This window comes from Pseudomonas sp. NPDC087804 (genome assembly GCF_044742965.1).
In the GTDB taxonomy this organism is placed as follows: Bacteria; Pseudomonadota; Gammaproteobacteria; order Pseudomonadales; family Pseudomonadaceae; genus Aquipseudomonas; species Aquipseudomonas rustica.
On record NZ_JBIUVN010000023.1, the window covers coordinates 1 to 50,567 of the forward strand.

The following is a 50,567-nucleotide window of genomic DNA, read 5'->3' on the forward strand; positions in this document are numbered from 1 at the left end:
CTCCAGGGCGGAAAGGCTTCCAGAATCGGTTGCCTGAGTTTGCGACTGGCCTTGTGGGCAGACGATTTAAAATTCTTGGATTGCCGACAGGTTGTTCCGGCGGCGTGTAGTTTTACTACAAATCTTTGAGCATTTCAGCCTTTCGGATGTATAGACGAGTAGTAAAACTACAGATGAAAGGCTTGTGGCCTCTGACTGCGTTGTGAGAATAATCGTTAAGGTTGGTCGATTACCATCCGTAAAAGGTGAAACTTTGATGCTGGATGCTAAAGAAGAAGAAATTTCAGCTATTTCTAACTTTTGTTCGACAGTCCTTCAGGTAGCGGGTTTTCACCATTCACTACAAGCGGCTGATTACACGCCGATCAAGGATAGACCATGACCCTGCCCGTGCTTGCCGAACTGCCTGCCATCCTCCTGCCGTTGGTCACTCGATCCGAACAGTCGTTCCGTACGGCCGTCGCCGAACTGGAAGACGATCACGGCTTCTCGACCTGGACGCCAGAACGCTGGGCGCAATTCGCCCGCGTCACCGCTGCCAGCGAGTTCGTCATTGAACAGAGCGTTCGTGACCCTTTGATGTTGCTCGCGCTGGTGCAGTCTGGCGAACTCGACCGGCCGTTCGCACCGGGTGAATTGTGTGCGCAGATTTCCGCTGCGGTGAACGCGGCACAGACCGAAGACGAACTCGGTCGCGCCCTGCGTCGCCAACGGGCGCGCCATCAAGTGCGGATCATCTGGCGTGACCTCACCCGACAGGCCGATCTGGTGCAGACCTGCCGCGATCTCTCGGACATGGCCGACGCCACCATCGACCAGGCTTATCAATGGTTGTACAGCCGCCATTGCGAACAATTCGGCACGCCGACCGGTCGCCGCAGCGGTGAGCCGCAGCCCATGGTCATCCTCGGCATGGGCAAGCTCGGCGCGGTCGAGCTGAACCTGTCCTCCGACATCGATTTGATTTTTGCCTACCCCGAGGGCGGCGAAACGGTGGGCGTGAAGCGCTCGCTGGATAATCAGGAATTTTTCATTCGTCTCGGCCAGCGCCTGATCAAGGCACTGGATCCGATGACCGTCGACGGCTTTGTGTTCCGCGTCGACATGCGCCTGCGCCCGTACGGTTCCTCCGGCGCGCTGGTGCTGAGCTTCAATGCGCTGGAACAGTATTACCAGGACCAGGGCCGCGACTGGGAACGCTACGCGATGATCAAGGCGCGGGTGGTGGCCGGCGATCAGGTCGCGGGGGCGCAGTTGCTCGACATGCTGCGGCCATTTGTTTATCGGCGTTACCTGGACTTCTCGGCGATCGAAGCGCTGCGCACCATGAAGCAGTTGATCCAGCAGGAAGTGCGGCGCAAAGGCATGGCCGACAATATCAAGCTCGGTTCCGGCGGGATTCGTGAGGTCGAGTTTATTGCTCAGGCCTTTCAGTTGATCCACGGCGGCCGCGACCTGAGTCTGCAACAGCGTCCTCTATTAAAGGTGTTGAGCACGCTGGAAGGGCAGGGCTACCTGCCGCCAGCGGTGATCAGCGAGTTGCGTGAAGGTTACGAATTTCTGCGTTACACCGAGCATGCGATTCAGGCAATCGCTGACCGTCAAACGCAAATGCTGCCGGATGGCGCGCAGGATCAGGCGCGCATTGCCTTTATGCTCGGGTTTGCCGATTGGGAGGCTTTCCACGAGAAGCTGATGTTCTGGCGCGGCCGCGTCGCCTGGCACTTTGCGCAGGTGATTGCCGATCCCGACGAGGAAGAAGGCACCGAAAGCGAAGTGGTGGTCGGCGGTGAATGGTTGCCATTGTGGGAAGAAGAGCAGGACGAAGAGGCGGCTTGCCGACAGTTGGAAGAGGGCGGTTTCGCTGATGCCAGCAAAGCCCTGAAGGCACTGGCCGGTTTGCGTGGAAGCCCGCAATTGCGCGCGATGCAACGGCTAGGGCGCGAGCGTCTTGATGCGTTTATTCCGCGCCTGTTGGCGCAAGCGGTTGAGCATGCCAATCCGGATCTGGTGCTTGAACGGGTGTTGCCGCTGGTGGAAGCGGTCGCTCGGCGTTCGGCTTATTTAGTCTTGCTCACGGAAAACCCCGGTGCGCTGCGCCGCTTGCTGACGTTGTGCGCGGCGAGCCCGTGGATTGCTGAACAGATCACTCGCTTCCCGCTGCTGATGGATGAATTGCTCAACGAAGGGCGTTTGTTCAAGCCGCCTCTGGCGCCGGAATTGGCCGCCGAATTGCGCGAGCGGCTGACGCGAATCCCCGAAGACGACCTCGAACAACAAATGGAAGCCCTGCGCCATTTCAAACTGGCGCACCGCTTGCGCGTCGCCGCTTCGGAAATCGCCGGCAGCCTGCCGTTGATGAAAGTCAGCGATTACCTGACCTGGCTCGCTGAGGCGATTCTTGAACAAGTGCTGGCCCTGGCCTGGCGCCAGACCGTGGCCAAACACGGTACGCCGCTGCGCACCGACGGCACCTTGTGCGATCCCGGCTTCATCATTGTCGGTTACGGGAAAGTCGGCGGGCTGGAACTGGGGCATGGTTCCGATCTGGATCTGGTGTTTATCCATGACGGTGATCCGCAGGCAGAAACCGACGGGGCGAAACCGATTGATGGCGCGCAGTTCTTTACCCGGCTGGGGCAGCGGATCATTCACTTGCTGACGGCGCAGACCAACTCGGGCCAGCTCTATGAAGTGGACATGCGTTTGCGGCCGTCCGGTGCGTCCGGGCTGTTGGTGAGTTCGCTCGGCGCGTTTGCCCGCTATCAGGAAAATGAAGCGTGGACGTGGGAGCATCAGGCTCTGGTGCGGGCGCGGGTGCTGGTCGGCAGTCAGGATGTTGGCAAAGCGTTCGAGAAGGTTCGCGCGCAGGTGTTGGGCAAATCCCGTGATCTGGCGAAGTTGCAACAGGAAGTCAGCGAGATGCGCGCGAAGATGCGCGACAACCTCGGCACCAAGAGCACCGCGGCCGGCACAGCGGCGAATGCCTTCGACGCCACGGCGCCGTTCGACCTCAAGCAGGACGCCGGAGGTATCGTCGATATTGAATTTATGGTGCAATACGCGGCCCTGGCGTGGTCGCACAACCACCCGCCATTGCTGCGCTGGACCGATAACATCCGCATCACGGAAGAGCTGGAACACGAAGGGCTGATGCCTGCCGAAGACGCCAGCCTGTTGCGCGAGGCCTACAAAGCCTACCGCTCCGCCGCCCACCGGCAGGCCTTGCAGAAGGATCCGGGGGTGATTGCAGGCGACCAGTTCGTCGAAGAACGGCGACAGGTGTTGCGGATCTGGAAAGAGATGGGGCTAAGCTGAACACGCCAATGAAGGCAACGAAATTCAAAAGGTGGGAGCGAGCCTGCTCGCGAAAGCGGAGTGTCAGGCAACATCGATGTTGAATGTGCCGGCCCCTTCGCGAGCAGGCTCACTCCTACAATAGATCTGCGGTGAATCGCAGATGTTGGAACGAATGCAAAACCCTGTGGGAGCGAGCCTGCTCGCGAAGGCGGAGTGTCAGGCGACATCGATGTTGAATGTGCTGGCCCCTTCGCGAGCAGGCTCACTCCTACAATAGATCTGCGCTGAAATGCAGATGTTGGAACGGACGCAAAACCCTGTGGGAGCGAGCTTGCTCGCGAAGGCGGAGTGTCAGGCGACATCGATGTTGAATGTGCTGGCCCCTTCGCGAGCGAGCTCGCTCCCACAGTGATCTGCGCTAAAACGCAGATATGTGAACAGATGCAAAACCCTGTGGGAGCGGGCTTGCTCGCGAAGGCGGAGTGTCAGGCAGCATCGATGTTGGATGTGCCGGCCCCTTCGCGAGCAGGCTCACTCCTACAATAGATCTGCGCTGAAATGCAGATGTTGGAACGGATGCAAAACCCTGTGGGAGCTGGCTTGCCAGCGATAGCGGAGTATCAGACGACAATAATGTTGAATGTGAAGACCCTTTCGCGAGCAGGCTCGCTCCCACAGTAGATCTACAGTGTTTGTAGAATTCTCGAGGCGGGGAGGCGTAAATGCCTCCCCGGTTCGTTTTTGGAAACCACATGAATATTCTGATCGTTGGGCCCAGTTGGGTCGGTGACATGGTGATGGCGCAGACACTCTTTCAGTGTCTCAAGCAGCGCCACCCGCAATGCGAAATCGACGTGCTGGCCCCCGAGTGGAGCCGGCCGATCCTTGAGCGCATGCCCGAAGTGCGCAAGGCCTTGAGCTTCCCGCTCGGCCACGGCGCGCTGGAACTGGCGACGCGTCGGCGCATCGGCAAATCCCTGCGCGGCCAGTACGATCAAGCGATCCTGCTGCCCAACTCGCTGAAATCGGCGCTGGTGCCGTTCTTCGCCGGCATCCCGAAACGCACCGGCTGGCGCGGCGAATTCCGCTACGGCTTGCTCAACGACGTGCGCACCCTCGACAAAGAACGCTATCCGCTGATGATTGAGCGTTTCATGGCTTTGGCCTATGAGCCGAACGCCGAGCTGCCGAAACCCTATCCACGCCCAAGCCTGCAAATCGACCCGGTCACCCGCGAAGCCGCGCTGGCCAAGTTCGGCCTGAGCCTCGATCGCCCGGTATTGGCCCTGTGCCCCGGCGCCGAGTTCGGCGAATCCAAGCGCTGGCCGTCCGAGCACTACGCGAAAGTCGCAGAAGCGCGAATCCGCGAAGGCTGGCAGGTGTGGCTGTTCGGCTCGAAAAACGATCACGCGGTCGGCGAAGACATTCGCGCCCGGTTGATCCCTGGCCTGCGCGAAGAATCGGTCAACCTCAGCGGCGGCACCTCGCTGGCCGAGGCCATCGACCTGATGTCCTGCGCCGACTCGGTGGTCTCCAATGACTCCGGCCTGATGCACGTCGCCGCCGCCCTGAACCGTCCACTGGTCGCGGTCTACGGCTCGACCTCGCCGGGGTTCACCCCGCCGTTGGCCGAACACGTTGAAGTGGTGCGTCTGGGTCTCGATTGCAGCCCGTGCTTCGACCGTACCTGCCGCTTCGGCCATTACAACTGCCTGCGCCAGTTGATGCCGGACGCGGTCAACGATGCCTTGCAAAAATTGCAGGGCTCCGTGGTCGAGGTTCATTAAGTTGCGGGTACTGTTGATCAAGACTTCATCGCTGGGCGACGTGATTCATGCGTTGCCGGCGCTGACTGACGCCGCCAGGGCGATCCCCGGGATCAAATTCGACTGGGTCGTTGAAGAAGGCTTCGCCGAGATCCCGACCTGGCACCCGGCCGTCGACAAAGTGATTCCGGTGGCGATCCGCCGCTGGCGCAAAAATATCTGGAAAACCATCACCAGCGGCGAGTGGAAACGCTTCAAACAAAGCGTGCGCGCCAACAAATACGACTTGGTGATCGACGCCCAAGGCCTGCTGAAAAGTGCCTGGCTGACCCGTTACGTCAAAGCGCCGGTGGCCGGACTCGATAAAGGTTCGGCGCGTGAGCCGATGGCCGCGCGTTTTTACGATCGCAAACTGGCCGTGGCCCGTGGGCAACACGCCGTCGAACGCGTGCGCCAACTGTTCGCCATCGCCCTCGGTTACGACCTGCCAAAAGGCTTGGGCGACTACGGCCTCAACGTCGAGCGTCTGGTCGAACTGCCACGCAAAAACGCCTTCGTAGTGTTCCTGCACGGCACCACGTGGGACACCAAACACTGGCCGGAAGCCTACTGGCGCGAATTGACTGAACGCGTTGGTTACCTCGGCGTCGGCGTCAAGCTGCCGTGGGGCAATCCGCAGGAAAAGGCCCGCGCCGAACGCATTGCCGCCGGTTTCAAACACGCCGAAGTGCTGCCGAAACTCAATCTGGCCGGCGTCGGCAAAGTCCTCGCCGGGGCGCAAGCCTGCGTGGCGGTGGACACCGGCCTCGGCCATTTGGCAGCGGCGCTGGACGTGCCGACCATTTCGCTGTTCGGCCCGACCAACCCGGGCCTGACCGGCGCTTACGGCAAATTGCAGATTCACCTGGCCAGCGACTTCCCGTGCGCGCCGTGCCTGCAAAAGAAATGTACCTATCAACCGACCGCGCAGGATGCCCGTCAGTTTGACCTGAAGCGTGAACAGCCGCTGTGCTTCACGCGTCTGAACCCCGAGCGTGTCGCCAGCCGACTGAGCACGTTGTTAATGGCTGAGGAGCTGCGCTGATGCAATTGGCATTCGTCCTGTACAAATATTTTCCGTTCGGTGGCTTGCAGCGCGATTTCATGCGCATCGCCCTCGAATGCCAGAAACGCGGGCATCAGATCCGCGTCTACACGCTGATCTGGGAAGGCGACGTGCCGCCCGGTTTTGAAGTGCTGGTGGCGCCGGTCAAAGCCTTCTTCAATCATCGTCGCAACGAAAAACTCAGTGCGTGGATGGCAGCGGATCTGGCCAAGCGCCCGGTTGATCGCCTGATCGGCTTCAACAAGATGCCGGGGCTGGACGTTTATTACGCCGCCGACGGCTGCTTCGAAGACAAGGCGCAGAACCTGCGCAATTCGCTGTACCGCCGCTGGGGCCGCTATCGCCACTTCGCCGAATACGAGCGCGCGGTGTTCGCCAAAGATGCGAAGACCGAAGTGCTGATGATTTCCGAAGTGCAGCAGCCGCTGTTCATCAAGCATTACGACACGCCGCTTGAGCGCTTCCACTTGCTGCCACCGGGCATCGCCCAGGATCGTCGCCGTCCGGCAGACGCTGACGAAATTCGCGCCGGTTTCCGCGCCGAATTCAATTTGAAGGATGACGAGCTGCTGCTGGTGCAGATCGGTTCCGGGTTCAAGACCAAGGGCGTTGATCGCAGCCTGAAAGCACTGGCCGCATTGCCCGCCGAACTGAAGAAGCGCACCCGGCTGTTTGTAATCGGCCAGGATGACCCCAAATTATTCCAGATGCAGAGCGCGACGTTGGGTCTGGGCGATAACGTCACGTTCCTCAAAGGGCGCAGCGATATCCCGCGTTTCCTGCTCGGCGCCGACCTGTTGATTCACCCGGCGTACAACGAAAACACCGGTACTGTGTTGCTTGAAGCGTTGGTCGCCGGGTTGCCGGTGCTGGTCAGCGCGGTCTGTGGTTACGCCCATTACATTGCCGAGGCCGACGCCGGGCGAGTGCTGGACGAGCCGTTCGATCAAGCGCAGTTGACGCAATACCTAACTGAAATGTTGCATGACGACGCTGCACGCGCGGCCTGGAGCCGCAATGGTCTGGCCTTCGCCGAGACGGCCGACCTCTACAGCATGCCGCAGCACGCGGCCGATGTGATTCTGGCGGAGCACGCTTAATGAAGTTGATGCTGGCTGAACCGTTCAAAAGCCTTTGGGCCGGACGCGACCCGTTCGCCGAAGTCGAAGGCTTGCAGGGCGAGGTATACCGCGAGCTGGAAGCACGTCGGACACTGCGCACGGAAGTCGACGGCAACGGATTTTTCGTCAAGATCCACCGTGGCATCGGCTGGGGCGAAATCTTCAAGAACCTGCTGACCGCCAAGCTGCCGGTACTCGGCGCGGGTCAGGAGTGGAAGGCTATCCAGCGTTTGCAGGAAGTCGGCGTGCCGACCATGACCGCCGTTGCGTACGGCGAGAAGGGCAGCAACCCGGCGGATCAGCACTCGTTCATCGTCACCGAAGAACTGGCGCCGACCGTCAGCCTAGAAGACTTCAGCATCGACTGGATCAAGCAGCCGCCCGAGCCGAAACTCAAGCGCGCGCTGATCGCCGAAGTCGCGCGCATGACCGGCATGATGCACCGCGCCGGCGTCAATCACCGCGACTGCTACATCTGCCACTTCCTGCTGCACACCGATAAACCGGTGACGGCAGAAGATTTCAAGCTCTCTGTGATCGACCTGCACCGTGCCCAGACCCGCGCGAAAATCACCCAGCGCTGGCGCAACAAGGATCTGGCCGCGCTGTACTTTTCCGCGCTGGATATCGGCCTGACCCGACGCGACAAGCTGCGTTTCCTCAAGGGCTATTTCCAGCAACCGCTGCGGCAGATTCTCGCCGAAGAAGCGCCGTTGCTGAGCTGGCTCGAAGGCAAGGCCAACAAGCTCTATGCGCGTAAACAGCGCTACGGAGATGCGCTCTGATGGCGGGTTGGATTCTGGAACCGCAATACAGTGAACTCGCCGAAGATTTTGGCAGCCTCGAAGCGGTGTTCGCCCTGCAAGGCGAACGGCTGACTCGCGATCCGCTGTCGGAAGTCGTCCGGGTCGAGCGCAACGGCGTCAACTATTACGTCAAACGCTACGTCGGCGCCGGTAAAGGCTTGCGCCGTTACCTCGGCAAGCCGCGGGTGAAGATGGAGTGGCAGAACCTCAAACGCTTCGCCAAGTGGGGCATTCCCACCGCCGAAGTGGTGGCCTGGGGTCTGGAGCGACGTGGCGCGGCGTACGACCGTGGCGCGATGATCACCCGCGAATTGCCGCGCACCGAGGATCTCTCGGCGCTGGCTGAGCGCAACGATCCGAAACTCAAGGATCGCGCCTGGGTCGATGGTGTCAGTCGGCAGTTGGCCGCTTATACGCGAACGATGCACGATCACCGCTTCACCCATAACGATTTGAAGTGGCGCAACCTGCTGATCGACGATCAGGATCGACTGTTTCTGATCGACTGCCCCAACGGCGATTTCTGGCGCGGTTTCTGGCTCAAGTACCGCATCACCAAGGATCTGGCCTGCCTCGACAAGGTCGCCAAATATCACCTGTCGAACACCCAGCGCCTGCGCTTTTATCTGCAATACCGTGGGCGTGATCGCCTGAATGCCGCTGACAAGAAGCGCATTCGCCACGTGGTGAGATTTTTCGAGGGACGCGAATGACTGATTTTCTGGCCGCTGAAGACCGTGCGCTGCTTGAGCGCCATGGCCTCGGCACCTTCGACGCGCTCTGGGCCAAACAGCTCGAAGCGGTGGACGAGCCGAACACCGACGGTGGCGGCTGGAGCAGCGTGTTTCGTCTGGAGCTGGAAGGGCACGCCTACTACCTCAAGCGCCAGAGCAACTACCTGACGCGCACCTTGCACGCGCCATTCGGCGAGCCGAGTTTTGCCCGTGAGTTTCGCAATATCAGCCGTTACAACACGCTGGGGATTCCGGCGCTGCAAGCGGCTTTTTTCGGCCAGCGCAAGGTCGATGGCGAAGTCCGCGCGATCCTGCTGACCCGCGCCCTCGATGGCTGGGATGATCTTGATTCGTTGTTGCAGCGCTGGCCGGAACTGACCGCCACGCAGCAATCGGCGATCCTCAAGGCCTGCGGGCAACTGGCGCGACTGCTGCACGGTCTGCGTCAGGTGCACGGCTGTTTTTACCCGAAACATATTTTTTTGCAGGCCGACGGCGCTGAATATCGCGCGCAGTTGATCGACCTGGAGAAAACCCGGCCACTGCTGTGGGGCATGCGCGATCGGGTCAAGGATCTGGAGCCACTGGTGCGCCGTGCGCCGCAATGGAACGAGGCGCAACTGCGCGAGCTGCTTGCGGCTTATGTCGATCAGGCGACCGACAGTTCATTGGTCGACGCCTGGGTTACGCGTCTGACCGCGCGGCGCAGTCGCAAGGAGACTCGCTGATGCAGTTGTCCGACCTGAAAAACGCCGGGCGCACGCCAAGTCTGCCGTTGACGATTTCCCTGGCCGATGCCGCCGGGCCGGCCGATTTGCAGCTGCTAAGTCTGCTGCGGGTGCTGCCGGGGCGGCGTTATGTCGGTGCCGGTGTGTGGCGCGGTCGGCCAGTGCTGGCGAAATTGCTGGTCGGCAGCAAAGCGGCGCGGCATTTTCAGCGTGAACTCAATGGCGTGAAGCTGCTGGCGGCGCAAGGCTTGACCACGCCGCTGCTGTTGGCCGATGGCTTGAAGGAAGGCGAGGGCGGCTGGCTGCTGTTCGAATTCCTTGAAGATGCGGAAAGCCTTGGTGATGCCTGGCAACAGGTCGAGTCGTTGCCGGTGCTGGCGGATGAACAATCGGCGGTGCTGGGCGACGCGCTCGGCGCGATCGCGCAGTTGCACAGCAAGGGTCTGTGGCAGGAAGACCTGCACCTGGACAATCTGCTACGTCACGGCGGTGAGTTGTATTTGATCGACGGTGCGGGCATCTGCGCGGAAACCGCTGTCCAGCCGTTGTCGCGGCAGAAAGTGCTGGAAAATCTCGGTGTGCTTTTCGCTCAGTTGCCCAAGTCACTGGAGCCGTTCACTGAAGAGTTGTTGGTGTATTACCTGCTGAGCAACGGCGAACACGCGTTGCCGCTGGAAGCATTGCAGAAGCAGATCGACAAAGTGCGCGCCTGGCGTCTGCGCGATTACCTGATCAAGGTCGGTCGCGAGTGCACGCTGTTTGCCGTGCAGCGCGGAGCATTCGCGCTACGTGCTATTCGTCGTGAGGAAGAAGCGGCGATGGCGCCGGTGCTGGAACAGGCCGATGCGTTGCTCGATCAGGGCCATTTGTACAAAACCGGCGGCGCGGCGAGCGTCGGCAAGGTTGAAGTGGCCGGGCGCAAACTGGTGATCAAGCGCTACAACATCAAGAATTTTGCTCATTGGCTCAAACGCTTCTGGCGCCCGAGCCGCGCCTGGCATTCATGGCGTGAAGGCAATCGTCTGGCATTCCTCGGCATCGCCACGCCGAAGCCGCTGGCCGTGCTGGAAAAACGTTTCCTGTGGCTGCGCAGCCGCGCGTATCTGATCACCGAATACCTGCCGGGCCCGGACATCATCGAGCGCTTTGCGCCGTATGTTGAAAACGGCAACGCGCCGGAATCCGAGCTGCAGGCGCTGGATCAACTGTTCGCCCGCCTGATCGCCGAACGCATCAGCCATGGCGACTTCAAGGGCCACAACCTGTTCTGGCAGGACGATCGCTGGGCCCTGATCGATCTCGACTCGATGTGCCAACACCGCTCCCTCGGCAGCTTCGCCCCGGCCTACGCCCGCGACCGCGCACGCTTCATGCGCAACTGGCCCGAGAGCAGCGCGCTGTATCAAGTGATTGATCAGCGTTTGCCGAAAAGTATTGATCGAGTCTGAAGACTTAAAAGATCGCAGCCTTCGGCAGCTCCTACATGTGGAATGCGATTTCCTGTAGGAGCTGCCGAAGGCTGCGATCTTTTGAACCTGAACATCAATACGCCACAAACTCCGCTGACTTCTCCTACAACTTCTCCAGAACCCATAACCTGTGCCCGATTGAGCGCCGATGCTAATTTGCCCTGACGACATCGGAGGGCATCTCTTGACGATTAAAACGGCAGCGAAAGTTTGCGTTCATACATGGGCTTATCAAGTCGTGGGTAGCTGTTTTGCAGTTTTCTCTCTTTGAAAACGCAAGCGAATCGGGAGTAACGAAGGGCAGGTCAGGAGAATCGCGCGTTTGATGTGCTCAAGCGCAAATTCTATTGCAGTGGAGGGCGGAGCAACGTCGGAGAGGGATTCGAGAACTGGGGTTTGAAGATTTTCCCTGCCCCAGAAAGCGAAAAGCCCCGGTGATCTCACCGAGGCATTAGCGCCGACCGGGATCCCCCAGTCCATTTGCACGGAGTCTATGTTGACGTGCCCGGAAGTGTCAACGCGGGCGCTTGCCCGTTCCGCTAGAGGTTTGCTGGCGCTTTTACGCTATAATCCCGCCCTTTAGCTGTCTCTCGCCCGGTGCGAGGGCACTTCAATTTTCAAGGCGCCTTGCGCCTGCATGCAGACTAAAGAGGCTAGACCCCTGTGGCATTGACGATTCTTGGCCTGTCCGGCGCCCTTAGCCATGATCCTTCAGCAGCCTTGTACATCGACGGCAAGTTGGTGGCGGCGGCTGAGGAAGAGCGCTTCGTACGCGATAAGCATGCAAAGAACCGCATGCCCTACGAATCGGCGAAGTTCTGCCTTGAGCAGGCTGGCATCAAGCCGTCCGACGTTGACGTGGTAGCGATTCCGTTCGCACCGATCAGCCTGTTCGGCGAGGCGCGCTGGCACTACGCCAAGCGCTACTGGTACGCACCGGATCGCGCTCTTGACGCGATTCTGATGGGCAACCGCCGCTACAAGCGCTATCGCAACAAAATCGTCTGGTGCCTGGAGCAACTGGGTTTTGATCCGAAAAAGATCAAGATCGAGCCGGTCGAGCACCACCTGGCTCACGCCTCCAGCGCCTACCACTGCTCGGGTTTCCAAGAGAAAACCGCGATTCTCGGCATCGACGGAAAGGGTGAGTACGCCACGACCTTCTTCGGTTACGGCGAAAACGGCAAGATCCACAAGATCAAGGAATTCTTCGACCCGGACTCCCTCGGCGGCCTGTACGGCGCGATCACCGAGTTCCTCGGTTTCGAGATGCTCGACGGTGAGTTCAAGGTCATGGGCATGGCGCCGTACGGCGACGCCAGCAAATATGATTTCTCGCGTCTGGCCTCGTTCGAGAACGGCGAGCTGGTGATCAACACCGACTACGCCAACGTGATCGGCCTGCGTCGCTACAAAGAGAAGGGCAAAGGCTTCTACTTCTCGCCGAAGCTGATCGAATGGCTGGGCCCGAAACGCGAAGGCGACATCGCTGACGAGCCGTACATTCACTACGCCGCGAGCATGCAAGCGCTGTTCGAAAAGATCTCGCTGCAGATGATCGACCACTACCTGGGCGACATCCTCAAGGAAACCGGCAAACTCGCGTTCGCCGGTGGCTGTGCGTTGAACGTCAAGCTCAACCAGAAAATCATCGCCCGCGATGACGTTAAAGAATTGTTCGTACAACCTGCGTCCGGCGATGCCGGCACCGCTGTTGGCGCCGCCGCTTACGTGTCGCACGCCCGTGGCGTACCGGTCGAGAAGATGGAACACGTCTACCTCGGGCCGTCGTACAGCAACGAAGACGTGATCGCCGCGTGCGCCCGTCACGAGAACAAGCCGACCTGGCGCAAGCTCGACAACATGCCTGAGCAGATCGCCAAGATCATGGTCGATGGCAACCCGGTGGCCTGGTTCCAGGGCCGCATGGAATTCGGCCCGCGCGCACTCGGTGGTCGTTCGATCATCGGCTGCCCGAGCATTCCTGGCGTGGCTGACCGCATCAACCACCAGATCAAGTTCCGCGAGCGCTGGAGGCCTTTCTGCCCGTCGATGCTCGACACCGTCGCGCCACAGATGATCAAGATCGATCACCCGGCGCCGTTCATGACCTTCACTTTCGAAGTCGCGGATGAGTGGAAAACCCGTGTGCCGGAAGTCGTCCATGAAGACGGTACGTCCCGTGCCCAGGTGCTCAAGCGCGAATACAACCCGCGCTACTACGACATGATGAAAGCGCTGGAAGTCCTCACCGGCAACGGCGTGTCGCTGAACACCTCGCTCAACCGTCGTGGCGAACCGATGATCTGCTCGCCGACCGACGCGCTGAACATGTTCTTCGGCTCCGATCTGCAGTACCTGATCATGGAAGACATTCTGGTGGTCAAAGAGGGCGCAAACGCTTATGACTCGCTCGGCTGAACGCCATGTGTTGCAGTTCTGTCACGGCTATGACGGGCCGTTCCTCGACTGCGCACGGCAGTACGCCAGCCTGTTCGCGTGCACCGGTTATCGGGTGACCACGGTCTTTCTGACCGGGGCCGCCGATAGCGAGGTGGCCGCAGCGTGTGCCTCCGATGAAGTGTTGTTCATGGAATACAGCTCCAAGGCCATTCGTGGCCTGAAGCTGGGCGCCATCGGCGATCTGCGCAAGATCGCCGCTTCACGCAATTTCAGTTTCTGCATCGCTCATCGTTTCAAGCCGATCTACATCGCCTTGCTCGGCACGTCGCTGCCGGTGATTGGCGTGCACCACGCGTTTGGTGATTACCAACGCCGTACGCGCAAGCTGTTCGCGCACATTTTCCGTAAACGTCTGAGCCTGCTCGGTGTGTCCGACGCGGTACGTGACGACATGCGTCGTTGCCTGCCGAAGTGGCCGCAAACGCGGATTCAGACGCTGTACAACCGTATCGATCTGCCTGCGCTGCAATTTGCTCAGGTGTCCGCCCGCGAAGCCCGCGAGACCTTGGGGCTGGCGGCGGATGCGTGGATTGTCGGCAACGTTGGTCGACTGCACCCGGACAAGGATCAGGCGACATTGCTGCGAGGTTTCGCCGCCGCGCTGCCGGGGTTGCCCGAGAACAGCCAACTGGTGATTCTCGGCAAGGGTCGGCTGGAACAGGATCTCAAAGAGCTGGCGCTAGAGCTGGGTATCGGCGATCGCGTGCTGTTCCTAGGTCAGGTGCCGGACGCACGCAATTACTTCCGCGCCTTCAATGTTTTCGCGCTGAGCTCCGATCACGAACCGTTCGGCATGGTGCTGCTGGAAGCCATGGCCGCCGGCGTACCGTTGCTGGCCACTGCGTGTGGCGGGGCGAAGGAAGTGGTCGAAGGCGTGGGCATTCTGTTCCCGCTGGGCGATGCCGAGCGTCTTGCCCAGGGCTTGCAACATTTGGCCGGTATGGATGATCAACAGCGCCATCAGTGCGCCGAGATGATGCTCGAACGTCTGCGTGAGCAATTCTCCGACCGTGCGGTGCGCGACACCTTCTGGCGTCTGCCGCAAGTTATCGATCTGGCACCGAGGGGCTGATGCTCAACCGATTCCAAGGCTGGCGCGAACGTGGCTGGTCGCCCGTTGACGCCTCGACCTATGCAACCACCTGGCAGCGTTTTGGCGGCAGTGTCGCCACGCATCCGCTGGTGGTTGAGCGTCTGGCCGATCTGGCCGGCATCCCGGTGCGCTATCTGGCCTGGGAGCAGCAAGGCGAAATCAAAGCGGCGATCCCGACCTGGGGCCGCGATCTCGCGCTGTCCAAGGACGTGCTCAAGCGCAACGGCAAAAAAGGCCTGTTCGACCTCGGTAACGCCGAGTTGATCCTGCCGGCCGCCGTCGATGTCCAAGCCCCGCTGCGCCATCGCGCGCGCTACCTGTCGGCGCTCAACGAAAGTCGCTTCAGCGGCATGAAGTTGCAGACCGAGCAACTGGCCATGGCCCGCACCCCGGAAGAATTGTCGAAGAAGTTTCGCTACAACCAGCGCCGCGAATTGCGTCTGCTGGAAGAGGCGGGCGGCGTGGTGCGTCCTGTCAGCGACTTTTCCAGCGCTGAGCTGGCGGCGATCTACTGCGATCTGTTTCAGCGCCGCTGGGGTTTCCCCGCTACCGGCGCGGCGCGCATGGCTGATGTGATCGAGCTGTTGCGTGAGTTGCTGATCGGTTCGGTGATCTTCCTCAACGAGGCGCCGATTGCCATTCAATTGGTGTACCGCGTCGAAGCGCCGGAGTGGATTAGCGTTGAATACATCAACGGCGGCGTCGACCCCGAAACCCGTGAATTCAGTCCCGGCAGCGTGTTGAGTTTCCTCAATACGCAAAGCGCCTGGGAACATGCGCGCGCGCTGAACAAGCCGCTGCGCTTTTCCTTCGGTCGCGCCGACCGTGAATACAAGGATCGCTGGTGCAATCCTGTGCCGGTGTTCACCGTATGAGCCCGCCCATGAGCCGCAAACAGCAACTGCTCAAGCGCCACCGGCGCAACAAACGTATCGGCCTGCTGATTGCGTTGATCGTGTTGATCGCGATCGGCGTTTTGCTCGCCTGGTGGTTGCCGTTGCTGCTCGCGGTGGTCGGCTGGATCGCCCATGAGGCGTGGTTTGCCGATCACCTGTTCTATTCGCCAAAAGACGATTACCAGTACAGCTTTCCACCGTTTACGCCACAGCCGAAAGTGCATCTGAACGGCGAGCAATTGCGTCTGGATGACGGCGTGATGGTGATGGATGATGCCACGCTGATTCTCGCGGTGCAGGTCAAAAGCACGTGGCTGGGCCGCTTCTTCGATCCGCGTATCGAATTGGTGGGCGGTACAAATCCTGACGCGCAAACCTTCGAGCGTGGCGTCAAAGGCCTGCGTTATCTGAACCTCAGCGGTCAGGCGCAAGCCTTGTCGCAAGGTGTGCTGCGCTTGCGCGGGCGTTTCTGTCGCGTCTCCGGCGAGCCGGTGCTTTGGGCGCTTGAACAAGCGGACTATCGCCGCTCGCGAGTGATGGTGATCGCGCCGCACGCCGACGACGCCGAGCTGGCAGCCTACGGTTTGTACAGCCAGGCCGATGAAGCCTGGATCGTCACCCTGACCGCTGGCGAAATCGAAGCCGAACACTATCAGCAGATGGGCCTGAACAAGGTCGAAGCCGCCCGGCTCAAGGGTCGATTGCGCGCTTGGGACAGCCTCGCCGTGCCGCGCTGGGCCGGTGTGCCGGCGGAAAACTGCGTGCAACTTGGTTACTTCTGTCTGCAACTGGCAGCGATGCAGGCGGCGCCGAATCAAGCGATGGCTTCACGCGAAGCCGATCTGAGCGATACCCGTCTGTTCCGCCAGTTGAACCCGTTCAGCTTGCCGAGCGATGTCGATGGCGCGCCGACCTGGAACAATCTGCTGGCCGACCTGCGCGAAGTGCTGTTGCGCGCGCGTCCGGACGTGATCGTTTTGCCGCACCCGACACTCGACCCGCATCCTGATCATCTGTGCAGCCAGCAAGCCGTGCTGCAAGTGCTGAACACTCTGGACTGGCAGCCAACCCTGCTCGGCTACGCCAACCATTTGCACGACAATGATCGCTGGCCGATGGGCAATGCCGGTGAGGGCATCGCGCTGCCGCCGGCGTTCGATGGCGCCGCACCGATGCAGCCGCTGTGCCTGCCACTGACTATCGAACAGCAACGCGACAAAGCCATGGCGCTGGGCATGATGCATGACTTGCAGCCACCAGCGCCGTTCAAGCGTCGTTTGCGCCGCGTGATCCAGCGTTTGCTGGCCGGTCGCGCGCCGTCGGCGTATGGCGAAAACGAATTTTTTCGAAAAGCGGTCAGACGCCAGGAATTGCTGTGGCTGCTGAAACCGGGTGAATCAGGCGTCAATCGGGGAGAGTTATGAGTCAACGGTCGAAGGTGCTGCAACTGCAGCCTGACTACAACGTCAAAGCCCATGATTTCGCCGACCTTGCCGAGCAGATCGTCAAGGCGTTGCCGTCGGATCGCTATGAGATCACCGCTGCGTTCCTGCGCGGCAAACCCGCGCCCGGTGAGCCGGTCAGCCGCGCCGATCGCTCGGTGTATTTCGAGTTTTCCGACAAATCCCTGAAAGGCATGCGCCTGCGTGCGATGTGGGAACTGTACAAGTTCTGCCGCCGCGAGAAGTTCGACGTCGTCATCTGCAACCGCTTCAAACCGGTGAACATGATGCTCACCCTGAACCGCTGGTTGAAGGTGCCGTTGTGCATTGGCATCTCCCATGGTTTCGGCGAGTACGATCGCTTCTATCGTCGTCGTCAGACTCAACGACTGATCGACCGCCACTGGCGCTTCGTCGGTGTTTCGCCGGCGGTTAAACAGTACTTGCTGGACTGCGATTGCGGTTTCACCGACCAGAACACGTATGCCATCACCAACGCCATCGACATCGAACAGGCCGAAGGTTTGCAGCACAGCCGCGAAAAGGCGCGTGAGCTGCTCGGCATCGACCCGAATGTGCGCCTGATCGGCGCGTTGGGGCGGCTGGTTTCGGTCAAGGGTCACACCTATCTGTTGCAGGCATTTGCCGCGCTGAAAGACAAATACCCGAACACCCAGTTGGCGATCATCGGTGCCGGGCGCCTGCAAGCACCGCTGGCTGCCGAGATCGAACAACTGGGCCTGAGCGGTCGCGCGCACTTGCTGGGTTTCAAGGAAAACGCGCTGCAATACGTGCGCGCGTTTGATATCTGGACGATGCCGTCGCTGGCCGAAGGTTTGGGTCTGGCCTTGCTGGAAGGCATGAGCGGGCACTTGCCGGTGATCGCCTCGAACGTGCCGGCGATGGTGCCGCTGATCGAAGGCGCCGGCGGTCTGGCGATTACGCCCAAGGATGTGCCGAGTATTGTCGCGGCGCTGGATCAGTACCTCGCGCTGTCCGACGACGAACTCAAGGCCAAGGGCGAGCAAGCCTACCGCTATCTGCAGGAACAACATGACATCGAGGTGTTCCGTCAGGAGTACCTGAACCTGATCGACTCTGGCCTGGAACAGGCGCGCAAGGAACAGCCATGAGCGAAGCGAACGCCCTCGTCACCGTGATCATCGCCTCGTACAACCACGGGCCGTACATCGAGGAAAGTATCCTCAGCGTCATCAACCAGACCTATAAGAACATTGAACTGCTGGTGGTCGATGACGGCTCGAAGGACGACAGCGTCGAGCGCATCACTGCCTTGCAGGCACAGTACGGTTTCGATTTCCGTGTGCAGCAGAATCAGGGCCTGACCAATACGCTCAATGGCGCCATCGCGCGGGCCAAGGGTAGCTTGATCGTGCCATTCGGCTCCGACGACATCATGTGCCCGGAGCGCATCGCGATTCAGGTGGCGTACATGGACGGCAAGCCGGAAGTGGGGATTTGTGCCGGCAACATCGAATTGATGGACGCCGACGGCAACCTCTACCCGGAAAAGCGTCAGCGCCGTGATGTGCCGTTCCGTCGTCTGGATTTCGACGACATGTTCCTTGAGCGCAAGCCTTATCCGCCAGCCCCGACCCTGATGATCCGCCGCGAAGCGCTGGACAAGGTCGGTGGCTTCGACCCGACGATTCGCCTCGAAGACCTCTACATCGAACTGAAGGTGACCCGCGCCGGTTATTTCATCGATGGCTTGAACGTGGTGATGGCGCGCTATCGCAAGCACGCGACCAACTCGTATAAGAATCACCGCTTCATGATCGAAAGCATTCTGCGTATCTATGCGCTGTTCAGCGATCATCCGCTGTACGACGAAGTGCGCTACAAGTCGCTGAATTCGATGTTCCTGAAAACCGCCAACCGCAATCGCAAGCTGGCGTGGGAGCTGCTGAAGCAGATCCCGTTCAAGGCGTGGAACAAGAAGACCTGGCGCGGTCTTGGGCGGTTACTGTTTTCGCCGCAGGAAAAGAGCTGAAACAGCGGTCGCCCGCGCTTAGCGGGCGACTTTCTCCGAGAGCTGCTTATCGCCTTTCTGCCGCGAGCGAATCCACTGCAGCACCTTCTTGCCGGCGGCCATGCCCGGCAACTCGATGTACAGAAAGCTCAGGCTGCTGATCAGAATCAGCAGGCAGGTGCAGATCGCGATCAGCGGCAGATAGACATCCGCCTCCCGCGCATCCAGATTCAGCAGCAGCGGCAGACGCTGCACCATCAGCCACAACACAAAACCGTGCAGCAGATAAGTGCTGTAGCTGATCTCGCCGAGCCAGCGGATGCTGCGTGGCTTGAGCGCGCCGAACAGGCTGTTGCCCGACGCCACGATCACGAAGAACAATGACAGCAGGAACAGCGGCCCGGTCTTGAACGCACGGTTGAACGCGGTGAAGGCAATCACCAGCGCCAACACGGCAATCACGCCCGCCAGACGTGTGCGGCTCCAGGCTACCAGCGCAGGCTTGCGAATCCAGTACGCCGCGGCGATCCCGCCGAGAAAACTGGCGAGGAAGTGTTTCTTCAGCGAGTGCTCCCAGCCGACCACTTGATACAGCGCGTAAATGCCGATCAGGCACAGCACCACTTGTATCCAGCTGCCGCGATAGATGAACACCATCCCGGCCAGTGGCAGCGCCAGATAGAAGAACACTTCATAGGCCAGCGTCCAGGTGACGTTGGAAATCAGCATGCCGGTTTGCGGGTATTGGTTGATGTCCGGACGGTCGAAGGTCAGCCACGCCAGAATCTGTTTGAACAGCGCGCTGCCAGGTTCTTTCAGTTCCCAGTTCTGCAAATGGAACACGGTGACGAAGACGATCAACATCAGCGGCAGGTACAGTGGATACAGGCGAAACACCCGCGAAATGCCGAAGGCCAGCCAATCGTGCTGACGCCCTTGGGTCAGCAGACGGTTCCAGAACAGGAAGCCGGTGATCATGAAGAACAGCGCAACGCTGCCCTGGCCGATCATCGAGTAGAAGTTGCTCGGCGGAAATCCGAACTCTCCGGTGCGCAGAAAGATCCAGGTAATGACGGCGTGGTGCACGAACACACCAAACGCCAGGTAGCCGCGCAGCCCATCGATGCTGGCATAGCGGCTTTCACCGGAATGCTGCAGGTGGCGGGCGATTTTCGGTACGACGCGCAACAAAAGCGCGGCGGATACGATGGCCAGCAGATAGGCTGCCAGCGCAATGAGGGGGTTGGTTTCGATCATCAATGAACTCGGGCCGCAGTGTTGCCGGCCAGCACTTGCCTGTGCAGATTATCCACCGCAGATTGCGACGCCATGACGGCGTAGCCCTGGAGTAATGCTTCGAAGTGGTCTTCGAACAACCAGCGTTTGTCGACGGTATAGCGCTGCATATGGCGCAAATTTCGCTGGCGCAGGGCCAGACTGAGCGGGCTAGGGTAAACGCGCAGGTCTGCCAGATCAATCAAGCCGAACTCGCCGTCCTCCAGCACCAACACGTTGCCCAAGTGCAGAGAGCGGAAATAGACGCCTTTCTCGTGCAATTGCGCCATGAACTTGCCAAAGCGTTCCACCAGCGCCTGACGAACGGCAGGAGCGGTAATGCTCTGCAATACCTGACGCAGCGTATGGCCGGGCAGGGGGGCGTAGTGCACGGCGCTGCTGCCATCGTCGAGGCGATAAAGATTGAGCACTTGCGGGGTGGGAATGCCCATAAGGCGCAACTGCTCGCTGTTGACGGCAAAGCGCTCTGAATAGGGATTGAAGCTGCCCGAGGTGTACCAGCGGCGACGGCGGAACAGCTTGAGGAAGCTGCCATCGGTCAGGCGCAGGACTTTCGGGCCGAGGCCGTCTTCTTCGATGACCTGAGCGTCAAGGCTCATCTGCTGCAGGTCAGTCGCAGAGAGTTTTTGCACCGGCAGGGTCAGCAGTCGCCGCGCACGTTGATTGATGCTCAGTGCCGCGATCAGTGCCAACGGGATCCACAACAGGAACCAGTGCTCCTTGGGCCGCGAAATGATCCCGCCGCCTTCGGTCAGCCCGGCGCCGATGCCAAAGATCAGCAGTGTCGAGGCGACGATCAACAGCGGTTGTACGCGCTGACGCCAACTGCTCAGCAGGCCGCGGAAAATAAAAAACAGCCACGGCACCAGACCGACAATGCCGACGTAATACAACACACCCAGGACAAAGCTGTGTGGCTCCTGGAAGTTGATGCCGACGCCGGGGTCGACGGACAACGTGGCGCTGTAACCATGTCCGATCCAGGGATGGTCGGCAATCATGTGCAGTACTTGTTTCCAGATTTCCAGTCGATACGAATCGCCACGTTCGATGATCATTTGTGCAAACAGGACGGCGACCGTCACGCCGCTAAGGGCCAGGCCGATCAACAAGCCCACCGAGCGGCGGTTCCAGCAAATGAAGCACAGCCACAACGCGGCCATGGTCAGCGCCACAAGCGGCGTTCTGGAACCGGTGCCGATCACCGCCATGAACATGATTGCCATCGCCGGCACACTCAGCCACATCATCTGGCGGCGTTTGCAGGTCATGGTCACGCTCAGCCAATAGGCGCTGAAGAAACCGAACAGGTGCGAGCTGAGCAGTGGGTTGTCGAAAGCGCCGCCGCCGATCAGACGTATGCCCGGTTGGTAAATATGGGCGAATCTGAACAGGAACCACGTCGTTGCGACCAACGCCACTAACGCGGCGCCGAACAGCAGAGGTTGCAGGATCTCACTGCGATAACGCACCAGCAGATAGGTGCCAGCAAACAGCAGCAAGGTGTGCAATGACGGTTTGAACATCCCGGCGAGGCCTTCTTCGCGCGGCCCCCAACTGAGGCTGAGCAATGCCCAGGCGACAAACACCAGCAGTGCGACAAAAATCGGTTCGCGCAGCAGCTCTTTTAGTTCGCGCGGGCGCAGGCACAAAGCGATCAATGTCGGAATGCTGAACAAGCCGTAAAACAGCTTGTGATGCAGACTTCGGCCCGGCAAAAAGAACAGTGCGCACAGGAGCAGGAAATAGCCGACGGGAAGTATCCACAGGCTAATGAAGTCGAAGACTCGATTGGACGTACTGCTGAAGCCGCGAAGTTGCATGCTGAGAGATTCAATCCTGAAGAAGTTGATCGACCATTCGGATGATGGCTATTTGATGCTTAAAAAGGTGTCTAACAATAACAGCCTTTCGCCGATTGCCAGAACCCCGAAGAAGCTGTGTTAAAGTCGGCGTCCTTATTTATCGACTCTTCGCGTGATATGACCGACTCCAGTCCTGCCGCAAGCCCCTCGAGCTTGAAAATCTACTTCCGCCTGCTCGGCTATGTTCGGCCGTACATCAGTCTGTTTCTGATCAGCATCGTCGGTTTTCTGATTTTCGCTTCGACCCAGCCGATGCTTGGTTACATTCTCAAGTACTTCGTCGACGGCCTGTCGAACCCGGAAGCCGTGCTGTTCCCGACCGTGCCTTACCTGCGTGACCTGCAACTGCTGCAGGCCGTACCGTTGCTGATCATCCTGATCGCGGCGTGGCAGGGTCTGGGATCTTATCTGGGCAACTATTTTCTGGCCAAGGTTTCCTTAGGCCTGGTGCATGACTTGCGCGTGCAGTTGTTCAATAACCTGCTGGTGCTGCCGAACCGCTACTTCGACAAGCATAACTCCGGTCATCTGATTTCCCGCATCACCTTCAACGTGACCATGGTCACGGGGGCGGCAACGGATGCGATCAAGGTCGTAATCCGTGAAGGCATGACGGTGATCTTCCTGTTCGCTTCCCTGCTGTTCATGAACTGGAAGCTGACGCTGGTGATGGTTGCGATCCTGCCGCTGATCGCCGTGATGGTGCGCACCGCGAGCAAGAAATTCCGCAAACAGAGCAAGAAAATCCAGCTGGCCATGGGCGACGTCACTCACGTGGCGTCTGAAACCATTCAGGGTTATCGCGTGGTGCGCAGCTTCGGCGGCGAAGTCTACGAAGAGAAGCGCTTCCTCAAGGCCAGCCAGAGCAACACCGACAAACAGCTGCGCATGACCCGCACCGGCGCGATCTACACGCCGATGCTGCAACTGGTGATCTACAGCGCCATGGCCGTGCTGATGTTCCTCGTGCTGTATCTGCGCGGTGACGCCTCGGCCGGTGACATGGTTGCCTACATCACCCTGGCCGGCCTGCTGCCGAAACCGATTCGCCAATTGTCCGAAGTCAGCTCGACCATCCAGAAAGGTGTGGCCGGTGCGGAAAGCATTTTCGAGCAGCTGGATGTTGCGCCTGAGGTCGACACCGGCACGGTTGAGCGCGATGCGGTCACCGGTCGTCTGGACGTACGCAACCTGAGCTTCACCTACCCGGACACCGAGCGTCAGGTGCTCGACAACATCAGCTTCAGCGTTGAGCCGGGGCAGATGGTTGCGCTGGTCGGTCGTTCCGGCAGCGGCAAGTCGACGCTGGCCAACCTGATTCCGCGCTTCTATCACCACGACAAGGGCGAAATCCTTATCGACGGTGTGGAAGTCGAAAACTACAAATTGCTGAATCTGCGTCGTCATATCGCCCAGGTGACTCAGCACGTAACCCTGTTCAGCGACACCGTAGCCAACAACATCGCCTATGGCGATCTGGCCGGCGCGCCGCGTGAAGACATCGAGAAAGCCGCGCGTGATGCCTACGCGATGGACTTCATCGCGCAGTTGCCTGAAGGCCTCGACACTCAGGTTGGCGAGAACGGCGTGCTGCTTTCCGGTGGTCAGCGTCAGCGTCTGGCGATTGCCCGTGCGTTGCTCAAGAACGCGCCGCTGTTGATTCTCGACGAGGCCACCTCGGCCCTCGACACTGAATCGGAACGGCACATTCAGGCGGCACTCGATCAAGTGATGAAGGGCCGCACCACGCTGGTGATTGCTCACCGTCTGTCGACCATCGAGAAAGCTGACCTGATTCTGGTCATGGATCAGGGCCGTATCGTTGAGCGCGGCACCCACGATGAATTGCTGGCGCAGAACGGTTACTACGCGCGTCTGAACGCCATGGGCCTGGATGCTCCGGCTGAAGACATCGCCTGATAATGTTCACGCGGCCCGGTAGGAGCTGCCGCAGGCTGCGATCTTTTGATCTGTTTTCATAGAAGCAAGATCAAAAGATCGCAGCCTGCGGCAGCTCCTACAGGGAAAGTGCATTGCAGTTGTGGGCCGTTGTTTGTATCCAGACCTTTACCCTTCTTGACCAAACCGGCATAAAACCGGGCACCGCGCTTGTTAAGGTTCCTCAACGAACTCTTACATCTATCGAGGGGGACATCCCCGTCGCGCGGGTACTCTCATGTTGCAACGCTATCTGTGGAAACTGCTGCCCAAACCGCAGCGGGCCTTCCTGCTGGGGCGCTTGTCGGTGGTTGATCGGCAGGTCGTGAACAAGTCGATGTCGGCCAGCGTGGCGTTTCCAAAGGCTTTCCAGCAGCACGCGTGTCTGTTCATTCATGTGCCCAAGTGCGCCGGCAGCAGTGTTTGCGAAGCGATGTTCGATGGCTGGCGCCCGGGGCATCTGCCGTTGTACTGGTATCAGGAGCAGTTTCCGCAACAGTTCGCCACGGCGTGGAAGTTTGCCTTCGTGCGCGACCCGCTGGAGCGCGCGTACTCGGCCTTCGCGTTTCTGCGCGGTAATGAACTGAGTGGCCGCGATCAGGCCGCGCAGCAACTGGTCAGGCAGTACCGGGATTTCGACGATTTTGTCTTGCGCTGGCTGCATCCCGAGAACATTCCCCGGCAATTGCACTTTGCGGCGCAAACCGATTTTCTCACCGACTCGCTGGGGCATCTGGCGCTGGATTTCATCGGCTATCAGGAACATCTGCAGCGCGACTTTCAGTTGGTCTGCGAGCAGTTGGGGCTGGCCAGTCAGTTGCCCCACGTCAACAGCTCCCGGCAACGTCAGCCCATGCCCGCACGCGAGTTTTGCACCACGCGCACCCGGCGATTGGTGAGACGGGTTTATCAACGTGACTACGAGTTGCTCGGTTATGAATGAATCCCTGTCGCTGCCGTCGCCAGCGCCGGCTATTCGCCCTTATGGTCTGGCGCTGTCGCATCAGGCCCGCGCCATGATCAAGGGGCAGCGTCCGCGTTGCCTGTGGCTGACCGGGTTTTCCGGCGCAGGCAAGTCAACACTGGCCAATGCGCTGGAGTTGTATCTGCATCAGTTTGGCCTGCACACGTTTTTGCTCGATGGCGACAATGTGCGCAGTGGCCTGTGTCGCGATCTGGGCATGGGCGATGGCTGTCGCCGCGAGAACATTCGGCGTATGGCCGAAGTGGCGCGGCTGATGGTCGATGCCGGGCTGATCGTGATCGTCGCGGCCATCTCGCCGTTCCGCGCCGAGCGTGAGGCGGCACGCCGACTGTTTGCGCCGGAGGATTTTATCGAGGTGCATGTCAGCACCTCGTTGCAGGTCTGTGCGCGGCGCGATCCGAAAGGGTTGTATCAAGCGGTTCGCGAGGGGCGGATCAGCAACTTCACCGGCGTCGACAGTCCCTACGAGCCCCCGCTGAGTGCGGAATGCCGAATCGACACTGAAGCCCTTGAACTGCCCGAAGCCTGTCAGCAGTTGGCGGCGTTGCTGCTCAAAAAATGAGCAGAAAACCCACCTGTTTCATCCTGTTGCAGCCTGCGCGCAAGCCGGCGCCAACCCTGTGTTAATATCGCGCCCCTGTTCATTTTGTATGTGGGTTGCTCCATGAAGTTGTCCATGCCGCGATTCGATCAAGCCCCTGTCTTGGTGGTCGGCGATGTCATGCTCGACCGTTATTGGCATGGTGGTACCTCACGGATTTCCCCTGAGGCGCCGGTGCCGGTCGTTAAAGTCGAGCAAATCGAAGACCGTCCGGGCGGCGCTGCCAACGTTGCCTTGAACATTGCCGCGCTGGGTGCGCCGGCGTCGCTGGTCGGTGTGACCGGCGATGACGAAGCTGCCGACAGCCTGAGCAACAGTCTCAAAGGTGCGGGCGTTCGTGCTCTGTTCCAGCGTATTGCGCATCAGCCGACCATCGTCAAACTGCGGGTCATGAGCCGGCACCAGCAATTGCTGCGTATCGACTTTGAAGAACCGTTTGCCACTGACGCATTAGCCCTGGCCTCGCAGGTCGAAGACTTGCTCGAAGGCATCAAGGTGCTGGTGCTGTCGGACTACGGCAAAGGCGCGTTGAAAAACCATCAGGTGCTGATCCAGGCCGCGCGTGCCAAAGGCATTCCGGTGCTGGCCGATCCGAAGGGCAAGGATTTCTCGATCTACCGTGGCGCCAGCCTGATCACGCCGAACCTCAGCGAATTCGAAACCATCGTCGGCGGTTGCGCCGATGAGCACGAGCTGGTGAGCAAGGGCGCGACCCTGATGCACGACCTCGAGCTCGGCGCGCTGCTGGTGACCCGCGGCGAGCACGGCATGACTCTGTTGCGCCCGGATCATCCGGCGCTGCACTTGCCGGCACGTGCCCGCGAAGTGTTCGACGTCACCGGTGCCGGCGATACCGTTATTTCCACGTTGGCGGCAGCGATCGCGGCGGGCGAAGAATTGCCTCACGCGGTGGCCCTGGCCAACCTGGCCGCCGGCATCGTCGTTGGCAAATTGGGTACGGCGGCGATCAGCGCCCCGGAACTGCGTCGCGCAATCCAGCGCGAAGAAGGTTCGGAGCGTGGCGTGCTGGGTCTGGAGCAACTGCTGCTGGCGGTTGACGATGCTCGCGCGCACAACGAACGCATCGTCTTCACCAATGGCTGCTTCGACATTCTGCATGCCGGCCACGTGACCTATCTGGAACAGGCCCGCGCCCAAGGTGATCGCCTGATCGTGGCGATCAACGATGACGCCTCTGTCAGCCGTCTGAAAGGCCCGGGCCGTCCGATCAATAGCGTCGACCGTCGTATGGCGGTTCTTGCCGGTCTGGGCGCGGTGGATTGGGTGATCAGCTTCCCTGAAGGCACGCCGGAGAACCTGCTGCGTGAGGTCAAGCCGGATGTGTTGGTCAAGGGCGGGGATTACGGCATTGATCAGGTGGTTGGCGCGGATATCGTCACCGCTTATGGCGGCACGGTGAAAGTGCTGGGGCTGGTGGAAAACAGCTCGACCACGGCGATTGTGGAAAAAATCCGCGGTCATTAAGGTCAAAAGATCGCAGCCTGCGGCAGCTCCTACATTGGAATGTATTCCCCTGTAGGAGCTGCCGCAGGCTGCGATCTTTTGCTTTCAGGAATTCACTTTCTTGCGCGGTACGATTTTCTTCAGCAATTGCTTGGCCTTGCCGCGTAATCGCGCGAGGCCAGTCGTCTTCTCCGGTGGCGTCAGACCCTGCTGACGCAACCAGTCCTTCCAGCGAATCCGCTCATCGCGCACCAGCCAGCCCTCCTGGCGGGCGAAGCTTTCCGCCAGATACAAACCACGGGTGCTCGCCGGATACAGTTGATCCTTTTTCAGGGTGTACAACTCCGGCAACGGCTGACCGTCCTGCAACGGCATCAGATAAAGATCCGGCCGCTTGCGATCCAGCCGCGCCACCAGTTGATCGCCTTCCAGCCGCTCATCGACATGAAACAGGCTCAAGGATTTGGCTTCCTTTGGCACGTCCAGGCGCAGGTCGTAAATCAATTGCAGCGACGCCGTCGGCAAATGCACATAAGCCCGTGGCCGTTCCTGCAATTGCAGATTGGCGCAGCGCACCGGTCGCGCTGAACCCGACAGCGGCGACAAACGAAACGGCAGCGCTTCACGATAATGCAGGGCAGACGAGTAGGGCGCCGGCAGCCACGTATCGTTGAATCGGCCGCCGAGCCAGCCTTCCGGGGTTTCCAGCAAACACTCTTCAGCAATTTCCTGAATCGCCGTGTGCAACGGAATGTTCAGTTCGTGCGCCGGCACATAACCGGAAATCAGTTTCAGCACCACGTCGCCGCGATCCTGCCGCCGTTGACGCACCAGTACCCAGTAATCGCGATTCTGCCAATGCAGGGTCAGGCGCACCGAAACACCGAGGTTGGCCAGTTCCAGCGAAAAACGCTCGGCGTCCGCCACACTCACCGGTTTGCGCCGCTGCAAGGTCTGGGAAAAATTCAGCGGCATGCCGACGCTCTGATAGGCCAGGCCTTCGGGCGTGGCTTCGACGAACAGTGGCAGGGTTTTGAAGTTGCTCGGGTTCTTTCTGATGAGCGTGCGCGGCATGTCGGCTCCTGCTTAATGCCGCGGGGCGGCGTCAGTGACCACGAAGGACTTGGGCTACGGTCGCAACGTTGTGGGCGAGGTGCAGCGGATTGATCGTTCCGACAATAGCACTGGCTACGCCTGGCTGGGCAAACAACAACTCGAAGCTGGCGCGCACCGGATCGACTCCCGGGCTCAGGCAAACGTGACCGCTGGCCAAGGCCTTTTTCACCAGAATGGCTTTGCCGTGGGCAGCAGCATAGTCAATGACTGCTTTCTCGCTCTGTTCGTTCAGATTGTAGGTGACCATCGCGCAGTCCCCCTGCTCCAGGGCTTTCAAGCCACCCTCGACTGTTTTGCCGGAGAAGCCGAAGCCGCGAATCTTGCCTTCGGCCTTGAGTGCGGCGAGGGTTGCGTAAACTTCTTCGTGCTCAAGAATCGCCATGTCGTTGCCGTCGGAATGCACCAGAACCAGATCGATAAAATCGGTTTCAAGACGTTGCAGACTGCGTTCAACCGACATGCGTGTATGCGCAGCGCTGAAGTCGTGGTGCGACAGGCCATCGGCAAACTCTTCACCGACCTTGCTGACGATTACCCAGTCCTGACGCTGATCACGCAGCAGCGGGCCGAGGCGTTCTTCGCTGCGACCATAAGCGGGGGCAGTGTCGATCAGGTTGATACCCAGTTCGCGCGCCTGGCGCAGCAACATCCGCGCTTCGTCATCGCCGGGGATCTGAAAACCGTTGGGGTATTTCACGCCTTGGTCGCGGCCGAGTTTGACCGTGCCCAGACCCAGCGGCGAAACCGTCAGGCCGGTGCTGCCCAGCGGGCGGTGGAAGTCGTGCAGGCTCGGAAGGCTCATGGCAGCAGTTGCTCCCAGGCAGGAACGCCCATCGGTGGTTTCGGCAGGGCCGGTAACGGTTCGCTGGCGTGGGGCTGAATGCCGTCGCGCTCAAGTGCAGCGATCACGCGATCAGCGAAGTCCGGCGCCAGCGCCAGTTTGGTCGGCCAGCCGACCAGCAACCGGCCCTGCTCGGCGAGGAAGGCGTTGTCCGGGCGGGTCAGCCCGGTTTGCAGCGGTTCGGCACGGTCAACGCGCAAGGTCGCCCATTGCGTGGTACTGAGGTCAATCCACGGCAGCAACTGGGCGATCTCTTTTTGTGCAGTGGCGATCTGCTCGGCGGGTTCGCGGTGCACGCCTTCGCTTTCGGCGATGTCGCCGCCCATGTACCAGACCCACTGACCGTCAGCGGCAGGATGGGTGGTCACGGTGATGCGCGGTTTGGTGCCGCCGCCCAGGCAGTGCGCGTACAGCGGCTTCAGGCCCGGGCCTTTGGCGATGATCATGTGCAGCGGTCGACGTTGCATGGCCGGTTGGCTCAGGCCGAGGTCTTCAAGCAATTGCGCAGTACCGGCGCCGGCGCTGAGCACGATGCGTTGCGCACGAATCTCGCGGCCATCGACTTTCAGGCCAACCAGCACGCCCGCTTCCAGCAGCGGTTCGATGGTTTGCCCGGCGAGCAGACCGTCGCCGGCCAGATCGGCGAGACGCTGAACCAGACTCGGCACGTCCACCACCAGTTCGGCGAGGCGGTAGACCTTGCCCTTGAAGCGTTTGTCTTGCAGGGCCGGCGGCAGTTGCTCGCCCTTGACCTGATCAACGCGGCCACGCACGGCTTTACTGGCGAAGAAACTGGTGAGGTTGCCGGCGAGGGTGCCGGGCGACCACAGATAGTGAGCTTCGGACAGCAGGCGCACGCCGGACAGATCCAGCTCGCCGTCTCCTGCCAGCGCTTCACGCCAGCGGCGCGGCATGTCGGCGATGGCTTCCGAAGCACCGGTCAGCGCACCGTGCAGCGCGTATTTGGCGCCGCCATGGATGATGCCCTGGGACTTCACGGTCTGCCCGCCACCGAGGCTGGCGCTTTCCACCAGCACGGTCGAAAAACCCTGACGGCGCAGACGCGCGTTCAGCCAGAGGCCGGCGACACCAGCGCCGACAATCAGAACGTCGGTGGAAATAACGGATGGCATGCAACGACCTCAGGTGTTCAAGACGAGGGCGCAGTATACAGACTCGGCAAAGCGCGGGATTTGTCGATGATCAATGCGACGAATGCAAAACCTGTAGGAGCCAAGCTTGCTCGCGAAAGCGGTGTGTCTGGGATGAATTTTTTGCCTGACACGACGCCTTCGCGAGCAAGCTCTGCTCCTACAGGGATAGGTGTTTGCCGATTAGTGGCCGGCGGTTTTCGAGAACAGCTGGATGACGACGACGCCCAGTACGATCAGCGCCATCCCGAGCATCGCCGGCACATCCAGTTTCTGCCCATAAATAAACAGCGCCGCGACGCTGACCATCACAATCCCCATCCCCGCCCACACCGCGTAGGCCACGCCGACTGGCACCGTGCGCACCACCAGCGTCAGCATCCAGAACGCGATGCCGTAACCGACGATGACCAACACCAGCGGCAGCGGCGTGCTGAAGCCTTTGACGGCTTTCATCGACACGGTGGCGATCACTTCGGCGCAGATGGCAATGGCCAGGTAGGCGTAGGCGTTCATGGTTCAAATCCTCAAGGTGAAACGTTGCTTTACTGAGCCGGCATTTTAGAGGTTCACCAGATGGGGTAAAGTCATTACCTATCTGTTCTGAAGATGGGTTAGCGAGTCAACATGCAGTGGAATCTGGATCAACTTCGGGTGTTTGTCAGCGTAGCCGAGCAGCGCTCGTTTTCCGCCGTGGCGCGGCAGCAGCGCAAGGCGCAGTCGGCGATCAGCAGCGCCATCGCCATGCTCGAAGACGATCTCGGTGTCAGCCTGTTCGAGCGTAGCAGCGGTCGCCAGCCGACCCTCACCGAAGCGGGGGAGGCGTTGCTCGAAGAGGCGCGGGAAGTGCTGCGCCAGTGCGAGCGCCTCAACGGCCGGGCGATGGCGATGATGCGCGGTCAGGAAGCGCAGTTGCGCGTGGCGCAGGATGAAGCGATGCCTTATCAGGCATTGGTGGAAAGTTTCGGCGCACTGGCCGAGCAATTCCCCAGCCTCGAAGTGCAACTGACCAGCGCCGCGCAAGGTGAAGTCGCGCGCAAACTGGAAGAGCGTCGCGCCGACCTCGGCCTGCTGTTCTATCACGATGAAATCCCCGAAGCGCTGGAGCGCCGCGTGCTTGGCAGCGTGGAAATGGTCACTGTCTGCGGGATCAATCATCCGTTGGCGACGCAGAGCTACGTCACATGTCAGCAGATGGCGCAGCATCGGCAACTATTGATGTCGACCCAAACCAGTGTCTACCCCGGCAACGAACCGGCCAGCCCGCAGGTGTGGCGCGCCGACAGCTACTACGTGATGGCCGAATGGCTGGTGCGCGATCTCGGCTGGGCGTGGCTGCCACGCCACGTCGTGCAGTACTCGGCGTATCAGGGTTTGATGGTCGAACTCGACAGCGAATGGACACCGCCGGCGCTGGTGGTGGAACTGGTCTGGCGCCGTGACGAGCCGCTCGGCCCGGCGGCGCGTTGGCTGGCGGAGCGTTTTGCCGTGCACTTGCGGGCGATCGGCGACAAAAGTCGATAAACTCCGCCGCCATGAATAGAACTCTATACACCGCGCTGTTTTACCTGGGGCTGCCATTGGTGGCGATTCGGCTGTGGCTGCGGGCGCGCAAGGCGCCGGCGTATGCCAAGCGGATTGGCGAACGTTTCTCCTACGGCATGCCGACGCTGCAACCCGGTGGCATCTGGGTGCACGCGGTGTCGGTGGGCGAAAGCATCGCTGCGGCGCCGATGATCCGCGCGCTGCTGCAACGTTATCCACACCTGCCGATCACCGTGACCTGCATGACCCCGACCGGTTCGGAGCGGATTCAAGCGCTGTTCGCCAACGAGCCGCGCATCCAGCACTGCTACCTGCCGTATGACTTGCCGTGTGCGGCGGCGCGGTTTCTTGATCGCGTGCAACCGAAACTCGCGGTGATCATGGAAACCGAGTTGTGGCCCAACCACATTCATCAGTGCGCCAAACGCGGGATTCCGGTGGCGTTGGCCAACGGACGCTTGTCCGAGCGTTCGGCTCGCGGTTATGGGCGGTTCCGCAAACTGACGGCGCCGATGCTCGCCGAGATGAGTTTTTTTGCCATTCAGACTGAGGCAGAAGCGCAGCGCTTCCGTGATCTGGGCGCGCGTCCGGAAACGGTCGAGGTGACGGGCTCGATCAAATTCGACCTGACCATTGACCCCGCACTGCTGCAACGCGCCGCCGAATTGCGTGGGCAATGGCAGGCGCTGGAGCGTCCGGTGTGGATCGCCGCCAGCACTCACGAAGGCGAGGACGAAGTGGTGCTTGATGCCCATCGTCGTTTGCTGGCCAATCACCCGGACGCGTTGCTGATTCTGGTGCCGCGCCATCCTGAGCGTTTCAACTCGGTGTTTGAGCTATGTCAGCGTGAAGGTTTCTCCACGGTGCGACGTTCGACCGGGGCCAATGTCGATGCGCAGACTTCTGTACTGCTCGGCGACACCATGGGCGAATTGCTGTTTCTGTATGCCTTGGCCGACAGTGCGTTTGTTGGCGGCAGTCTGGTGGCGAACGGCGGGCATAATTTGCTGGAGCCAGCAGCCTTGGCGAAACCGGTGCTCAGCGGCCCGCACCTGTTCAACTTCCTCGACATCGCCGCGCAATTGCGTGAGGCCGGGGCGTTGGCAGAAGTGGAGGATGCCGAAGGGCTGGCGGTGGAAGTGCAGCGCTTGTTCGAGTTGCCGCGTGATGCGCAACGCATTGCCGACGCCGGGCTGGCGGTGATGCGCCGCAATCAGGGCGCGTTGCAGCGGTTGCTGGATGGCTTGGCGCGGCTGATCAAATAGTCGCTTGGAATATTACTGTGGCGAGGGGATTTATCCCCGTTGGGTTGCGAAGCAGCCCCAAAACCATTCACCGCGGTGATTCGGGAAAACCGTGTTCACCTGTAATGCGACTGCTGCGCAGCCGAACGGGGATAAATCCCCTCGCCACAGGGGATTCATCCAGATTGTTTACGGGCGGGCCTTGAGTTGCTCTTCCGCAGCCTTGGCCAGATCCGGCGGCAGGAAATCCTTGTCCGGGTTGTAGTCGGCTTTCAGATAGCGTCGCAGATCTTCCAGGTCGCCGGGATTCAACGTCCCCGCCGCCTGCTTCAAGCGCAGGTTGTCGAGGATGTAGTCATACCGCGTGTTGTTGTAGTTGCGCACCGAGGTGTACAGCTGACGCTGCGCATCGAGCACGTCAACGATGTTGCGCGTACCGACCTGATAACCGATTTCCGTGGCTTCCACTGCGCTCTGGTTGGAAATGATTGATTGCTTGCGCGCCTGTACCTGCTCGACGTCGGTGTTCACCGCGCGGTGCAGGTTGCGGGTGTTTTCGACGATCTGCCGACGCAGGGATTCGCGCTGTTGTTCGCTCTGATCCAGCTGCGCATACGACTGACGCACTTGCGAACTGGTCAGCCCGCCGCTGTAAATCGGCACGCTCAGTTGCAGGCCGACGGTGGTCTGTTCAACGTTGCCACCGTAAGGCGCGCCGAACGAATTCGGGTTGGCGAAACCGAGGGCGTCGTTGTCACCCTTTTCGTATTTGGCCACAGCATCGAGGGTCGGCAAGTGACCGGCCTTGCGCTGCTTCAATGTCTCTTCGGCCGAGCTGACGGCGTAGTTACTGGCCAGCAAATTCAGGTTCTGGCGTGCCGCCGTATCAACCCACGATTTAGCATCGTTCGGCGCTGGCGGCAGGATCGGCAGCGAGTGAACGATGCCCTGAATCGAGTTGTACTGACGGTTGGTCAGGGTGATCAGCGCTTCAAACGCATCATCTACCTGACGCTGGGCAACGATGCGGTTGGCCCGTGCGGTGTCGTAACTGGCTTGCGATTGCAGGACGTCGGTCTTGTCCGACAGGCCGACATCGAAACGCTCGTTGGACTGGTCGAGCTGGCGCTTGAACGCGGCTTCTTCAGCCTTGGTCGAGGCCAGGTTGTCCTGACTGCGCAGCACGTTGAAATAGCTTTCCGCCGATTGCAGGATCAGGTTCTGCTCGGTAGCCGACAGTTGCAGTGCGGCTTGCTCGTTGACGTCCTTCGCGGCCTGATACTGGAACCAGCGATCGGCGCGGAACAACGGTTGGGCGAGGGTCGCCTGATACGAATGCGCGCTGCGGTTGGCGATGGCTGAAGGCTGATCAATCGAGGTGCGCACGTTGGCGGTTTCGGCGCCGCCGGACAGGTTTGGCAGCAAACCTGCGCGGGCCTGTGGCACCACTTCTTTCTGTGCGCCGTACTGGGCGCGGGCGGCGGCCAGATCGGCATTGTTATCGACCGCTTCCTGGTAAACGCTGACCAGATCGGTTTTGGTCGACAAGGGCGCTTCTGCTGCCCAGGCCATTGCGTTGGACGCACAAGACACGGCAATAGCCAGTGAGAGTTTGCGCAGCATGAGGCGATCCCTAGCATTAATATTATGGAAATAATGTGCGCGCCAAGGCTACGGCGCGGCCCCTGTAGCGTCAAGGCGCGGCAGGGCAAAGCGAGTGTAGTTGCGCAATCGGTTCACAACAATCGGCCAAGCCCCTGTATTTGCGCCATTCATCATGGTGTTTGCCGCGGTGTTGGCGTTCTTTGCCAGTTGTGTCTAGACTGGCCGGGTTCTTGTCGGGGTGCCTTGCTATGAGGCTGAGATCGAATAATTTCGGATCCCGTTGAACCTGATCAGGTTAGCGCCTGCGTAGGGAACAAGATTTCTCGTCACCCGGCGAGTCCTCTTGTGCTTCGTCCGGGAAATTGTTCGACAATCGAACGCTCGACGACGATGCACAGCACCAGTCCTGGTGCGTCCGTGCCTTTCAGGTTCTGCTCCGACAATCCACTGCCTGGATGCTGTCTGGAGAGCCCGTGATGACTACAAAATCAAAAAACGCGATCAACCTGAGTGACTCGGCCAAGGTCGACGAGCAATCGGTCAAGCCGTTCACCCGTTCGCAAAAAGTCTACGTTCAGGGCTCCCGCCCGGACATCCGCGTGCCGATGCGCGAAATCAGCCTCGACGTGACGCCGACCGATTTCGGCGGTGAAATCAACGCGCCGGTCACCGTTTACGACACCTCCGGCCCGTACACCGATCCGAACGTGGTGATCGATGTGCGCAAAGGTCTGGGCGATGTGCGTTCGGCGTGGATCGATGACCGTGGCGACACCGAGCGCCTGCCAGGCCTGAGTTCGAACTTCGGCCAACAACGTCTCGCCGATGCCGAGCTGACCAAACTGCGTTTCGCCCACGTCAACAACCCGCGCCGCGCCAAGGCCGGGGCCAACGTCAGCCAGATGCATTACGCCCGTAAAGGCATCATCACCGCCGAGATGGAATACGTCGCCATCCGCGAAAACATGAAGCTGCAAGAGGCCCGCGCTGCCGGCCTGTTGACGCAGCAACACGCCGGGCACAGCTTCGGCGCGAGCATCCCGAAAGAAATCACTGCCGAATTCGTCCGCGAAGAAATCGCCCGTGGCCGCGCAATCATTCCGGCCAACATCAACCACGTCGAACTGGAACCGATGATCATCGGCCGTAACTTCCTGGTGAAGATCAACGGCAACATCGGCAACAGCGCGCTGGGTTCTTCGATCGAAGAAGAAGTGGCGAAACTGACCTGGGGCATTCGCTGGGGTTCGGACACCGTGATGGACTTGTCCACCGGTAAACACATTCACGAAACCCGCGAGTGGATCATCCGCAACTCGCCAGTGCCGATCGGCACCGTGCCGATTTATCAGGCGCTGGAAAAAGTCAATGGCGTCGCCGAAGACCTGACCTGGGAGCTGTTCCGCGACACGCTGATCGAGCAGGCCGAGCAGGGCGTCGACTATTTCACCATCCACGCCGGCGTGCTGCTGCGTTACGTGCCGCTGACCGCTAAACGCGTAACCGGCATCGTTTCCCGTGGCGGTTCGATCATGGCCAAGTGGTGCCTGGCGCACCATAAAGAGAACTTCCTCTACACCCACTTCGACGAAATCTGCGAAATCATGAAGGCCTACGACGTCAGCTTCTCGCTGGGCGACGGCCTGCGTCCGGGGTCGATTGCCGACGCCAACGACGAAGCGCAATTCGGCGAACTGGAGACCTTGGGCGAGCTGACCAAGATCGCCTGGAAACACGACGTGCAGTGCATGATCGAAGGCCCTGGCCACGTGCCGATGCAGTTGATCAAAGAGAACATGGACAAGCAGCTGGAGTGCTGCGACGAGGCGCCGTTCTACACTCTCGGCCCACTGACCACTGACATTGCGCCGGGCTACGACCACATCACCTCCGGTATCGGTGCGGCGATGATCGGCTGGTTCGGTTGCGCGATGCTTTGCTATGTGACGCCGAAGGAACACTTGGGCCTGCCGAACAAGGATGACGTGAAGACCGGGATCATCACTTACAAGATCGCGGCGCATGCGGCGGACTTGGCCAAAGGGCATCCGGGCGCACAGATTCGCGACAACGCCTTGAGCAAGGCGCGTTTCGAATTCCGTTGGGAAGACCAGTTCAACCTCGGCCTCGATCCGGACACCGCGCGTTCGTATCACGATGAAACCCTGCCGAAGGATTCGGCGAAGGTCGCGCACTTCTGTTCGATGTGCGGGCCGAAATTCTGCTCGATGAAGATCACTCAGGAAGTCCGCGAATACGCGGCCAACCAGCGGATCGAAGCGGTCGACGTGGACGTCGCCCAAGGCCTGGCGGAACAGGCCGAGCGGTTCAAGAAGGAAGGCAGTCAGCTGTACAAAAAGGTTTGACCCCGTACTGATCGTTCCCACGCTCCGCGTGGGAATGCAGCCCGTGACGCTCCGCGTCACTGGACGCGGAGCGTCCCTAGAGGCATTCCCACGCAGAGCGTGGGAACGATCACATGACAAAAAATACTCCTCCGAGATAACACCCTTGAGCATTCAACCCAGCACTTACTCCCCCGACCTCGCCGTACCCGCTGACAAGCGTGTATTCGGTGGTCGCGATCTGTTTTCCCTGTGGTTCTCCCTCGGCATCGGCCTGATGGTTTTGCAGACCGGCGCATTGCTCGCGCCGGGTTTGGGCCTGTCCGGTTCGCTATTGGCGATTTTCCTCGGCACGCTGGTCGGCGTTCTGCTGCTGGCCGCCGTTGGAGTGATCGGCAGCGACACCGGCCTGTCGTCGATGGCCGCGCTGAAGCTCAGCCTCGGCAGCAAAGGCGCGAGCCTGCCGGCGCTGCTCAATTTGCTGCAACTGATCGGTTGGGGCTCGTTTGAAATCATCGTCATGCGTGACGCCGCCAGCCTGCTCGGTACCCGCGCGTTCAGCGAAGGTTCGCTGTGGTCGAACCCGGTGTTGTGGACGCTGTTTTTCGGCGCGCTGGCGACCTTGCTTGCCGTGAGTGGCCCGTTGACCTTCGTGCGGCAGATCCTGCGCAAGTGGGGCATCTGGCTGTTGCTCGCCGCGTGCATCTGGCTGACCTGGAACCTGTTTGCCAAAGCCGATCTGGCCGATCTCTGGTCGCGCGCCGGTGACGGTTCGATGCCATTCGCCGTGGGCTTCGACATTGCCATCGCGATGCCGCTGTCGTGGCTGCCGCTGATCGCCGATTACTCGCGATTCGGCAAGCGCGCGAAGAATGTGTTCGGTGGCACTGCGGTCGGTTTCTTCATCGGCAATTTCTGGCTGATGAGCCTTGGCGTCGCCTACACCCTGGCCTTCGCGCCGAGCGGTGAAGTCAACGCGCTGCTGTTGGCATTGGCCGGTGCCGGTCTGGGTATTCCGCTGTTGCTGATTCTGTTGGACGAGTCGGAAAACGCCTTCGCCGATATTCACTCGGCAGCGGTGTCCAGCGGGATTCTGTTGCGTCTGAAAGTCGAGCATCTGGCCTTGGCCATCGGCGTGATTTGCACGCTGATCGCCTTGCTGGCGCCGTTGGCGCAGTACCAGAATTTTCTGCTGCTGATCGGTTCGGTGTTTGCGCCGCTGTTCGGCGTGGTGCTGGTGGATCACTTCATTCTGCGCAAGCGCAGTGCTCAGGTCGCATCGGCAGCATTGCGCTGGCCGGCGTTGTTGGCGTGGCTGGGTGGCGTGAGCACCTATCACTTGCTGGCGAATCTGTATCCGGATGTCGGCGCAACCCTGCCGGCGCTGGTGCTGGCAGGGCTGTTGCAGCTAGTGCTGGGTCGGGCCTTCAGTTACGGCCGGGAAACAGCTCAGGCTTGAGAATGCCGTTCAGACGCGGATAAGGAATCTTCAGTTCGACGTGGCCCAGTGCGTAAGGCGCAATGGTGGTCACGTCGTACTTGAGGATCACGCCGCCATAGGTCAGCGCCACGTTCTGGGTTTTCACGAACGGCCAGTTCTTCACGAACTCCGCTTCCTGATCGAGCTTGGTGCTGATCAACCAGCTGTTGTGCGCGACCTGTGCCGCCTTCCAGAAAGCGTCTTCCTGACCCGGCAGCAACATGTCGGACAGGTTCAGCACCTTGTGCTGCTGGCGCGAATAGTTGATGAAACCGCGACCCGGGTTGCCATGCGCGCCGCCGGTGTCGAGGTAGCTCGACAACTCGATGATCACCAAGCCGTCATGCTGCTCACGTACTTTCGCTTGCAGGTAGCTGCTGTTGCGCGGGCCGGCACTGGCCAGAAACTGATCGCGATAAGCCGCCAGGGTCGGCGCTACCGGAGCGTTTTTCTCGGTGCGGGTCATTTGCAGCAGACGTTTTTCGATGATGCCGTCCAGTGCAGGTTCGGCCGGGAAGCGCAGGGTGTCGATGTTCACCAGCGGACAATCCGGGTTGGAACAGCCAGGTTTCAACTGTTCAGATGCGTCGCGAGTGGTCTCCAGCGGCGTGCGGTAGTTGGGCTGGAACAGGCTCGCGCAGGCGCCCAGAGTCAGGGCGATGGCGGCCACGGAGGCAATTTTGAAAAGCGACATAGGCGTCCTTTCGAAAACAAGGGAAGGCAAAAAGTTACCGCTTCGACTCTCAACGAGGCAGTCAGTTCGCCACTAAGCTAATTAGAGTGGGTTTCGCCTCCACCGTCCATCCCGCTGACGGTAAAGGGGCTGCATCAAACCGTTCGGGCGCGTTAGGATGGCGCGAAGTCGAGGTTGCCAATCAAGCAGCGCAGCCTCGTAATGGAATTGCAGTAAAGAGGATGCTCATGACTGATTTTGCCAACGCCATTCCGACCGCCGTCGATATCGTGCGGCGCGAAAAATGCTACGAGGGCTTTTACAAGCTCGACCGCGTGCACCTGCGCCATGAATTGTTCGCCGGGGGCATGAGCCGCGAAATCAACCGTGAAATCTTCGTCCGCCACGATGCCGTGTGCATGCTGCCTTACGATCCGCAGCGCGACGAAGTGGTGCTGATCGAGCAGTTTCGCATCGGCGCCATGGGCAAGACCGACAACCCGTGGCTGGTCGAGCTGGTCGCTGGTCTGATCGACAAGGATGAACAACCGGAAGAAGTTGCTCACCGCGAGGCGCAGGAGGAAGCTGGGCTGGACATCAAGGCCCTGTGGCCGATGACCAAATATTTCCCGTCGCCGGGCGGCAGCAACGAGTTGGTGCATTTGTACTTGGGGCGTTGCAGCACCGAAGGCGCAGGCGGCCTGCATGGCCTGGAAGAAGAGGCAGAAGATATCCGCGTCACGGTCTGGGCCTTTGAAGATGCCTTGCAGGCCGTCCGTGACGGACGCATTGCCAATGCGGCGAGCATCATCGCCTTGCAATGGCTGGCGCTGAACCGCGCCGAAGTGAGGGGGTTATGGTTGTAAACAAGTTGCGCGATCGTTATCGAGTCGACCTCGCGGGGCTGCAAGCCGCCTGCGAGGCCAACTACGCGCGCCTGATGCGGCTGGTGCCGGACATGCGCAACGACCCGGAAGCGCGGCGCATCGCCGTGACCCAGGGCGAGCAGATGCTCGGCGTGCTGGCCCTCGAAGTGCTGCAAACCTGCCCGTACACCACCACTTTGCAAGTGCGTCAGGAACACAGCCTGCCGTGGCTGCCGGTGCCGCAACTGGAAGTGCAGGTCTATCACGACGCGCGCATGGCCGAAGTGGTCAGCGCTGAACATGCACGACGCTTTCGCGGCATCTATCCTTACCCGAACGCCGCGATGCATCAGCCGGATGAAAAGGCTCAGCTCAATCTGTTCCTGGGGGAATGGTTGAGTCATTGCCTGGCGCTGGGGCACGAGTACGAAGTCGTACGCTAGTTGTGAACTGCGTCCGGTTCACCGCTTTCCTCTTTTACTGATCCCCCAGCATAATTGCGGCACTTGATCGATTCCGTGCTTTTGCCTTGGGAGAACGCCTTGCCGAGCGTATCCACGTTGACCCCCGCCGATCCGGCGTTGCTGGTGCAGTTGTCCGACAGCCATCTGTTCGCCGAGGCGGACGGTTCGCTGCTGGGCATGAACACCCGCGAGAGCCTGCAAAAGGTCATCGATTTGGTGCTGGGGCAACAGCCGCAGATCGATCTGATTCTGGCCACCGGGGATATTTCCCAGGACGGCACGCTGGAGTCGTATCAACAGTTTCGCCAGATGAGCGCGCAGATTGCCGCGCCGGCGCGCTGGATTCCCGGTAATCATGACGAGCCGATGATCATGGCGGTTGCCGCCGTTCAAAGCGCATTGCTCGAGCCGATTGTGGATATCGGCAACTGGCGGGTGACGATGCTGGATTCGGCTGTACCCGGCTCAGTGCCGGGGTATTTGCAGGACGATCAATTGCAGCTGCTGGCCCGTTCGCTGAGCGAAGCGCCGGAGCGGCATCATCTGGTGTGCTTTCACCATCATCCGGTTCCGATTGGCTGCGCGTGGATGGAGCCAATTGGTTTGCGCAATCCTGAAGCGTTTTTCGAGGTGCTGGATCGTTTTCCACAGGCCCGCGCGGTGTTGTGGGGGCATGTGCATCAGGAGATTGATCGCGAGCGTAATGGCGTGCGGCTGATGGCTTCGCCGTCGACGTGCATTCAGTTTGAGCCGGGCAGTGAAGACTTCAAGGTCGGCGAGCAGGCGCCGGGGTATCGCTGGTTGCGGCTGTTGCCGGATGGGCGGCTGGAAACCGGCGTGGAACGCGTCACCGGTTTCGCCTACACAGTCGATTACGGCTCTGACGGCTATTGATAATCCCTGTAGGAGCTGCCGCAGGCTGCGATCTTTTGATCTTAAAAACAGAATCAAAAGATCGCAGCCTTCGGCAGCTCCTACAGGATGCAGCCAGGCATCATTTGGATGGCCCATCCTGCCCTGACTCCCTGTAAACTCCGCTATCTTTCGCCGACACTCAGGGAGCTCAAATGTCCGGTTCGATCCTCTATATCCACGGTTTCAACAGCGCCCCGGCCTCGAAAAAGGCCTGTCAGCTGGTAACGGTGATGGAGCAACTGGGTTTGAGCGACAAACTGCGTGTCCCGGCCCTGCATCACCATCCGCGCGAAGCCATCGGTCAGTTGGAGCAGGCAATCGCCGAGCTGGGCAGCCCGCTGCTGGTGGGAAGCTCACTCGGCGGCTACTATGCGACTCACCTGGCCGAGCGCCATGGCCTGAAAGCCCTGCTGGTCAACCCGGCGGTCAGCCCGCACCGGATGTTCGACGGCTATCTGGGCACGCAGAAAAACCTGTATACCGATGAAACCTGGGAATTGACCCACGACCATGTAACGGCCCTGGCCGAGCTGGAAGTGCCAGCACCTGTGGACGCCCAGCGCTATCAGGTATGGTTGCAGACCGGCGATGAAACACTGGATTATCGCCTCGCCCAGCAGTATTACCGCGCCTGCGCCTTGCGCATTCAGGCCGGCGGCGACCACAGTTTCCAAGGCTTTGCCGGGCAATTGCCGGCGTTGCTGAGTTTTGCCGGCATTGGTGCCGATGTGTATCAGGCAATCGATTTCACCGCACTGTGAAGTCTTGCCCCTATTTCATGAATGACTGACGACGAGACCCTATGGCCACTCCCAGCGCTAGCTCTTATAACGCCGACGCCATCGAAGTCCTCTCGGGCCTCGACCCGGTGCGCAAACGCCCCGGCATGTACACCGACACCAGTCGGCCGAACCACCTCGCCCAGGAAGTCATCGACAACAGCGTCGACGAAGCCCTGGCTGGTCACGCCAAATCGGTGCAGGTCATCCTGCACGCCGATCACTCGCTGGAAGTCAGCGATGACGGCCGTGGCATGCCGGTCGACATCCACCCGGAAGAGGGCGTGTCGGGCGTCGAACTGATCCTCACCAAGCTCCACGCGGGCGGCAAGTTTTCCAACAAGAACTACCAGTTCTCCGGCGGTCTGCACGGCGTGGGTATTTCCGTGGTCAACGCCTTGTCGACCGAAGTACGCGTGCGCGTAAAGCGTGACGGCAACGAATACCAGATGACGTTCGCCGATGGCTACAAAGCCACCGAGCTGGAAATCGTCGGCACCGTTGGCAAACGCAACACCGGCACCAGCGTGTACTTCGCGCCGGATCCGAAATACTTCGATTCACCAAAATTCTCCATCAGCCGCCTCAAGCACGTGCTCAAGGCCAAGGCTGTGCTGTGCCCGGGCCTGCTGGTCAGCTTCGAAGACAAAGGCACCGGCGAAAAAGTCGAGTGGCATTACGAAGACGGCCTGCGCTCGTATCTGGTCGACGCCGTCAACGAATTCGAACGCCTGCCGAACGAGCCGTTCTGCGGCGCGTTCGCCGGTAATAAAGAAGCCGTCGACTGGGCGCTGCTGTGGCTGCCGGAAGGTGGCGATGCGGTACAGGAAAGTTACGTCAACCTGATCCCGACGGCGCAGGGCGGCACCCACGTCAACGGTTTGCGTCAGGGCCTGCTCGATGCGATGCGAGAATTCTGCGAATTCCGCAGTCTGCTGCCACGCGGCGTGAAGCTGGCGCCGGAAGACGTCTGGGAGCGCATTGCGTTCGTCCTGTCGATGAAAATGCAGGAGCCGCAATTCTCCGGCCAGACCAAAGAGCGTCTGTCGTCCCGTGAAGCGGCGGCGTTCGTCTCCGGTGTGGTTAAAGACGCCTTCAGCCTGTGGCTCAACGCCAACCCGGAAACCGGTCTGGCCCTGGCCGAACTGGCGATCAACAACGCCGGCCGTCGTCTCAAGGCGAGCAAGAAGGTCGAGCGCAAACGCGTCACCGCAGGCCCGGCATTGCCGGGCAAACTGGCGGATTGCGCCGGCCAGGATCCGATGCGCTCCGAACTGTTCCTCGTCGAAGGTGATTCCGCCGGCGGTTCCGCCAAGCAAGCGCGGGACAAGGAATTCCAGGCGATCCTGCCGTTGCGCGGCAAGATCCTCAACACTTGGGAAGTCGACGGCAGCGAAGTGCTCGCCAGTCAGGAAGTGCACAACATCGCCGTCGCTATTGGTGTCGATCCTGGCGCGGCGGACATGAGCCAGTTGCGCTACGGCAAGATCTGCATCCTCGCCGACGCTGACTCCGACGGTCTGCACATTGCCACGCTGCTGTGCGCGCTGTTCGTCCAGCATTTCCGCCCGCTGGTGGATGCCGGTCACGTCTACGTCGCCATGCCGCCGCTGTACCGCATCGACCTCGGCAAAGAGATTTACTACGCCCTCGACGAGGCCGAACGCGACGGCATTCTCGATCGTCTGGTTGCCGAGAAGAAACGCGGCAAACCGCAGGTCACCCGATTCAAAGGTCTGGGTGAAATGAACCCGCCGCAGCTGCGTGAAACCACCATGGATCCGAACACTCGGCGTCTGGTGCAGCTGACGCTGGGCGAAGACTACGCCGAAACCTCGGAAATGATGGACATGCTGCTGGCGAAGAAACGCGCCGGTGACCGCAAAACCTGGCTGGAATCCAAAGGCAACCTCGCCGAGGTGCTGACCTGATGCACTTTGGCTGGGCCTTGGCGGGTGCGTTGCTGCTGAGTTCAATGAGCGTGTCGGCCGAGCCGATACAAGAGCTGCGCCTGCTCGCCGAGCATCCGGTCGACGGCATGCGCGGCGGCAACCTTTCGGGGCTGGCGCTGTGCGGTAACGAGTTGTGGACGGTGTCCGATCGCGATGACGATCAGATCTACCGTCTCAATACCGGCGACAAGGTCTGGCAGGCCGAAACCGTGCACATCGACGTCCCGCCGGTGCCTGACAGCGGTTTGCCGTGGGGCATCAGCTCACGCACGTGGGCTGCATCGTTTGTGCGTGGCGGCGATCTGGATTTCGAAGGCATCACCTGCGACAACGCTGGCAATCGCTTCATCGTTAGCGAGGCCCACGCGGCCGTGTTGCAAGTGCCGCCACAAGGCCCGGCGTCATGGCTGAAAATCTCGCCAATGCTGGTGAAAGAAGCCCGCGCCAGTGGCATGTTGCTGCACTTCAATGCGCTGTTCGAAGGCTTGGCGATCAACCCGGCGGGCGATCAGATCTGGTTGGCCGCCGAGCGTGAGCGCCGTGGTCTGCTGACCATCAAGCGTCAGCAAACGGTCTGGGATTGCGACGGCGCTTGTGTGTTGCTCAGCGAGGCGGGCGTGGAAATGCAGCCACCGCAATTCCCCAAGGCCCGCGCCGTCACCCGTGATTTCGCCGATCTGTCGCTGTTCAACGGCAAGCTGTTCACGCTGGAACGCAATGCCTTCGAGATCTGCCGCCGCGACGCGGTCACGGCTAAAGTCGAGCAATGCTGGTCGTTCGCTGAAGATGCCTTGCAGCCGCAGCGCCAATACCCACAGGCCTACGGTCTGGCAGAAGCCTTGGTGGTGGATGCGCAGGGCGCGTGGATCGGTATCGACAACAATGAAGGCGTCCGCGCCGACGGCGAAAAACGCCCGATCATCTGGCGCTTTGCCGCGCCTGACGGTGGCTGGAGCGCCAAGCCTTGAGTCAGCAACCCCCGGGCAAACGCGCCGGTCGCGTGCTGATGATTCTGGCCTGGTGCGCGGCGTTGTTTCTCGCTACGCGGTTTTTCGGCCAGTGGGAGCAACGCCAGCAGAATCCGAACGTTGTAGTCAGTTCGGAGCAAGGCGAAGGATTTATTGAGGTGAAACTGGCCGGCAATGCCCAAGGGCATTTTGTCGCCAGCGGTCAGATCAACGGTGAGCCGGTGGAGTTTATGCTCGACACCGGTGCGACCGATGTGGCGATCCCGGCGGATCTGGCCAAGCGTTTGAAGCTGGAAGAAGGTTTCGGTGTGACCCTGAGCACGGCCAACGGCCTGAGCCAGGGCTATCGAACCAAAATTGCCCGCCTGCAATTGGGCGACATCGTGCTGCGGGACGTCCGCGCACTGGTGGCGCCGGGGTTGCATGGCGATCAGGTGCTGCTCGGCATGAGCGCCTTGAACAAACTTGAATTTACTCAGCGCGGTGGCACCATGTTGCTGCGCCAGACAACGAACCGATGAGGCCTGCATGAGCAATCCCCTTGATCTCAGCCTGGACGGTGTAGAACGCCGGTCGCTGGCTGACTTCACCGAAAGTGCCTACCTCAACTACTCCATGTACGTGATCATGGACCGTGCGCTGCCGCATATCGGCGACGGTCTGAAACCGGTACAGCGTCGCATCATTTATGCGATGAGCGAGTTGGGCCTGGACGCCGATTCCAAGCACAAGAAATCCGCGCGTACCGTCGGTGACGTGCTTGGTAAGTTTCACCCGCACGGTGACTCGGCGTGCTACGAAGCGATGGTGCTGATGGCCCAGCCGTTCAGCTATCGCTACACGCTGGTCGACGGCCAGGGTAACTGGGGTGCGCCGGACGATCCGAAGTCCTTCGCCGCCATGCGATACACCGAAGCGCGCCTGTCGCGTTATTCCGAAGTGCTGCTCAGCGAACTGGGCCAAGGCACTGCAGACTGGGGCCCGAACTTCGACGGCACCCTGCAGGAACCGCTGGTATTGCCGGCGCGCCTGCCGAACATTCTGCTCAACGGCACCACCGGCATCGCCGTGGGCATGGCCACCGACGTGCCGCCGCACAACCTGCGCGAAGTCGCCACTGCTTGCGTGCGTCTGCTTGATGAGCCGAAAGCTACAGTCGAACAGCTCTGCGAACACATTCAGGGCCCGGACTATCCGACCGAAGCGGAAATCATCACGCCGCGCGCCGACCTGCTGAAAATGTACGAAACCGGCAAGGGCTCGGTGCGCATGCGTGCCGTGTACCACGTCGAGGATGGCGACATCATCGTCACCGCGCTGCCGCATCAGGTTTCCGGTGCGAAAGTGCTGGAGCAGATCGCCGCGCTTATGCAGGCGAAACCGTCGAAAGCGCCGCAGATCGCGGACCTGCGTGACGAATCCGATCACGAAAACCCGTGCCGCATCGTCATCATTCCGGTCAATAGCCGCGTCGATCACGATGCGCTGATGCAGCACCTGTTCGCCAGCACCGAGCTGGAGTCGACCTACCGGGTCAACGTCAACATCATCGGTCTGGACGGCAAACCGCAGCTGAAAAACCTCCGCGCCTTGCTGGTCGAATGGCTGGAATTCCGCGTGCAGACCGTGCGTCGCCGCCTGCAATTCCGCCTCGATAAAGTCGAGCGTCGTCTGCACCTGTTGGACGGTTTGTTGATCGCCTACCTCAACCTGGATGAAGTGATCCACATCATCCGTACCGAGGAACACCCGAAAGCCAAGCTGATCGAGCGTTTCGCCCTCAGCGAGATTCAGGCCGACTACATCCTCGACACCCGTCTGCGTCAGTTGGCGCGGCTGGAAGAGATGAAGCTGCGCGACGAGCAGGACGAACTGCTCAAGGAACAAGCCAAGCTGCAAGCGTTGCTGGGCAGCGAAGCCAAGTTGAAAAAACTGGTGCGCTCCGAGCTGATCAAGGACGCCGAAACCTATGGCGACGACCGCCGTTCGCCAATCGTCGAGCGCAGCGAAGCCAAAGCGTTGACCGAGCATGATCTGCTGCCGAACGAGAAAGTCACCGTCGTGCTGTCGGAAAAAGGCTGGATCCGTTCGGCCAAAGGTCACGATATCGACGCGACCGGCCTGTCCTATAAGGCTGGCGACGGCTTCAAGACCTCGGCGGCGGGGCGTTCCAATCAGTCTGCCGTGGTGATTGACTCCACCGGTCGCAGCTATTCGGTCGCCGCGCACACCTTGCCGTCGGCGCGTGGCCAGGGCGAACCGTTGACCGGCCGTCTGACGCCGCCACCGGGCGCCTCGTTTGAATGCGTGCTGATGCCGGAAGACGACGCGTTGTACGTGATCGCCTCCGACGCCGGTTACGGTTTCGTCGTGAAAGGCGAAGACCTGCAAGCCAAGAACAAGGCCGGTAAAGCCCTGTTGAGCCTGCCGAACAACGCCAAAGTCATCGCGCCACGCCCAGTGGCTGATCGTGAGCACAACTGGCTGGCCTCGGTCACGACCGAAGGTCGCCTGCTGATCTTCAAGATCAGCGATCTGCCACAATTAGGGAAGGGCAAAGGCAACAAGATCATCGGTATTTCCGGTGAACGTGTGGCCAGTCGCGAAGAATATGTCACGGACATCGCCGTCATCCCGGAAGGCGCCACGTTGGTGTTGCAGGCCGGAAAACGGACTCTGTCGCTGAAGGCCGACGACCTCGAACACTACAAAGGTGAGCGTGGACGTCGTGGCAATAAGCTACCTAGGGGCTTCCAGAGAGTGGATGCGCTGCTCGTCGAAAACCTCAATTAGGCGTCCTAGAAGCGTCGATCCACGATTTAACGCGTAGATCGACGCTTTGGCGCTGGAGTCGGAACGCATATTCACGGATGATATGGCCTTTCAAGCGCCGGCGTGGCCGAGCGTTCTTCATATTTATTGAGTATTTTCACTGTGGTCAGCCTTGTGGCGGCCACCTGGACGGGATGATGACTGCGCTACGCCTTCCACTTATTTTGTTGCTCGCCGGCGTTCTTGGCCTGGCGGGTTGCAGCGTTCACCAGCCGGTGTCGCTGTATCAACTGGACAGCGGAAGTCCGGTTCAGCCTGCGCAAAGCGCGGGCATGGCGGTTCTGCTGGGCCCGGTAGTCGTCGCCGATTACCTGCAACGTGAAACACTGCTGCAACGTCAACCCGACGGAAGCCTGCAAGCGGCGACCGATGGTCGTTGGGCCGGCAGCCTTTCGTCGGATATCGATCAGTTGTTGATGCGTCAGGTCGCGGGTCACCTCGACAGCCAACGTGTGGTGCTGGCACCGGCCACCAGCGGGTTTACCCCGGATGTGCAGGTGTTGCTGACCATCACGCGTCTGGACTCCGGGGTTAAACAACCGGCGATCCTTGATGCGCAGTGGCGTTTGATTGACCGTCGTGGTCAGGTGCGGGATAACCGCATCATTCATCTGCAAGAGCTGCATGCCGGCAGTACGGCTTCGCAGGTTCAGGCGCAGGGGATTTTGTTGCAGCGTCTGGCTGAGCAGTTGTCGGTGGCGCTGAAACCGTTGGCTAATCAGCCTCCGGTGGCTGAAGCGCCGCGTAAATCGGCACCGAAACCGGCAGCGCCGGCGGCGGACGCGGATAAGCAGCCGAAGATTCCGATGGCTTCGCCGATTCGGACGGATATGGAAGTGTTCCGCTTCTGACGCTGGATCGAGTTAAAACAGAGCCCGCCTTGTGCGGGCTTTGTTGTGTCTGGGCCTCCAGATCTTCGTCGGCAGTGCTGGCCCCTTCGCGAGCAAGCCCGCTCCCACAGTGGTCGTGGGTGTCCTCAAAAGAGTGGGCAGCCTGGGATCCTGTGGGAGCGGGCTTGCTCGCGAAGAGGGCCGCTTAGGCGGCAAAAGATCGCAGCCTGCGGCAGCTCCTACAGGTTTGGGGTGTTACGCGGATGGTATGGGCACCACAAATCCCTGTAGGAGCTGCCGAAGGCTGCGATCTTTTCGGCAGGCAACAAAAAAGCCCGCAAACAATCACTCGTCTGCGGGCTTCTGTGTTTCAGGCCGAAGGCTTAAGCCCGACGCTCATGCATCCGCGCCAGTTGCCGTTCCAGCATCGACGGATAAGGCTCCATCAACCGCTCCACACAGCAAGCGCCCTCAGGGCTGGCGATCGGGCGGATTCGCGCGCGTTGGCGGATTAGCGCGTCGTCACCAATCTTGCGTTCCACCAGCAGCAGATTGCGGCTGTGCTGCGACAGGGCCAAAGCATCCTGCGCCGAATCAGTCAGCAGCAGATCGATCTGGCTCAACCCAAACAGCTCATCGCCCAAGGTCAGGCCCAACTGCAATTGCAGGGTGATGCCGCTGTCCGCGACTTCAATCTGCAACTGATGGCCCAGCGCGCGCAGCAGCTCGCCGCAGCAGATCGCGTTGGTCAGGTAATCGTCGCCGCTGTCTTCGGTGTGGAACAGCATCAGCGTGCTGCCGTCGTTCAAGGTTTCGATTTCACCCTGATACAACGAAGCGGCCTGATCGAGACAGTCGCGATAACGTTCCAGTAATTCTTCCAGACGCGCACGCGGCAGGCGACGCAGTTGTTCCTGCGAACCCAGCTGCACGGCGAGCACCGCACTGTGTTGCGGCACGCTCGGCGTGGCTTTGCGCACGACCGGTTGCGGTGCTGCATCGAGCGATTCGTCGCGCAGATCGGCAAACGCGTCGTCGTCTTCATCGTCTTCAACGGTGCTGACGACGTGGCGTGGCGCCGGTTTCTGGGCGGCCATCGGACGGCTTTCGTCGAAGCTCGGATCGCGCAGGTTGCGCACTTCGAACTCGGGCTCGTCGTCCTCTTCTTCGAATTCCGGCTCGGGTTCCGGTTCAGGCACTGGCGCCGGCTCGGGGGCGTAGTTGGCGTGCAGTTGACGCGCCAGATCGCCGATCTCGTCCTGACGATCAGTGCCTGGCGTGTACTCGTCGATGTTGCGCAGCCACACGCGCAATTGCAGCAGTGGCGTCGACAGATTACGGCCAATGCGCAGGCTCAGGGCCAGCGACAGTGCCAACAGAATCCCGCTAAGAATGCCCATGCTTTGTAGGCTGATGGTCATCGGCTGCTGGAACTGATCCATGTCGAGGCTGATGCGCAGTTGCCCGGCGGTCACGTCCTGGAACGTGATCTTGCTCTCGTACATGCCTTCGGCTTCGCCCAACAGGCTGTGCTTGGGCCGCTGACCGGACTCGGCGAGGATGCGGTTATCCACGCTGTAGATCGCCGCGTGGGCCACCAGTTTGTTCTTGGTCAGGTTGTTGAGCAGCACGTTGAGGCTGAGGATGTCGTTGGACACCAACAGCTCCGTGGCAGAGGTCGCGGTCTGCGTGGTCAGGCTTTCGCCCAGCGCATCGGCCTGCTGGTGCATGGCCTGCTTGAATTGCAAACCCATCACGCCGGCATAGATCACCAGGGCCAGAGCGACCAGGATCACGTTATGGCTGGCAATGCGCAATGCAATCGGTACACGGCGGTGGCGCAGTGCACGGAAGATCAGCAGGAAGAAGTTATCGGTTTTAACTGGCGTGGGCCGG

40 protein-coding genes, 1 pseudogene and 1 riboswitch are annotated in these 50,567 nt (G+C 60.4%); of the genes and pseudogenes, 32 read left to right on the forward strand and 9 right to left on the reverse strand.

The genetic code is table 11. The features are described from left to right. Positions 1-378: 378 nt before the first annotated feature. The 15 genes and pseudogenes from glnE to ACIOMO_RS21900 all read left to right on the forward strand — a co-directional run bounded on the left by glnE (position 379) and on the right by ACIOMO_RS21900 (position 18,937). On the forward strand, positions 379-3,318 hold the full coding sequence (glnE, locus tag ACIOMO_RS21830) for a bifunctional [glutamate--ammonia ligase]-adenylyl-L-tyrosine phosphorylase/[glutamate--ammonia-ligase] adenylyltransferase (RefSeq protein ID WP_212549883.1): 2,940 nt from the start codon (positions 379-381) through the stop codon (positions 3,316-3,318). A 734-nt stretch (positions 3,319-4,052) separates the two neighbouring features. Next, the gene (gene waaF, locus ACIOMO_RS21835; RefSeq protein ID WP_064387782.1) at positions 4,053-5,087 is read left to right on the forward strand and encodes a lipopolysaccharide heptosyltransferase II; all 1,035 of its coding nucleotides are present in this window, start codon (positions 4,053-4,055) and stop codon (positions 5,085-5,087) included. A 1-nt stretch (position 5,088) separates the two neighbouring features. After that, positions 5,089-6,150 carry a lipopolysaccharide heptosyltransferase I gene (gene waaC, locus ACIOMO_RS21840; RefSeq protein WP_053116715.1) on the forward strand — a complete coding sequence of 354 codons (1,062 nt, stop codon included), beginning with the start codon at positions 5,089-5,091 and terminating at the stop codon, positions 6,148-6,150. Beyond that, positions 6,150-7,271, forward strand: coding sequence for a glycosyltransferase family 4 protein (locus ACIOMO_RS21845; RefSeq protein ID WP_194935865.1), 1,122 nt, complete (start codon positions 6,150-6,152; stop codon positions 7,269-7,271). The genes waaC and ACIOMO_RS21845 overlap by 1 nt, the downstream gene beginning before the upstream one ends. After that, on the forward strand, positions 7,271-8,077 hold the full coding sequence (gene rfaP / locus ACIOMO_RS21850) for a lipopolysaccharide core heptose(I) kinase RfaP (RefSeq protein ID WP_400753986.1): 807 nt from the start codon (positions 7,271-7,273) through the stop codon (positions 8,075-8,077). Before ACIOMO_RS21845 ends, rfaP begins: the two co-directional genes overlap by 1 nt. Further along, positions 8,077-8,811 (forward strand): lipopolysaccharide kinase InaA family protein, encoded by a 735-nt coding sequence (locus ACIOMO_RS21855; protein WP_053116718.1) that lies wholly within the window; start codon positions 8,077-8,079, stop codon positions 8,809-8,811. Before rfaP ends, ACIOMO_RS21855 begins: the two co-directional genes overlap by 1 nt. Further along, positions 8,808-9,560, forward strand: coding sequence for a lipopolysaccharide kinase InaA family protein (locus tag ACIOMO_RS21860; protein ID WP_053116719.1), 753 nt, complete (start codon positions 8,808-8,810; stop codon positions 9,558-9,560). The genes ACIOMO_RS21855 and ACIOMO_RS21860 overlap by 4 nt, the downstream gene beginning before the upstream one ends. Further along, a complete protein-coding gene (locus ACIOMO_RS21865; RefSeq protein WP_401243540.1) occupies positions 9,560-11,008 on the forward strand; it encodes a lipopolysaccharide kinase InaA family protein in 1,449 nt (482 codons plus the stop codon). The genes ACIOMO_RS21860 and ACIOMO_RS21865 overlap by 1 nt, the downstream gene beginning before the upstream one ends. A 318-nt stretch (positions 11,009-11,326) precedes the next feature. Further along, a pseudogene (locus ACIOMO_RS21870) lies at positions 11,327-11,467 on the forward strand (DUF3800 domain-containing protein); the annotation flags it as partial. A 225-nt stretch (positions 11,468-11,692) separates the two neighbouring features. Beyond that, positions 11,693-13,450, forward strand: coding sequence for a carbamoyltransferase (locus ACIOMO_RS21875; protein WP_008079282.1), 1,758 nt, complete (start codon positions 11,693-11,695; stop codon positions 13,448-13,450). Next, complete coding sequence (locus ACIOMO_RS21880; protein ID WP_401243542.1) at positions 13,434-14,564, forward strand: glycosyltransferase; 1,131 nt, start codon at positions 13,434-13,436, stop codon at positions 14,562-14,564. Before ACIOMO_RS21875 ends, ACIOMO_RS21880 begins: the two co-directional genes overlap by 17 nt. Continuing rightward, complete coding sequence (locus ACIOMO_RS21885) at positions 14,564-15,460, forward strand: antimicrobial resistance protein Mig-14 (RefSeq protein WP_401243544.1); 897 nt, start codon at positions 14,564-14,566, stop codon at positions 15,458-15,460. The genes ACIOMO_RS21880 and ACIOMO_RS21885 overlap by 1 nt, the downstream gene beginning before the upstream one ends. An 8-nt stretch (positions 15,461-15,468) precedes the next feature. Continuing rightward, positions 15,469-16,905 (forward strand): PIG-L family deacetylase, encoded by a 1,437-nt coding sequence (locus ACIOMO_RS21890; RefSeq protein WP_401243546.1) that lies wholly within the window; start codon positions 15,469-15,471, stop codon positions 16,903-16,905. Continuing rightward, complete coding sequence (locus ACIOMO_RS21895) at positions 16,902-18,056, forward strand: glycosyltransferase family 4 protein (protein ID WP_401243548.1); 1,155 nt, start codon at positions 16,902-16,904, stop codon at positions 18,054-18,056. Before ACIOMO_RS21890 ends, ACIOMO_RS21895 begins: the two co-directional genes overlap by 4 nt. Continuing rightward, positions 18,053-18,937 carry a glycosyltransferase gene (locus ACIOMO_RS21900; protein WP_401243550.1) on the forward strand — a complete coding sequence of 295 codons (885 nt, stop codon included), beginning with the start codon at positions 18,053-18,055 and terminating at the stop codon, positions 18,935-18,937. Before ACIOMO_RS21895 ends, ACIOMO_RS21900 begins: the two co-directional genes overlap by 4 nt. Positions 18,938-18,955: 18 nt before the next feature. Here the strand turns inward: ACIOMO_RS21900 and ACIOMO_RS21905 are convergent, their stop codons facing one another. Together ACIOMO_RS21905 and ACIOMO_RS21910 are read right to left on the reverse strand one after the other, a co-directional pair. Beyond that, entirely contained in the window at positions 18,956-20,173 is a 1,218-nt protein-coding gene (locus tag ACIOMO_RS21905; RefSeq protein WP_400649696.1) for an acyltransferase family protein, read from the reverse strand. Continuing rightward, a complete protein-coding gene (locus ACIOMO_RS21910) occupies positions 20,173-22,035 on the reverse strand; it encodes an O-antigen ligase family protein (RefSeq protein ID WP_401243552.1) in 1,863 nt (620 codons plus the stop codon). The genes ACIOMO_RS21905 and ACIOMO_RS21910 overlap by 1 nt, the downstream gene beginning before the upstream one ends. Before the next feature lie 159 nt (positions 22,036-22,194). Between ACIOMO_RS21910 and msbA the strand changes: the two genes are divergently transcribed. From msbA to hldE, 4 genes are all read left to right on the forward strand, one after another. Next, positions 22,195-23,997 (forward strand): lipid A export permease/ATP-binding protein MsbA, encoded by a 1,803-nt coding sequence (gene msbA, locus ACIOMO_RS21915; protein ID WP_159811690.1) that lies wholly within the window; start codon positions 22,195-22,197, stop codon positions 23,995-23,997. Between the two features lie 256 nt (positions 23,998-24,253). Beyond that, positions 24,254-24,958, forward strand: a complete 705-nt coding sequence (locus ACIOMO_RS21920; RefSeq protein WP_212549871.1) for a sulfotransferase family 2 domain-containing protein — start codon at positions 24,254-24,256, stop codon at positions 24,956-24,958. Next, a complete protein-coding gene (gene cysC / locus ACIOMO_RS21925; RefSeq protein ID WP_212549870.1) occupies positions 24,951-25,562 on the forward strand; it encodes an adenylyl-sulfate kinase in 612 nt (203 codons plus the stop codon). Before ACIOMO_RS21920 ends, cysC begins: the two co-directional genes overlap by 8 nt. A 102-nt stretch (positions 25,563-25,664) precedes the next feature. Further along, positions 25,665-27,086 (forward strand): bifunctional D-glycero-beta-D-manno-heptose-7-phosphate kinase/D-glycero-beta-D-manno-heptose 1-phosphate adenylyltransferase HldE, encoded by a 1,422-nt coding sequence (hldE, locus tag ACIOMO_RS21930; protein ID WP_159811693.1) that lies wholly within the window; start codon positions 25,665-25,667, stop codon positions 27,084-27,086. Between the two features lie 84 nt (positions 27,087-27,170). Here the strand turns inward: hldE and ACIOMO_RS21935 are convergent, their stop codons facing one another. The 4 genes from ACIOMO_RS21935 to ACIOMO_RS21950 form a co-directional block, all read right to left on the reverse strand. After that, a complete protein-coding gene (locus ACIOMO_RS21935; protein ID WP_159811694.1) occupies positions 27,171-28,139 on the reverse strand; it encodes a metal ABC transporter ATPase in 969 nt (322 codons plus the stop codon). A 31-nt stretch (positions 28,140-28,170) separates the two neighbouring features. Next, positions 28,171-28,983: an aldo/keto reductase gene (locus ACIOMO_RS21940; RefSeq protein WP_212544885.1), complete on the reverse strand. Its 813-nt coding sequence runs from the start codon at positions 28,981-28,983 to the stop codon at positions 28,171-28,173. Continuing rightward, positions 28,980-30,155 carry an FAD-binding oxidoreductase gene (locus ACIOMO_RS21945; RefSeq protein ID WP_053116735.1) on the reverse strand — a complete coding sequence of 392 codons (1,176 nt, stop codon included), beginning with the start codon at positions 30,153-30,155 and terminating at the stop codon, positions 28,980-28,982. The genes ACIOMO_RS21940 and ACIOMO_RS21945 overlap by 4 nt, the downstream gene beginning before the upstream one ends. A gap of 201 nt (positions 30,156-30,356) precedes the next feature. After that, the gene (locus ACIOMO_RS21950; RefSeq protein WP_053116736.1) at positions 30,357-30,689 is read right to left on the reverse strand and encodes a multidrug efflux SMR transporter; all 333 of its coding nucleotides are present in this window, start codon (positions 30,687-30,689) and stop codon (positions 30,357-30,359) included. A 111-nt stretch (positions 30,690-30,800) separates the two neighbouring features. On the opposite strand from ACIOMO_RS21950, the gene ACIOMO_RS21955 reads away from it, so the two are divergent. Beyond that, positions 30,801-31,697, forward strand: coding sequence for a LysR family transcriptional regulator (locus ACIOMO_RS21955; protein ID WP_053116737.1), 897 nt, complete (start codon positions 30,801-30,803; stop codon positions 31,695-31,697). An 11-nt stretch (positions 31,698-31,708) separates the two neighbouring features. Continuing rightward, positions 31,709-32,983, forward strand: coding sequence for a lipid IV(A) 3-deoxy-D-manno-octulosonic acid transferase (waaA, locus tag ACIOMO_RS21960; RefSeq protein WP_401243557.1), 1,275 nt, complete (start codon positions 31,709-31,711; stop codon positions 32,981-32,983). Between the two features lie 168 nt (positions 32,984-33,151). Here the strand turns inward: waaA and ACIOMO_RS21965 are convergent, their stop codons facing one another. Continuing rightward, complete coding sequence (locus tag ACIOMO_RS21965) at positions 33,152-34,585, reverse strand: TolC family outer membrane protein (protein WP_053116739.1); 1,434 nt, start codon at positions 34,583-34,585, stop codon at positions 33,152-33,154. 206 nt (positions 34,586-34,791) lie between these two features. Next, positions 34,792-34,897, forward strand: a riboswitch (TPP riboswitch). A 146-nt stretch (positions 34,898-35,043) separates the two neighbouring features. On the opposite strand from ACIOMO_RS21965, the gene thiC reads away from it, so the two are divergent. Together thiC and cytX are read left to right on the forward strand one after the other, a co-directional pair. Then, positions 35,044-36,933 carry a phosphomethylpyrimidine synthase ThiC gene (gene thiC / locus ACIOMO_RS21970; protein ID WP_053116740.1) on the forward strand — a complete coding sequence of 630 codons (1,890 nt, stop codon included), beginning with the start codon at positions 35,044-35,046 and terminating at the stop codon, positions 36,931-36,933. 145 nt (positions 36,934-37,078) lie between these two features. Continuing rightward, entirely contained in the window at positions 37,079-38,371 is a 1,293-nt protein-coding gene (gene cytX, locus ACIOMO_RS21975) for a putative hydroxymethylpyrimidine transporter CytX (protein ID WP_064117169.1), read from the forward strand. On the opposite strand, the gene ACIOMO_RS21980 is transcribed toward cytX, so the two are convergent. After that, positions 38,340-39,086: an RsiV family protein gene (locus tag ACIOMO_RS21980; protein ID WP_053116742.1), complete on the reverse strand. Its 747-nt coding sequence runs from the start codon at positions 39,084-39,086 to the stop codon at positions 38,340-38,342. The two genes, cytX and ACIOMO_RS21980, sit on opposite strands and share 32 nt — an antisense overlap. Before the next feature lie 227 nt (positions 39,087-39,313). On the opposite strand from ACIOMO_RS21980, the gene ACIOMO_RS21985 reads away from it, so the two are divergent. The 9 genes from ACIOMO_RS21985 to ACIOMO_RS22025 all read left to right on the forward strand — a co-directional run bounded on the left by ACIOMO_RS21985 (position 39,314) and on the right by ACIOMO_RS22025 (position 48,692). Then, positions 39,314-39,931, forward strand: a complete 618-nt coding sequence (locus tag ACIOMO_RS21985) for an NUDIX domain-containing protein (RefSeq protein ID WP_401243560.1) — start codon at positions 39,314-39,316, stop codon at positions 39,929-39,931. After that, positions 39,922-40,374, forward strand: coding sequence for a DUF1249 domain-containing protein (locus ACIOMO_RS21990; protein ID WP_053116744.1), 453 nt, complete (start codon positions 39,922-39,924; stop codon positions 40,372-40,374). Before ACIOMO_RS21985 ends, ACIOMO_RS21990 begins: the two co-directional genes overlap by 10 nt. Before the next feature lie 99 nt (positions 40,375-40,473). Beyond that, a complete protein-coding gene (gene cpdA, locus ACIOMO_RS21995) occupies positions 40,474-41,289 on the forward strand; it encodes a 3',5'-cyclic-AMP phosphodiesterase (RefSeq protein WP_401243562.1) in 816 nt (271 codons plus the stop codon). A 173-nt stretch (positions 41,290-41,462) separates the two neighbouring features. Then, entirely contained in the window at positions 41,463-42,071 is a 609-nt protein-coding gene (locus tag ACIOMO_RS22000) for a YqiA/YcfP family alpha/beta fold hydrolase (RefSeq protein WP_053116746.1), read from the forward strand. A gap of 41 nt (positions 42,072-42,112) precedes the next feature. Then, positions 42,113-44,020, forward strand: coding sequence for a DNA topoisomerase IV subunit B (gene parE / locus ACIOMO_RS22005; protein WP_053116747.1), 1,908 nt, complete (start codon positions 42,113-42,115; stop codon positions 44,018-44,020). After that, the gene (locus tag ACIOMO_RS22010; protein ID WP_053116748.1) at positions 44,020-45,009 is read left to right on the forward strand and encodes an esterase-like activity of phytase family protein; all 990 of its coding nucleotides are present in this window, start codon (positions 44,020-44,022) and stop codon (positions 45,007-45,009) included. Before parE ends, ACIOMO_RS22010 begins: the two co-directional genes overlap by 1 nt. Next, a complete protein-coding gene (locus ACIOMO_RS22015) occupies positions 45,006-45,530 on the forward strand; it encodes a TIGR02281 family clan AA aspartic protease (protein WP_053116749.1) in 525 nt (174 codons plus the stop codon). Before ACIOMO_RS22010 ends, ACIOMO_RS22015 begins: the two co-directional genes overlap by 4 nt. A 7-nt stretch (positions 45,531-45,537) precedes the next feature. Next, the gene (gene parC / locus ACIOMO_RS22020; protein WP_401243565.1) at positions 45,538-47,802 is read left to right on the forward strand and encodes a DNA topoisomerase IV subunit A; all 2,265 of its coding nucleotides are present in this window, start codon (positions 45,538-45,540) and stop codon (positions 47,800-47,802) included. A 176-nt stretch (positions 47,803-47,978) separates the two neighbouring features. Further along, complete coding sequence (locus ACIOMO_RS22025; protein ID WP_053116751.1) at positions 47,979-48,692, forward strand: membrane integrity-associated transporter subunit PqiC; 714 nt, start codon at positions 47,979-47,981, stop codon at positions 48,690-48,692. Positions 48,693-49,054: 362 nt separating this feature from the next. Here the strand turns inward: ACIOMO_RS22025 and ACIOMO_RS22030 are convergent. Beyond that, positions 49,055-50,567 (reverse strand): AhpA/YtjB family protein (locus ACIOMO_RS22030; RefSeq protein ID WP_401243567.1); only part of this gene is annotated, 1,513 nt, incomplete at its 5' end.

Coding starts and splice junctions, on each gene's coding strand:
- glnE (WP_212549883.1), top strand. CDS start 379: ATGACCCTGCCCGTGCTTGCCGAACTGCCTGCCATCCTCCTGCCGTTG.
- waaF (WP_064387782.1), top strand. CDS start 4,053: ATGAATATTCTGATCGTTGGGCCCAGTTGGGTCGGTGACATGGTGATG.
- ACIOMO_RS21845 (WP_194935865.1), top strand. CDS start 6,150: ATGCAATTGGCATTCGTCCTGTACAAATATTTTCCGTTCGGTGGCTTG.
- rfaP (WP_400753986.1), top strand. CDS start 7,271: ATGAAGTTGATGCTGGCTGAACCGTTCAAAAGCCTTTGGGCCGGACGC.
- ACIOMO_RS21855 (WP_053116718.1), top strand. CDS start 8,077: ATGGCGGGTTGGATTCTGGAACCGCAATACAGTGAACTCGCCGAAGAT.
- ACIOMO_RS21860 (WP_053116719.1), top strand. CDS start 8,808: ATGACTGATTTTCTGGCCGCTGAAGACCGTGCGCTGCTTGAGCGCCAT.
- ACIOMO_RS21865 (WP_401243540.1), top strand. CDS start 9,560: ATGCAGTTGTCCGACCTGAAAAACGCCGGGCGCACGCCAAGTCTGCCG.
- ACIOMO_RS21880 (WP_401243542.1), top strand. CDS start 13,434: ATGACTCGCTCGGCTGAACGCCATGTGTTGCAGTTCTGTCACGGCTAT.
- ACIOMO_RS21885 (WP_401243544.1), top strand. CDS start 14,564: ATGCTCAACCGATTCCAAGGCTGGCGCGAACGTGGCTGGTCGCCCGTT.
- ACIOMO_RS21890 (WP_401243546.1), top strand. CDS start 15,469: ATGAGCCGCAAACAGCAACTGCTCAAGCGCCACCGGCGCAACAAACGT.
- ACIOMO_RS21895 (WP_401243548.1), top strand. CDS start 16,902: ATGAGTCAACGGTCGAAGGTGCTGCAACTGCAGCCTGACTACAACGTC.
- ACIOMO_RS21900 (WP_401243550.1), top strand. CDS start 18,053: ATGAGCGAAGCGAACGCCCTCGTCACCGTGATCATCGCCTCGTACAAC.
- ACIOMO_RS21905 (WP_400649696.1), bottom strand. CDS start 20,173: ATGATCGAAACCAACCCCCTCATTGCGCTGGCAGCCTATCTGCTGGCC.
- ACIOMO_RS21910 (WP_401243552.1), bottom strand. CDS start 22,035: ATGCAACTTCGCGGCTTCAGCAGTACGTCCAATCGAGTCTTCGACTTC.
- msbA (WP_159811690.1), top strand. CDS start 22,195: ATGACCGACTCCAGTCCTGCCGCAAGCCCCTCGAGCTTGAAAATCTAC.
- ACIOMO_RS21920 (WP_212549871.1), top strand. CDS start 24,254: ATGTTGCAACGCTATCTGTGGAAACTGCTGCCCAAACCGCAGCGGGCC.
- cysC (WP_212549870.1), top strand. CDS start 24,951: ATGAATGAATCCCTGTCGCTGCCGTCGCCAGCGCCGGCTATTCGCCCT.
- hldE (WP_159811693.1), top strand. CDS start 25,665: ATGAAGTTGTCCATGCCGCGATTCGATCAAGCCCCTGTCTTGGTGGTC.
- ACIOMO_RS21935 (WP_159811694.1), bottom strand. CDS start 28,139: ATGCCGCGCACGCTCATCAGAAAGAACCCGAGCAACTTCAAAACCCTG.
- ACIOMO_RS21940 (WP_212544885.1), bottom strand. CDS start 28,983: ATGAGCCTTCCGAGCCTGCACGACTTCCACCGCCCGCTGGGCAGCACC.
- ACIOMO_RS21945 (WP_053116735.1), bottom strand. CDS start 30,155: ATGCCATCCGTTATTTCCACCGACGTTCTGATTGTCGGCGCTGGTGTC.
- ACIOMO_RS21950 (WP_053116736.1), bottom strand. CDS start 30,689: ATGAACGCCTACGCCTACCTGGCCATTGCCATCTGCGCCGAAGTGATC.
- ACIOMO_RS21955 (WP_053116737.1), top strand. CDS start 30,801: ATGCAGTGGAATCTGGATCAACTTCGGGTGTTTGTCAGCGTAGCCGAG.
- waaA (WP_401243557.1), top strand. CDS start 31,709: ATGAATAGAACTCTATACACCGCGCTGTTTTACCTGGGGCTGCCATTG.
- ACIOMO_RS21965 (WP_053116739.1), bottom strand. CDS start 34,585: ATGCTGCGCAAACTCTCACTGGCTATTGCCGTGTCTTGTGCGTCCAAC.
- thiC (WP_053116740.1), top strand. CDS start 35,044: ATGACTACAAAATCAAAAAACGCGATCAACCTGAGTGACTCGGCCAAG.
- ACIOMO_RS21980 (WP_053116742.1), bottom strand. CDS start 39,086: ATGTCGCTTTTCAAAATTGCCTCCGTGGCCGCCATCGCCCTGACTCTG.
- ACIOMO_RS21985 (WP_401243560.1), top strand. CDS start 39,314: ATGACTGATTTTGCCAACGCCATTCCGACCGCCGTCGATATCGTGCGG.
- ACIOMO_RS21990 (WP_053116744.1), top strand. CDS start 39,922: ATGGTTGTAAACAAGTTGCGCGATCGTTATCGAGTCGACCTCGCGGGG.
- ACIOMO_RS22000 (WP_053116746.1), top strand. CDS start 41,463: ATGTCCGGTTCGATCCTCTATATCCACGGTTTCAACAGCGCCCCGGCC.
- parE (WP_053116747.1), top strand. CDS start 42,113: ATGGCCACTCCCAGCGCTAGCTCTTATAACGCCGACGCCATCGAAGTC.
- ACIOMO_RS22010 (WP_053116748.1), top strand. CDS start 44,020: ATGCACTTTGGCTGGGCCTTGGCGGGTGCGTTGCTGCTGAGTTCAATG.
- parC (WP_401243565.1), top strand. CDS start 45,538: ATGAGCAATCCCCTTGATCTCAGCCTGGACGGTGTAGAACGCCGGTCG.
- ACIOMO_RS22025 (WP_053116751.1), top strand. CDS start 47,979: ATGACTGCGCTACGCCTTCCACTTATTTTGTTGCTCGCCGGCGTTCTT.